Source organism: Kitasatospora sp. NPDC057904 (genome assembly GCF_042887925.1).
In the GTDB taxonomy this organism is placed as follows: domain Bacteria; phylum Actinomycetota; class Actinomycetes; order Streptomycetales; family Streptomycetaceae; genus Kitasatospora.
The window spans coordinates 1-55,785 of the sequence record NZ_JBHVOL010000031.1 but is presented as its reverse complement, the minus strand read 5'-3'; the positions used below and the strand labels follow the sequence as shown (position 1 = coordinate 55,785).

54 protein-coding genes, 1 tRNA gene and 2 pseudogenes are annotated in these 55,785 nt (G+C 70.2%); 26 read left to right on the top strand and 31 right to left on the bottom strand.

The features are described from left to right. Window positions 1-269 precede the first annotated feature (269 nt). Entirely contained in the window at window positions 270-1,175 is a 906-nt protein-coding gene (locus tag ACFVSN_RS40625) for an alpha/beta fold hydrolase (RefSeq protein ID WP_387958437.1), read from the top strand. A gap of 313 nt (window positions 1,176-1,488) precedes the next feature. Here ACFVSN_RS40625 and ACFVSN_RS40620 read toward each other — a convergent pair whose 3' ends face one another. From ACFVSN_RS40620 to ACFVSN_RS40610, 3 genes are all read right to left on the bottom strand, one after another. Continuing rightward, the gene (locus ACFVSN_RS40620) at window positions 1,489-2,271 is read right to left on the bottom strand and encodes an oxidoreductase (protein ID WP_387958435.1); all 783 of its coding nucleotides are present in this window, start codon (window positions 2,269-2,271) and stop codon (window positions 1,489-1,491) included. 152 nt (window positions 2,272-2,423) lie between these two features. Further along, the gene (locus tag ACFVSN_RS40615) at window positions 2,424-2,867 is read right to left on the bottom strand and encodes an SRPBCC family protein (RefSeq protein ID WP_387958434.1); all 444 of its coding nucleotides are present in this window, start codon (window positions 2,865-2,867) and stop codon (window positions 2,424-2,426) included. Between the two features lie 589 nt (window positions 2,868-3,456). Then, the gene (locus tag ACFVSN_RS40610) at window positions 3,457-4,320 is read right to left on the bottom strand and encodes a helix-turn-helix domain-containing protein (protein WP_387958432.1); all 864 of its coding nucleotides are present in this window, start codon (window positions 4,318-4,320) and stop codon (window positions 3,457-3,459) included. A 159-nt stretch (window positions 4,321-4,479) separates the two neighbouring features. Between ACFVSN_RS40610 and ACFVSN_RS40605 the strand changes: the two genes are divergently transcribed. Beyond that, the gene (locus tag ACFVSN_RS40605; protein ID WP_387958430.1) at window positions 4,480-5,385 is read left to right on the top strand and encodes an alpha/beta hydrolase family protein; all 906 of its coding nucleotides are present in this window, start codon (window positions 4,480-4,482) and stop codon (window positions 5,383-5,385) included. A gap of 201 nt (window positions 5,386-5,586) precedes the next feature. After that, on the top strand, window positions 5,587-6,570 hold the full coding sequence (locus ACFVSN_RS40600) for an IS481 family transposase (protein ID WP_387958428.1): 984 nt from the start codon (window positions 5,587-5,589) through the stop codon (window positions 6,568-6,570). On the opposite strand, the gene ACFVSN_RS40595 is transcribed toward ACFVSN_RS40600, so the two are convergent. Beyond that, a complete protein-coding gene (locus ACFVSN_RS40595) occupies window positions 6,567-7,571 on the bottom strand; it encodes an alpha/beta fold hydrolase (RefSeq protein ID WP_387958426.1) in 1,005 nt (334 codons plus the stop codon). The genes ACFVSN_RS40600 and ACFVSN_RS40595 overlap by 4 nt on opposite strands. A gap of 291 nt (window positions 7,572-7,862) precedes the next feature. Further along, on the bottom strand, window positions 7,863-8,663 hold the full coding sequence (locus ACFVSN_RS40590; RefSeq protein WP_387958424.1) for an SDR family NAD(P)-dependent oxidoreductase: 801 nt from the start codon (window positions 8,661-8,663) through the stop codon (window positions 7,863-7,865). 89 nt (window positions 8,664-8,752) lie between these two features. On the opposite strand from ACFVSN_RS40590, the gene ACFVSN_RS40585 reads away from it, so the two are divergent. After that, complete coding sequence (locus ACFVSN_RS40585) at window positions 8,753-9,337, top strand: TetR/AcrR family transcriptional regulator (RefSeq protein ID WP_387958422.1); 585 nt, start codon at window positions 8,753-8,755, stop codon at window positions 9,335-9,337. A gap of 229 nt (window positions 9,338-9,566) precedes the next feature. On the opposite strand, the gene ACFVSN_RS40580 is transcribed toward ACFVSN_RS40585, so the two are convergent. Beyond that, window positions 9,567-10,364, bottom strand: a complete 798-nt coding sequence (locus ACFVSN_RS40580; RefSeq protein ID WP_387958420.1) for a hypothetical protein — start codon at window positions 10,362-10,364, stop codon at window positions 9,567-9,569. Window positions 10,365-10,679: 315 nt separating this feature from the next. Here ACFVSN_RS40580 and ACFVSN_RS40575 point away from each other — a divergent pair, with 315 nt between their 5' ends. Next, a complete protein-coding gene (locus tag ACFVSN_RS40575) occupies window positions 10,680-11,027 on the top strand; it encodes a hypothetical protein (protein ID WP_387958418.1) in 348 nt (115 codons plus the stop codon). A 114-nt stretch (window positions 11,028-11,141) separates the two neighbouring features. Here ACFVSN_RS40575 and ACFVSN_RS40570 read toward each other — a convergent pair whose 3' ends face one another. Next, complete coding sequence (locus ACFVSN_RS40570; RefSeq protein WP_387958416.1) at window positions 11,142-12,086, bottom strand: cupin domain-containing protein; 945 nt, start codon at window positions 12,084-12,086, stop codon at window positions 11,142-11,144. A gap of 112 nt (window positions 12,087-12,198) precedes the next feature. Between ACFVSN_RS40570 and ACFVSN_RS40565 the strand changes: the two genes are divergently transcribed. Continuing rightward, complete coding sequence (locus ACFVSN_RS40565; protein ID WP_387958415.1) at window positions 12,199-13,053, top strand: NmrA family NAD(P)-binding protein; 855 nt, start codon at window positions 12,199-12,201, stop codon at window positions 13,051-13,053. 2 nt (window positions 13,054-13,055) lie between these two features. Next, window positions 13,056-13,496 (top strand): nuclear transport factor 2 family protein, encoded by a 441-nt coding sequence (locus ACFVSN_RS40560; protein ID WP_387958413.1) that lies wholly within the window; start codon window positions 13,056-13,058, stop codon window positions 13,494-13,496. An 80-nt stretch (window positions 13,497-13,576) separates the two neighbouring features. Here the strand turns inward: ACFVSN_RS40560 and ACFVSN_RS40555 are convergent, their stop codons facing one another. The 5 genes from ACFVSN_RS40555 to ACFVSN_RS40535 form a co-directional block, all read right to left on the bottom strand. Beyond that, window positions 13,577-15,178, bottom strand: a complete 1,602-nt coding sequence (locus ACFVSN_RS40555; protein WP_387958411.1) for a hypothetical protein — start codon at window positions 15,176-15,178, stop codon at window positions 13,577-13,579. Between the two features lie 33 nt (window positions 15,179-15,211). Then, window positions 15,212-15,355 carry a hypothetical protein gene (locus ACFVSN_RS40550; RefSeq protein ID WP_387958409.1) on the bottom strand — a complete coding sequence of 48 codons (144 nt, stop codon included), beginning with the start codon at window positions 15,353-15,355 and terminating at the stop codon, window positions 15,212-15,214. A 291-nt stretch (window positions 15,356-15,646) separates the two neighbouring features. Further along, the gene (locus ACFVSN_RS40545; RefSeq protein ID WP_387958407.1) at window positions 15,647-15,817 is read right to left on the bottom strand and encodes a hypothetical protein; all 171 of its coding nucleotides are present in this window, start codon (window positions 15,815-15,817) and stop codon (window positions 15,647-15,649) included. Between the two features lie 310 nt (window positions 15,818-16,127). Beyond that, window positions 16,128-16,697, bottom strand: coding sequence for an Imm1 family immunity protein (locus ACFVSN_RS40540; RefSeq protein ID WP_387958405.1), 570 nt, complete (start codon window positions 16,695-16,697; stop codon window positions 16,128-16,130). A gap of 11 nt (window positions 16,698-16,708) precedes the next feature. Beyond that, window positions 16,709-20,932: a polymorphic toxin-type HINT domain-containing protein gene (locus ACFVSN_RS40535; protein ID WP_387958403.1), complete on the bottom strand. Its 4,224-nt coding sequence runs from the start codon at window positions 20,930-20,932 to the stop codon at window positions 16,709-16,711. Window positions 20,933-21,227: 295 nt separating this feature from the next. Between ACFVSN_RS40535 and ACFVSN_RS40530 the strand changes: the two genes are divergently transcribed. Next, entirely contained in the window at window positions 21,228-23,534 is a 2,307-nt protein-coding gene (locus ACFVSN_RS40530; protein ID WP_387602168.1) for a trypsin-like serine protease, read from the top strand. A gap of 68 nt (window positions 23,535-23,602) precedes the next feature. Here ACFVSN_RS40530 and ACFVSN_RS40525 read toward each other — a convergent pair whose 3' ends face one another. Then, window positions 23,603-23,908, bottom strand: coding sequence for a hypothetical protein (locus tag ACFVSN_RS40525; protein ID WP_387958401.1), 306 nt, complete (start codon window positions 23,906-23,908; stop codon window positions 23,603-23,605). A 165-nt stretch (window positions 23,909-24,073) separates the two neighbouring features. Further along, window positions 24,074-24,367 carry a DUF1330 domain-containing protein gene (locus ACFVSN_RS40520; protein ID WP_387601828.1) on the bottom strand — a complete coding sequence of 98 codons (294 nt, stop codon included), beginning with the start codon at window positions 24,365-24,367 and terminating at the stop codon, window positions 24,074-24,076. Window positions 24,368-24,524: 157 nt separating this feature from the next. On the opposite strand from ACFVSN_RS40520, the gene ACFVSN_RS40515 reads away from it, so the two are divergent. After that, window positions 24,525-25,427: a LysR family transcriptional regulator gene (locus tag ACFVSN_RS40515; RefSeq protein ID WP_387601826.1), complete on the top strand. Its 903-nt coding sequence runs from the start codon at window positions 24,525-24,527 to the stop codon at window positions 25,425-25,427. Window positions 25,428-25,636: 209 nt separating this feature from the next. Beyond that, window positions 25,637-26,536, top strand: a complete 900-nt coding sequence (locus ACFVSN_RS40510) for a phosphotransferase (protein ID WP_387601823.1) — start codon at window positions 25,637-25,639, stop codon at window positions 26,534-26,536. Between the two features lie 221 nt (window positions 26,537-26,757). On the opposite strand, the gene ACFVSN_RS40505 is transcribed toward ACFVSN_RS40510, so the two are convergent. Further along, window positions 26,758-26,834 (bottom strand) — tRNA-Met (locus tag ACFVSN_RS40505). A gap of 200 nt (window positions 26,835-27,034) precedes the next feature. On the opposite strand from ACFVSN_RS40505, the gene ACFVSN_RS40500 reads away from it, so the two are divergent. After that, the gene (locus tag ACFVSN_RS40500; RefSeq protein WP_387601820.1) at window positions 27,035-27,655 is read left to right on the top strand and encodes a hypothetical protein; all 621 of its coding nucleotides are present in this window, start codon (window positions 27,035-27,037) and stop codon (window positions 27,653-27,655) included. A 35-nt stretch (window positions 27,656-27,690) separates the two neighbouring features. On the opposite strand, the gene ACFVSN_RS40495 is transcribed toward ACFVSN_RS40500, so the two are convergent. The 3 genes from ACFVSN_RS40495 to ACFVSN_RS40485 all read right to left on the bottom strand — a co-directional run bounded on the left by ACFVSN_RS40495 (window position 27,691) and on the right by ACFVSN_RS40485 (window position 30,915). After that, window positions 27,691-29,145 carry an FAD-dependent monooxygenase gene (locus ACFVSN_RS40495; protein ID WP_387601818.1) on the bottom strand — a complete coding sequence of 485 codons (1,455 nt, stop codon included), beginning with the start codon at window positions 29,143-29,145 and terminating at the stop codon, window positions 27,691-27,693. A 71-nt stretch (window positions 29,146-29,216) separates the two neighbouring features. After that, a complete protein-coding gene (locus ACFVSN_RS40490; protein ID WP_387601815.1) occupies window positions 29,217-29,822 on the bottom strand; it encodes a TetR family transcriptional regulator in 606 nt (201 codons plus the stop codon). A gap of 121 nt (window positions 29,823-29,943) precedes the next feature. Continuing rightward, complete coding sequence (locus ACFVSN_RS40485; RefSeq protein ID WP_387601812.1) at window positions 29,944-30,915, bottom strand: GlxA family transcriptional regulator; 972 nt, start codon at window positions 30,913-30,915, stop codon at window positions 29,944-29,946. Window positions 30,916-31,032: 117 nt separating this feature from the next. On the opposite strand from ACFVSN_RS40485, the gene ACFVSN_RS40480 reads away from it, so the two are divergent. After that, entirely contained in the window at window positions 31,033-31,470 is a 438-nt protein-coding gene (locus ACFVSN_RS40480; protein ID WP_387601809.1) for a hypothetical protein, read from the top strand. Window positions 31,471-31,552: 82 nt separating this feature from the next. Continuing rightward, window positions 31,553-32,599: a nuclear transport factor 2 family protein gene (locus ACFVSN_RS40475; protein ID WP_387601806.1), complete on the top strand. Its 1,047-nt coding sequence runs from the start codon at window positions 31,553-31,555 to the stop codon at window positions 32,597-32,599. 51 nt (window positions 32,600-32,650) lie between these two features. Here the strand turns inward: ACFVSN_RS40475 and ACFVSN_RS40470 are convergent, their stop codons facing one another. The 5 genes and pseudogenes from ACFVSN_RS40470 to ACFVSN_RS40450 form a co-directional block, all read right to left on the bottom strand. Further along, window positions 32,651-33,058, bottom strand: coding sequence for a sigma-70 family RNA polymerase sigma factor (locus tag ACFVSN_RS40470; protein ID WP_387601830.1), 408 nt, complete (start codon window positions 33,056-33,058; stop codon window positions 32,651-32,653). Window positions 33,059-33,064: 6 nt separating this feature from the next. Beyond that, a complete protein-coding gene (locus tag ACFVSN_RS40465) occupies window positions 33,065-33,238 on the bottom strand; it encodes a hypothetical protein (protein WP_387601803.1) in 174 nt (57 codons plus the stop codon). 187 nt (window positions 33,239-33,425) lie between these two features. Beyond that, window positions 33,426-33,836: a hypothetical protein gene (locus ACFVSN_RS40460; protein ID WP_387601801.1), complete on the bottom strand. Its 411-nt coding sequence runs from the start codon at window positions 33,834-33,836 to the stop codon at window positions 33,426-33,428. A 303-nt stretch (window positions 33,837-34,139) separates the two neighbouring features. Further along, window positions 34,140-34,304: pseudogene (locus ACFVSN_RS40455) on the bottom strand (TetR/AcrR family transcriptional regulator C-terminal domain-containing protein); the annotation flags it as partial. A gap of 151 nt (window positions 34,305-34,455) precedes the next feature. Next, window positions 34,456-35,031 carry a hypothetical protein gene (locus ACFVSN_RS40450; RefSeq protein ID WP_387601798.1) on the bottom strand — a complete coding sequence of 192 codons (576 nt, stop codon included), beginning with the start codon at window positions 35,029-35,031 and terminating at the stop codon, window positions 34,456-34,458. A 315-nt stretch (window positions 35,032-35,346) separates the two neighbouring features. Here ACFVSN_RS40450 and ACFVSN_RS40445 point away from each other — a divergent pair, with 315 nt between their 5' ends. Beyond that, the gene (locus ACFVSN_RS40445) at window positions 35,347-35,907 is read left to right on the top strand and encodes a LysM peptidoglycan-binding domain-containing protein (RefSeq protein ID WP_387601795.1); all 561 of its coding nucleotides are present in this window, start codon (window positions 35,347-35,349) and stop codon (window positions 35,905-35,907) included. Window positions 35,908-36,003: 96 nt separating this feature from the next. Here ACFVSN_RS40445 and ACFVSN_RS40440 read toward each other — a convergent pair whose 3' ends face one another. Continuing rightward, the gene (locus tag ACFVSN_RS40440; protein ID WP_387601792.1) at window positions 36,004-36,375 is read right to left on the bottom strand and encodes a S8 family serine peptidase; all 372 of its coding nucleotides are present in this window, start codon (window positions 36,373-36,375) and stop codon (window positions 36,004-36,006) included. 67 nt (window positions 36,376-36,442) lie between these two features. Here ACFVSN_RS40440 and ACFVSN_RS40435 point away from each other — a divergent pair, with 67 nt between their 5' ends. From ACFVSN_RS40435 to ACFVSN_RS40425, 3 genes and pseudogenes are all read left to right on the top strand, one after another. After that, the gene (locus ACFVSN_RS40435) at window positions 36,443-37,195 is read left to right on the top strand and encodes an FtsK/SpoIIIE domain-containing protein (protein ID WP_387601789.1); all 753 of its coding nucleotides are present in this window, start codon (window positions 36,443-36,445) and stop codon (window positions 37,193-37,195) included. A gap of 107 nt (window positions 37,196-37,302) precedes the next feature. Next, a complete protein-coding gene (locus tag ACFVSN_RS40430) occupies window positions 37,303-37,743 on the top strand; it encodes a hypothetical protein (RefSeq protein ID WP_387601786.1) in 441 nt (146 codons plus the stop codon). A 202-nt stretch (window positions 37,744-37,945) separates the two neighbouring features. Continuing rightward, window positions 37,946-38,392, top strand: a pseudogene (locus ACFVSN_RS40425) (chitosanase); the annotation flags it as partial. Here ACFVSN_RS40425 and ACFVSN_RS40420 read toward each other — a convergent pair. The 4 genes from ACFVSN_RS40420 to ACFVSN_RS40405 all read right to left on the bottom strand — a co-directional run bounded on the left by ACFVSN_RS40420 (window position 38,296) and on the right by ACFVSN_RS40405 (window position 42,723). After that, window positions 38,296-39,669, bottom strand: a complete 1,374-nt coding sequence (locus tag ACFVSN_RS40420; RefSeq protein ID WP_387958399.1) for a hypothetical protein — start codon at window positions 39,667-39,669, stop codon at window positions 38,296-38,298. The pseudogene ACFVSN_RS40425 and the gene ACFVSN_RS40420 sit on opposite strands and share 97 nt — an antisense overlap. Beyond that, the gene (locus tag ACFVSN_RS40415) at window positions 39,666-40,223 is read right to left on the bottom strand and encodes a hypothetical protein (RefSeq protein ID WP_387601780.1); all 558 of its coding nucleotides are present in this window, start codon (window positions 40,221-40,223) and stop codon (window positions 39,666-39,668) included. Before ACFVSN_RS40415 ends, ACFVSN_RS40420 begins: the two co-directional genes overlap by 4 nt. Before the next feature lie 239 nt (window positions 40,224-40,462). Continuing rightward, a complete protein-coding gene (locus ACFVSN_RS40410; protein WP_387601777.1) occupies window positions 40,463-41,362 on the bottom strand; it encodes a phosphotransferase family protein in 900 nt (299 codons plus the stop codon). A 32-nt stretch (window positions 41,363-41,394) separates the two neighbouring features. Beyond that, a complete protein-coding gene (locus ACFVSN_RS40405; RefSeq protein WP_387601774.1) occupies window positions 41,395-42,723 on the bottom strand; it encodes a hypothetical protein in 1,329 nt (442 codons plus the stop codon). A 342-nt stretch (window positions 42,724-43,065) separates the two neighbouring features. On the opposite strand from ACFVSN_RS40405, the gene ACFVSN_RS40400 reads away from it, so the two are divergent. Together ACFVSN_RS40400 and ACFVSN_RS40395 are read left to right on the top strand one after the other, a co-directional pair. After that, window positions 43,066-43,662, top strand: coding sequence for an ATP-binding protein (locus ACFVSN_RS40400; protein ID WP_387601771.1), 597 nt, complete (start codon window positions 43,066-43,068; stop codon window positions 43,660-43,662). Window positions 43,663-43,829: 167 nt separating this feature from the next. Next, the gene (locus ACFVSN_RS40395) at window positions 43,830-44,780 is read left to right on the top strand and encodes a hypothetical protein (RefSeq protein WP_387601768.1); all 951 of its coding nucleotides are present in this window, start codon (window positions 43,830-43,832) and stop codon (window positions 44,778-44,780) included. 351 nt (window positions 44,781-45,131) lie between these two features. On the opposite strand, the gene ACFVSN_RS40390 is transcribed toward ACFVSN_RS40395, so the two are convergent. Together ACFVSN_RS40390 and ACFVSN_RS40385 are read right to left on the bottom strand one after the other, a co-directional pair. Then, window positions 45,132-46,142, bottom strand: coding sequence for a PQQ-binding-like beta-propeller repeat protein (locus ACFVSN_RS40390; RefSeq protein WP_387601765.1), 1,011 nt, complete (start codon window positions 46,140-46,142; stop codon window positions 45,132-45,134). Window positions 46,143-46,223: 81 nt separating this feature from the next. Beyond that, window positions 46,224-46,628: an NUDIX domain-containing protein gene (locus ACFVSN_RS40385; protein ID WP_387958397.1), complete on the bottom strand. Its 405-nt coding sequence runs from the start codon at window positions 46,626-46,628 to the stop codon at window positions 46,224-46,226. Window positions 46,629-46,831: 203 nt separating this feature from the next. On the opposite strand from ACFVSN_RS40385, the gene ACFVSN_RS40380 reads away from it, so the two are divergent. The 7 genes from ACFVSN_RS40380 to ACFVSN_RS40350 all read left to right on the top strand — a co-directional run bounded on the left by ACFVSN_RS40380 (window position 46,832) and on the right by ACFVSN_RS40350 (window position 52,908). After that, on the top strand, window positions 46,832-47,515 hold the full coding sequence (locus ACFVSN_RS40380; RefSeq protein ID WP_387601760.1) for a RibD family protein: 684 nt from the start codon (window positions 46,832-46,834) through the stop codon (window positions 47,513-47,515). 386 nt (window positions 47,516-47,901) lie between these two features. Further along, window positions 47,902-48,726, top strand: coding sequence for a methyltransferase domain-containing protein (locus ACFVSN_RS40375; RefSeq protein ID WP_387958395.1), 825 nt, complete (start codon window positions 47,902-47,904; stop codon window positions 48,724-48,726). Further along, complete coding sequence (locus ACFVSN_RS40370; protein ID WP_387601754.1) at window positions 48,723-49,145, top strand: hypothetical protein; 423 nt, start codon at window positions 48,723-48,725, stop codon at window positions 49,143-49,145. The genes ACFVSN_RS40375 and ACFVSN_RS40370 overlap by 4 nt, the downstream gene beginning before the upstream one ends. A gap of 4 nt (window positions 49,146-49,149) precedes the next feature. Continuing rightward, on the top strand, window positions 49,150-50,316 hold the full coding sequence (locus ACFVSN_RS40365; RefSeq protein WP_387601752.1) for a hypothetical protein: 1,167 nt from the start codon (window positions 49,150-49,152) through the stop codon (window positions 50,314-50,316). Window positions 50,317-50,469: 153 nt separating this feature from the next. Next, the gene (locus tag ACFVSN_RS40360) at window positions 50,470-51,840 is read left to right on the top strand and encodes an NUDIX domain-containing protein (RefSeq protein ID WP_387601749.1); all 1,371 of its coding nucleotides are present in this window, start codon (window positions 50,470-50,472) and stop codon (window positions 51,838-51,840) included. Beyond that, window positions 51,837-52,019 (top strand): hypothetical protein, encoded by a 183-nt coding sequence (locus tag ACFVSN_RS40355; RefSeq protein WP_387601747.1) that lies wholly within the window; start codon window positions 51,837-51,839, stop codon window positions 52,017-52,019. The genes ACFVSN_RS40360 and ACFVSN_RS40355 overlap by 4 nt, the downstream gene beginning before the upstream one ends. A gap of 85 nt (window positions 52,020-52,104) precedes the next feature. Next, a complete protein-coding gene (locus ACFVSN_RS40350; protein WP_387601744.1) occupies window positions 52,105-52,908 on the top strand; it encodes a hypothetical protein in 804 nt (267 codons plus the stop codon). A 148-nt stretch (window positions 52,909-53,056) separates the two neighbouring features. Here ACFVSN_RS40350 and lanKC read toward each other — a convergent pair whose 3' ends face one another. Continuing rightward, window positions 53,057-55,618, bottom strand: coding sequence for a class III lanthionine synthetase LanKC (gene lanKC / locus ACFVSN_RS40345; RefSeq protein ID WP_387601741.1), 2,562 nt, complete (start codon window positions 55,616-55,618; stop codon window positions 53,057-53,059). Between the last annotated feature and the right edge of the window lie 167 nt (window positions 55,619-55,785).

Sequence of the window (55,785 nt, the reverse complement as noted above, 5' to 3'; positions counted from 1 at the left end):
ATTCACGGGCTCCACTCGGAGCAGCGCGGCACCACCCCGCGGTCCGTCCTGCCGGGGCGACGTGGTGGAGGCCGCCCTCTGCTTCAAACCCTCTCGGAGGCGATCGCCGAGGTCGCCGGCCTGCTCACCTCGGGCGATGGCAAGGGGCAGGAACCGGTCCGTTCTTCCGGAACTCCGCGAACTATTCATTATTTTACCAGAATAGCGATGGAAAGTCATATCCGCTCGGGATGTGGAAAATTGACACCCGGTTCGCTATGTTGGCGCCCATGAATACGAGTACTGAATTAATTGTCGGCTCTGGTGAATTGCGACTGTGGACCGAACGGGCCGGCGACTCGAACGACCCAGCAGTCCTGCTGGTGATGGGGACCGCCGCACCAGGCATCGGATGGCCGGACGAGCTGGTCGATGTGCTGGTCGCCGGCGGGCGCCAGGTCATCCGCTACGACCACCGCGACACCGGCCGTTCCACCTGCGTGGACTTCGCCACCCACCCCTACACGCTGGCGGACATGGCCGCCGATGCAACGGCCGTGCTCGACGGCCACGGAGTAGCCGCCGCGCACATCGTCGGGGCGTCCCTGGGCGGCGCGATCGGCCAATGGCTGGCCGTGCACCGCCCTGAACGCGTACTGACGCTGACCGCGATGATGACCGGCCCGATGGGCCACAGCGCGGGCCCGGCCTGGGCGCGCGCCATGGCCGGCCAGGCACCCGATCCCAGCGACCTACCGCCGCCCACAGCACGCTTCCTGGCGCACCTCGCCCAACGCGCCACTCTTCCGCAGGGGACTCGCGAGGAGTACGTCACAGCGAACCTGGCGACGTGGCGCGTGCTCAACGGCGGCGTCCTTCCCTTCGACGAGCCTGCCGCTCGCCGCTTCGTGGAAGCCTCCTTCGACCGGACCGGCAACCACAGCGCGGCCCTCAACCACGATCTGGCCGGACGTCACATGACCGAGGACCGCCTTGCTCCGCTGTCCTCGATCAAGGCCCCGGCCCTGGTCGTGCACGGCACGGAAGATCCCCTGCGCCCGCTACCGCACGGCCGTGCCCTCGCCGAGGAAATCCCTCACTCCCGATTCCAGCCGATTCCCGGCATGGGGCACACGCTGTTCTCTCCCGGACTTCCCCAGCAGATCGGCGAAATCATTCGCGAGCACACCGCGTAGAGAGCGGAACGTCGAGCGGATGCCCGCCAGGGGGCTCCGAATACCGCCTGACAGGGCTCCTCCCTCATCGAGGGTGTCCGGATCCGGCGAGGGACGCGACCCGCCGGACAGCTCGGGCAGCCGGAACACTGGAGAAGACCGACTACAACGGCCTCACGCCCACCCGCGACTGAGCCCGGTCGACCGCCGGAGCCGGGCGTCCGTGACTGAAGGACGGCCCTGATCAAATTGCTGCGGTCCGTCTCCGGTGCCGGGGCGTCCGTGCCGGGCCGGAACGTCCGCGGCTCCGCCGGATCTCGCGGGCCGGCCGGGTTCAGAGCGTCTGGACGAGGCCGCCGTCGATGACGAAGTCGCTCCCGGTGACGTTGCCCGCCCGGTCACCGGCCAGCAGCAGGACGAGGTCTGCGACCTCCCGCGGGAGGCTGAAGCGGCCGGTCGCGGATTGCGCGGCGGCACTCCGGGCGATGTCCTCCGGGCTTCCACCGGACGCTTTCGCGACCGTCGCCGCGACGCCGTCGTCGCCGAGCCACAGCGACGTGGACACCGGCCCGGGGCTGACCGTGTTGACGCGCACCCCGCGCGGACCGACCTCCTTGGAGAGGGCCTTGCAGAAGTTGGTGAGCGCCGCCTTGGCCGCGCAGTAGTCGATGACCATCGGATCGGGCAGGAACGCATTGATCGAACTCACCGTCACGATCGAGGCGTTGCCGCGGTCGATCAGGTGGGGCAGGGCGGCTCGGGTGGTGCGGACGGCGGCGAGGAAGTTGACCGTCAGCGCCTGGGTCCAGTCGTCGTCGGTGACGGACGCGAACCCGGCCAGGCGGGGGTGTACGGCACCGACGTTGTTGACGAGGATGTCCAGTCCGCCGAACCGGGAGACCGCTTCTTCGACCACGGACGCGGGGCCGTCCGCGGTGGTGAGATCGGCGGAGACCGGATGCACCCGCGGGGCGAGGTCCGTCAACGGACCGGTGATGCCGCGCGCCACCGCGACCACATTCACGCCCTCGGCGGCGAGTGCCTGCGTCACGGCGAGGCCGATTCCCTTGCTGGCACCGGTGACGACGGCGACCTTGCCCGAGAGACGCAGGTCCATCACGGACTCCTCAGCTGGTGGAACGGCAGTACGGCCTGTGGTGCGACCGCGCCGTTCACGGCGGCGAGGAGCCGGTGAGCCGGCGCCTCGCCGTCAGGCCGAACGGCTGGGACATGGGCAGGTCCGCGATCCGGTCCCGGATGGCAGCAGGGTCAGGACCGCTCGACGGCGGCCTTGATCCGGCGGCCGAAGTCGGGAGCGTCCTTGCGAGCCGCGCGAAGCGCCGGGCCGAGCAGGAGCTTGCCGAGTCCGTGGCCTTCGAGAACGTTGAAGATCCGGACGCGGGTACGGCCGTCCGGCAACGCTTCGAGGTCGTAGCCGCCCTCGGCCGTGATGAGGTTCTTGCTCTGCTCGACCCAGCGGATCGTGTGCGGCGCCACCAGGCTGGTGATGCGGAACTCGCGGGAGGTCCTCATCCCGGCGTCCTTCACGGTGCTGCGGAAGACCGTCCCGACGCCGGTCGGGCCGTCCGGCGTCCTGGTGATCTCCAGGACCCGAGGGCTGAACTCGGGATCGTTGCGACCGTCGGCGAGGTAGGCGAAGACCTCCTCCACCGAACGGTCGACCTCGACGCTCGCCTCGAACTCTCCGGACATTGCGGCTCCTCGCTGTGTGCCCGACCCGCGCTTCTCGGCCAGGATTCCAGAGAGTCCCGGCTGCCGCCTCCCGGCCGCGATCTTCGAGATTGAAGATCGACCAGGGCCGGGCCCTCTCGGCACTCGCTAGTTGTATTGACCACGAGCGTTGTTGACAGTGATCGGGATCCAATCAGGCGCGCCGGTCAGGTTCTCTTCGACGAGGAGCCAGTCGCAGTGTAGGACGGTGTCATTGAGCGAAGGCCGCGCGTAGAGGTCGCATGCAGGACTGTAGTCAGGGCCTGTCGCCTTCTTGGCCGGGTGCGGCGTCTATGTGCTTTTCTGGAAAGCCCTGATTTACAAGAGAAAGCTAACGTGCCGTCGCCTCAACCGAGTTGGTCCTGACGAAGGTACGTTGCGACAGCAGCTGCGGCGGGGTGGTGGTCGCCGGGGAAGGGCCGGCCAGGGGTGGCCGGCGGGGCTGTGAATACCATGGGGTGGATCGTTCCCGCCCTCTCATGGTGGTCGCTGCTCCACCGTCACGGATGACGGCTGGTGGGCGGTGCGAGGGGTGTTTCGCCGGGCACCGGACTGGACGTTGCTCGTCCCGTCAGGGGAGCGTTCGGCCGGGCTCGGGGATATGGTCGGTAGCCCAGCTGGCCAGGATGCGCAGCGCGTCTTCGGAGTCGCTTCCCGGCTCGGCGCCGTAGGCGAACAGGATGAGGCCGTCGGCGGGCAGGTCGAGGGATTCGTAGGCGAGCTGAAGAGTGCCGACCACGGGGTGGTGGATGACTTTGGCGCCCTGGTGGTACTGGCGAACGTCGTGGCCGGCCCAACGGGTGCGGAAATCCTCGCTGCGGGTGGACAGCTCACCAATGAGGTCGGTGAGGTCCTTGTCGTAGGGATCGCGGCCGGCCTGGGCGTGCAGGAGAGCGACCAGGTTGTCCGCGGCACTCTCCCAGTCGACCCAGAACTGGCGGGAGCGAGCGTCCAGGAATATGAACCGGCCGTGGTTGGGGGTGGCACCCCCGGCGGCTTCGATCATGGGGGCGTACAGCGCGCGGCCCAGGCTGTTGGCGGCCAGGACGTCACCACGGCCGTTCAGGATGAACGCCGGGCAGGCCATGGAGTCCAGGAAGTGCTGCAGGTTCGGTCGCACCGCGGCGGCGGGCCGGCGTCGGCGCCGACGTCCTGGACCGGCGGCGCGGGCAAGATCCTCCAGATGGGTGCGGTCGTCCTCACTCAGCCGCAGCGCCCGAGCGAGGGCGTCAAGGACCTGGTCCGATACTCCGGACAGGTCACCGCGCTCCAATCGCGCGTAGTACTCGACGCTCACCCCGGCGAGCTGCGCGACCTCGGCGCGCCGCAGTCCCGGCACGCGACGCGGGCCATGAGCGGGCAGCCCCACCTGCTGCGGGCTGATCCTGGCGCGGCGTGAGGTCAGAAACTCCCGGGTCTCGGCTGCATTGTCCACGGTTTCCAGATTAGGGCGACATCCCGGAGCCATGCCGGATGGAGGGGTGCCCTGCCAGTACACCTTTCACCAGTGGCTTCTCACCAGCTCGAAAGTTACGTTCTTATAGCCGAAGGAAATACCAGACGATCTCACCACGAAAGAGAAAGAGATACTGTCATGGCGGATATTTCGGAGATGGTCAAGGGTCTGGCGAAGGGCCTCAGCAGCCCGGTGCGTGCGCCGATCCTGCACACGCCGGACGAGTACGGAATGGCGTACGAGGACGTCACGTTCCCGTCCCTGGACGGCACCCCGCTGGAGGCGTGGTGGATCCCCTGCCCGGGCTCGGACAAGCTGATCATCGCCAACCACCCGATGCCCATGAACCGCTACGGCTTCCCCTCGCACCTGCCTCCGTGGCAGTTCGTCCCCGGCAACACCATCGAGGTCAATTACATGCGGGAGTACCAGCACCTGCATGAGGCCGGCTACAACGTGCTGACCTACGATGCCCGCAACCACGGTCAGAGCGGCGACGCCAACGGCTTCATCTTCACCTGGGGCCAGTTCGAGTCCCGCGACGTGGCCGGCTCGCTGCAGTACGCCAGATCCCGCCCCGACGCGGCCACCATGAAGGTTGCCCTGCTCAGCCGCTGCATGGGCGCCAACGCCACGTTCATGGCGATGACCCGGCATCCGGAGCTCTTCGCGGACGTGCACGCCCTGGTCGCCATCCAGCCGATCTCGCTGCGCGCGATGGTCGAGCGCAACCTGGAAGCGATGGGGATCGCGGACCAGTTCGAGGCCGTCGACCGGGAGGTGGAACTGAACCTCAGCTTCACCATCGACGAGGTGTCGCCGATCGAGTACGCCAAGAACTGCCAGGTACCCACCTTCATCACCCAGGTGCACGACGACGCACTGACCAAGCCCTCCGACGTGCAGGCGATCTTCGACGCCGTCCCCGTCGGCGACAAGAAGCTGTTCTGGATCGAGGGCAGCACCCGGCGCTGGGACGGCTACAACTACTTCTCCGAGCACCCCGAGCAGCTGGTCGAGTGGTTCGGCAAGCACGTGAACTGAACCCATGTCACCCTCGGGCCGCCCGAACGGCCCGAGGGTGACGCGCAACGGCGCACGCCTCCACCACCGCTACAGCAGCCACGCCAGCTCCCGGTCTCGCACGTCGCTTCCGCAGCCCTCACGAGACCCCCAAGGCGCGGCCAGGGGGCGGCCGAGGGCGGCGCGGCATTGCCCAGCCCACACATCACCGCAGAGGTCTTCTTGCCCCACCCCAACGCCCGGCTGACCGTCCACGGCAGGCGGCTCCTCGTCGACCGAGTCCGAGCCGGCAGGCCCGTCGCCCACGTGGCCGACGAGATGGGCATCTCACGAGCAACAGCCCACAAGTGGGTCCGCCGCTGGAAATCCGAAGGCGACGCCGGCCTGCTCGACCGCTCCAGTCGGCCGTGGACCACTCCCCACCGCACCCCCGCCGATACCGAGACCCGCATCTGCGAGCTGCGGCGTGAGCGAAAGCTCGGCCCAGCGAGGATCGGCCCGATTCTGGGACTACCCACCTCGACCGTCCACCGAGTCCTGACCCGGCACAACCTCAACCGTCTGAGCTGGCTGGACCGACCGACCGGCCAGGTCATCCGCCGCTATGAGCGGTCACGCCCGGGGGAATTGGTCCACGTCGACATCAAGAAACTCGGCAACATCCCCGACGGCGGCGGGCATCGGATCATGCCCCGCCAGCAGGCTGCCGGCAACCGGCAGGCCACAACCGACGCCCGCAGGGGCGGCAGCCCCGTGATCGGTTACAGCTTCGTCCACACGGCCGTCGACGACCACTCCCGGCTCGCCTACAGCGAGGTCCTGACCGACGAGCGCCAGGAGACCGCTGCAGCTTTCTGGGGACGTGCCAATGCCTTCTTCGCCGCGTACGGCATCAACGTCGAGCGGGTCCTCACCGACAACGGCTCCTGCTACAAGTCCAAGTTGTTCGCGCAGACCTTGAGCGACGCCGGCATCATCCACAAACGCACCCGCCCCTACCGCCCGCAAACGAACGGCAAGGTCGAACGCCTGAACCGCACCCTGCTCGACGAATGGGCCTACGTACGCCCGTACTCCAGCAATGCTGAACGCACCGACGCCTTGGCGGACTTCATCCACACCTACAACCATCACCGCGGCCATACTGCTCTCGGTGGTCAGCCGCCCATCAGTCGAGTCAACAACCCTGCGGGTCAATACAGCTAGTGGATCATCCCCTGGGCGACGCTGTCAGGCAGGGCGGCGAGCCAGGCGGTCAGGATTCGGTTGATCTCGGCGGGTCGTTCCTGCTGGATCCAATGACCGCAGCCGTCGAGCACGTGTGAGGTGACCAGGCCGGGCAGGGTGGCGGGGAACGCCTCGATCGCATCGGCCAGCCACGTGGTGGAGGCGTCCAGGCCGCCGCCGACGAACAGGGACGGCTGGGTGATCGGGGCGCCGTCGAAGGCGGCCAGGTCCTCCCAGTCCCGGTCCACGTTCCGGTAGCGGTTCAGTGCGCCGGTCAGGCCGGTCCGCTCGAACTCCCCTGCGTAGACGTCGAGATCGGCCTCGTCGAGCCACGCAGGCAGTCGGCCCATCGGGAACCGGTCGCGCAGCGTCCCGTCCTTCGCGACGAAGTGCGGGTCCGGCGCGTGGGGCGCGGGCATGGTGTCGGCGGACAGTGCCGCGTAGAACCCGGCGAGCCAGCCGCGCACGTCGGGCTCGATCTCGGCCTCGGCCCGGCCCGGCTCCTGGAAGTAGGAGACGTAGAACTCCTCGTCCCCGCCCAGCTGCCCGAAGACCTCACTCGGCCGAGGGCCGCCGCGTGGGACGTAGGGCACGCTGAGCAGCCCCACCGCCCGGAAGAGGTCCGGCCGCACCAGGGCCGAGTTCGCCGCGATGGTCGCGCCCCAGTCGTGCCCGACGATCACCGCGGACCGCTCGCCCAGGGCCTCCACCACCGCCGCGTTGTCCTCGACCAGGTCGAGCATCCGGTACGCGGTCGAAGCCTCGGGCCTGGACGAGCGACCGTACCCTCGGACGTCGATCGCGACCGCCCGGTATCCGGCGGCGGCCAAGGCCGGCAGTTGGTGACGCCAGGAGTACCAGGATTCCGGGAACCCGTGCACGAGCAGCACCAACGGCCCGTCACCCTGTTCCACCAGGTGGATCCGGCCCGCCGGAGCGGGGACCAGACGGTGTGTGAGTTCCGGTGCCTGTCGCGACATGAATCCTCCGAGGTCGTCGATCCGCGTGCACCGAACCGGCGCCGCAGCTCGAACCGATCCTGTCGTGCGTGCCGCGACCGCAGCCAGCGTTGTTGCCGGTTCAGCAAATCCCGCCGACCCCGCCCGCGGACGAGGCCGGGGCCCATGGCCGGTCCGGCGGTCGCGCGGCTTCAGGCGGATGTCCTCCGGGGTCCCACCCATGGGGACGGGCCCGACGATGGGCCCGCCACCCGGTCCGCTGTCAGGTCGCCCCTCGACGACGGACTCCCCGAGCCTCGTCGCGCCTCCGCGCTACGCCCCTGCGGCCGTCATGCGGCCGACGGCCCTGATGACCTGCCGCCGGGGAGCCAGCCGGGCGAGGGAGGCCATGACGCGGTTCATGCGCCCGGCGATGACGCTCGGCGGCGGGTTCCGCCGGTCCAGGGCGGCCAGGGCGGCGCGGACCACGTCGGCGGGTGCGGCGAGCCTCGTGCCGCCGGCGGCCCGGTCGGTGCCGACGACCTCGAAGAACTCGGTGCGGGTCGCGCCCGGGGACAGCGCCAGCACCCGCAGCCCGGTGCCGCGCGACTCCTCCCAGAGCGCCTCCGTGAGGCTCAGCACGAACGCCTTGGTCGCGCCGTAGAGCGCCATCCGCGGGTTGGGCTGGTAGGCGGCCATGCTCGCCACGTTGACCAGGATCCCTCGGCCCGCCGTCCGCAACCGTTCGATGAAGGCGCGGCTGATGTCGGCCACCGCGGTCACGTCGACGGCGATTTCCTGCCGCATTCGGGCCGGGTCGGCCTCGTGGAAGAGGCCGAAGGTGCCGAATCCGGCGTTGTTGATCACGCTGGTGACGTGCACGCCAAGCTGCTCCACGTGCCGTACCAGCCTCTGCCCGGGGTCGGCCTCGGCCAGGTCCACCGCCAGGACGTGGACCCGGACGCGGTGGCGGTCGCGCAGTTCGCCGGCCAGGGCCTCCAGGCGGTCCCTGCGGCGGGCGACCAGCACCAGGTCGGAGCCGCGGGCGGCGAGCTGGCGGGCGAATTCGGCACCGAGACCGGCGCTGGCGCCGGTGATCAGCGTGGTCTGGCCGTGGTAGTCGACGGCTGTCATGACAACTCCCTTGCGTGCAGCGACTGCCTTCCTGGCAGTTAATGCCAGGAAGGCAGCTACTGTCCAGCGGCGGGGTAGTCTGAGTTCCCATGACGACCTTGTGGGACCGATCGCGGCAGGCCGCCGTCCAGGAGATCCTCGACACGGCGGTCCGGCTGTTCGCCGAACAGGGCTACGAGCAGACGACGATCGCGCAGATCGCCCGCGAGGCGGGCGTCTCGCAGCGCTCCCTGTTCCGCTACTTCGGCACCAAGGAGGACCTGGTCTGCGGCGACCAGGACGCGCTCGGCGAGCTCCTGAAGCGGACCGTCGAGCAACAGCCCGCCACCGTGTCCGCCTGGGACGCCCTGCGAGCCGGGTTCGAGACCGTCCTCACCGCCAACCACACCCCCGAGCGAGTGCTCGAACTGTCCCGCCTGATCTTCAACACCCCGTCCCTGCGCGCCCGTTACATCGAGAAGCGGCTGAACTGGCAGGCCCAGCTCGTCCCGGTCGTCCAGGCGCGCCTGGGCACCGCCCCCGGCCAGGGACCCGACCCGCGCGCCAAGGCGATCGTCGCCACGGTCTTCGCGTGCGTCGACACGGCGAGCGAGCTCTGGGCCGAACACGAAGGCCGGCTCGACCTGACCGACCTCTACGACCAGTGCCTCACCGCGGTCAGGGGCGACGGCTGAGACACCTTGACCGGCGGGCTCGGCAAGCGGCGACGCCATCTCCTCTATCTCATGTACGGGCCACTCGCTCGCGGCGGCCGCGCTCCGGGTGAGCTGCCAGGACTGATGATCTCGTAGTCGGGCGCCGTCCTGCCGGCCGGGACCGCCCGCAAGCCGGGGCTGGACGCGGCGATGTCGACACCCTCGCCGCAGCAGGCCCCGTGCACTCGCGGCGATCCGACACGATGACTCACACGTGGCAGTGCAGGCCGACCAGGAGGGTGTCGCCCGGGAGGTCGACGAGGTAGCGGTCGATGTGCTGCTGACCGTCCGGCAGCTCGGGCCGGTGCGGACAGTCATCCCGGTGGCGGCAGGCACCGTGCGCGACCGGTCCGCCGTCCTCGTACCACCAGCCGCCCAGCGAGAGCACGTTGCGTCGGGGTAGGGCCCCGGCCGCCCGCCCTTCGACGAACCGTTCCCGGGGTTCCCGTCCGACCTGGACGACCGGGTCGGGGAGGAAGAGGAAGTTCGAGGAGTACCGCGCGGTGGAGAGCGCGGCCCGGTGTTCTTCGTAGGCTCGGAGCAGGGGCTGGGACCAGTAGTCCGCCGCGGCCCGTTCGCGGGAGTAGGCGCAGCTCTCGGTCACATGGCGGCCGTAGTAGACGTCATAGGGCTGGGCGGCGGGCAACTCGGCCGCCGACCGGTGCCAGTGCAGCCAGACCGCGTCCGCCAGTTGCCGGGCCTCCTCGGTGGAGGCCCCGAAGTCCAGCAGCTCGCGCGGCCCGCCGGCGCACCAGCCCGCGTCGTTGACCGGCGACTCGACGTAGCCTCCCCAGCGGCTGGGGTGAGGAGCGACCAGCCGAGGATCCGTCTCATGGCCGGGCAGCACGTTGAACGCGCGGCCGACGATCCGCCAGGAGTCCCAGATGCGGTTCTCCTCCTGGCCCGGGGCGTCCAGGTAGAAGGGCTCCATCGCCTCGGCGACTGCCTCCTCGACCCGCTCGGCCGCTTCCGCCGGGAGACACAGGGTGATGCTCGTACCTGCCACCGCGGCATCAGACCATTGCGTGACCGGCACCGGCAACCGGGATTCTCCGCCCGGGGGTGTGTGGCGGACCGGCAGTTGGTGACGCGGCGGAGGCTCGGTTGTGGGTGACAGGTGAAAGCTGGAGCTGCTGGACGCCGGTGATCTGCTTTCGGAGAAGAGAGAGCACCTCAGGCCCTGCCCTGGGCGTCGCGGGTCGCGCATGCAAGGATGTCGCCGTGCTGATCCCAAGGAGCAATGCCGCGTAGGCGGCCGAAGGGGCTGCGCTCTTCGCGGTGGCAGCCAGGACGAGGTGCGCCGGTTCGTCGCATCCGCGACGTGTCAGGGCTGACCCGTGCCGCCATCCGACGGTTGGAGCACGAGCGGCTGTGGACCGGCGCTGTGGCCGGTGCTCTCAGTGAATGCCGGCGATATCTGAGCCAGTCCGGACGTGTCCTGCCAGAGCCCGAGACGGGCTGCGACGAGTGCAATCCGATACTCGCGCGCGACCTCCTGCAAGCGGTGCTGTTGTGGCTTCCCGTGGGCGCCAGAGTCGATCTCGGTCGACTGGTCGCACGTCTTGACGCCGAATTCGATCGCCGAACCGTGCTGCGCCCCGAGCTCTTGATGGCCGACAGCCCCTGGGGCGTGGAGGGCTCGTGGCGGAGCCGACTCCTCGATGGTTGAGCCCGAGTCGCGGGGCCCAGCGGGTGGCCTGCATGCAGCTCGACCTTCGCAGGCTTCGACTTGGGTAATCGAGCCCCCGGAGCAGGGGGGCGCCGAGCACGTCGAACGACCGGCTCAGTGGATGTGGGCGCCGCTCGGCTGGAGTTCCCTGTCGCGCGTCGCCTCTCGTTGTCGCCAGGCGCCGGGTGGTTCGCCGTGGTGGCGGCGGAAGGCGGCCGCGAAGGCGTAGGGCGAGCCGTAGCCGATGTTGCGGGCGATGCTCGCCAGGCCGAGTTCGCCCGTGCGCAGGTGGTCGCGCGCCAGGGCCATGCGCCAGTCGGTCAGGTACTGCATGGGGGTCTGGCCCAGCGCGTCGTGGAAGGTGCGGGCGAAGGCGGCCCGGGACAGGCCGCTGATCGCGGCGAGTTCGGGGACGGACCAGGGGTGGGCGGCGTCCTCGTGCATGGCCTGGAGGGCGGCGCTCAGGCGGGGGTCGGCGGAGGCCCGGTACCAGCGGGGCGCGGTCGGGCTGCGGCGGAAGTCGCTGCGGATGGCGAGGACCAGGAGGACGTCGAGGAGCCGGTCGAGCACGGTGGCCTGCCCCGGTTCGGAGCCGGCCAGTTCGTGGGAGAGCAGGGCGATCACGTCCCGCAGCGGATCGCCGACGGCCGCTTGCAGCGTCAGGACCTGGGGAAGTGCCTCCAGCAGCCCGTTGCCGATGTCTCCGGAGAACCGGTAGGCGCCGCAGAGGAACACGGTCGACCCGGGCGTGTCCGCCTCCCCGTCGTGGGCGTGCCGGGCCCGGAACTCGTCCGGTTCGAGGCAGTCGGTGCCGGGCTCGTGGCCGATGTAGTGGTCCGTGCCGCCGCGTACGAGAGTCACCTCGCCGGGCACGAGTTCCACCGCGCGCCCCGGGTCGTGGGCGTCGAACCACAGCCATCCCCTACCGCGGACGACGGTGTGCACGGACAGCTGGATCGTGCCGGCCAGCCGCAGCCCCCACGGGGGCTCGGCGACCGTCCGGGCGAAGACCGCCCCGTCGGCGCGTGCCCGCGCCAGGTGATCACGCAGTAGGTCCACCCGATCAGTATCGGCAGAGCGATCGCCGAGGGCAATGATCGGAGCGTTTGACGTAAAAGAACGAGTGATTCACACATTGATCCGCTCACCGCCCCACGCCCACGATGGATCCATGACTGGATCACCACAGACCACGCTCGTTCTCGGCGGAACCGGCCGCACCGGCTCGCTCCTCGCGAAGCGGCTCGCCGAGCGGGGGCGGGACGCCCGCACCGCCGCCCGCCACGGCGCCGACGTCCTGTTCGACTGGGACCGCCCGGCCACCCACGCCGACGCCCTGCGCGGCGTCGACAGCCTCTACCTCGTCACGCCCGTCATGCGGGCGACGTACGCCGACCAGGTCGCGGCCTTCCTCGACCTCGCCGAAGCCACCGGCGTGCACCACGTCACCTACCTGAGCACCTACGGCGCCGACGACGCCCCACCGCAGATCGACATCAAGGCCGTCGAAACCGACCTCGCCGCCCGCACGGGCATCACCCACGCCATCCTGCGCCCCGCCTGGGTGATGCAGAACTTCACCGACACCCATCTGCCCGTCGTCAACGGGGCGATCACGGTCCCCACCGGCAGCGGAACCGAGGCCTTCGTCGACGCGGCCGACATCGCCGCCGTCGCGGCCGAGACGCTGCTCGCCCCCGAGGCCCACGCCGACGCCCGGTACGCGCCCACCGGACCGCAGGCCCTCACGGTCGGCGAAGTCGCCGACATCATCACCGCCGTGACCGGACAGCCCGTCACACACCACGACCTCGACCCCGAGGCCTGGATCGGCGGCGCGGTCGCCGCCGGCGTCGTCCCCGCCGACTACGCCGTGATGCTCCGTTGGCTGACCGGCAGCATCATCGCCGGCAACGGGTCCACGCCCAACGAGGACGTCGAGCAGGTCACCGGCCGTAAGCCGACCTCCTTCCGGGAGTTCGCGCGGCGCAACGCCCACGCCTGGGCCGCACGGGCGGGTGCGTGACCATGTCCATCGACGACCTTGAGGACTTCGCGGCGCTGGACCCGTTCTTCCGGATCGTCCGGGAAGGCCTCGCGGGCCTGGTCGACGGCGATCACTTCTTCGACCTCCTGGCCGAGGACGTCGTCGTCGAGTACGTGGTCTCCGTCCCCGGCTACCCGCGCCGCGTCCAGGGCCGCCGGGCGGTCGCCGACCTGTACCGCGGCTACGGCGACGCGATGGTCCTGACCGGCGCGGACGAACTGGCCGTCCACCGGGACCCCGACACCTCCGTGGTCGTCCTGGAGTACGCTGTGCACGGGCGCGCCGTGCGCACCGGACGCCCTTACGACAACCACTTCGTCTCGGTGATCACCGTCAAGGACCGCCAGGTGACGCACTGGCGCGACTACCTCGACCCCGTCGCCGTCTTCCGTGCCCTCGGATGGCCGGCCGATCCCCACTGACGGGGTGAGCCGCGGGCGCGCACGGATGCTGCCGGCCGCCCGGGGGTGCCGGACGGCCGACCGCTCGGGGCCGCGGACTTCTACCGGGCCTGCTCGGCCTCCCTGCGGCGGCGCGTACCGACCATGCCGAAGCCTCCGCCGAGCACCAGCAGGGCTCCCGCGCCCTCGACGAGCATGCTCGTCGCGTCACCTCCGCCGGTGGACGCCAGGGGCTGGCCGTTGCGGGTGTCTCCCTCGGCTGTGGCCGCCGGGGCGGCGGCGACGGTCGTGGTGGTGGCGGCAGTGGTGGTACCGGTGGCCGCCGGGGCCGGGGCGGTGGGCGTCGACTGACCGTACGTCGGATCTGCGGACGGCAGGGTGGCGCCCGTGGCGGGGGCGGTTGACGGGGCGCTCGGCGTGGCCGTCGTCGTCGGCTGAGCAGTCGGGCCGGCCGTCGGACCGGTCACCGGGCCCGCCTCCGGGGTGCAGTCCGCGGTGGGCGCTGCCGTCGGCGAAACGTGCTGCTTCGAGGGGGACACGGCCGGGATGGTGGGCCTGGACGTCCCGTGCTTCGGCCGGTCCGCCGTCGGGCCGTCGGACGGATCGCCGGACGGGTCGCCGTCGTCCGCCGGCTCGGCGGAGGCGGTCGCCGCAGCGCGCCGGGCCTCCTTCGTACCCGCCGTCTCCCCGCCGCCCTCCGTCGGCTTGGCCGTCTCCGCGCGGCGAGCCGTCAGGCGGGTCCCCAGCGTCGGGCTCACCCCGGGCACCGGCGGCTCGCCGTCGTCCGCGGGCTTGGCGGTAGCGGTGAGCCCGGTCGAGGGCGTCGGGCCGCGGCAGTGCGAGCCCCCTCCGGTCGGCCCGGACGGCACCGAATCGGCGTGGTAGCCGGCCACGATCTTCGTGAACTCGTACGGCTCCTGCTGGATCCCGCCGCAGACCGAGGCAGCGTCCTTGGTGAACGCGCCGGCGCAGGGCCGGTCCCGGTTGACGGCCCAGTAGGTGAAGCGGGCGAGGTGGTGGGAGGCGACGAAGTCCCGCATGGCGCGGAAGTCCGCCGGGCTGACGACCTCGTCCGGGCTGTCGGAGCGCCCGTTGATGGACGACAGGCCGGAGTGCCGCCACGCGGTGTCCTGGTCGTAGCCGTACGCGCGAACGAGGGTCTGCTGGAGGCCGGTGACGGCAGAGACGGTCGCGTCGACCATCGTGCCCGGGTGGTTGTCGAAGTCGAACGGCATCACCACCCAACCGTCCACCTGCACACCGGCCTTGGCGGCCCGCGTGATCAGGTCGGCGCCGGAGGCGTCGGGGCCGTTCAGCTCGGCGCTGAAGGTGACGAAGACCCGCAGGCCGGGGTTCTTCGCCTTGACCGCGCCGAGCGCGTCCACCACCCGCTGGCGGGCGTCGGCGTGGCTCAGCTCGGTGTCCTCGATGTCGATGTCGATCGCCTTGAGCTGGTAGGCGTCGATCACCTTCTGGTAAGCGGCGGCGAGTTGGGCGGAGTCCGCACACTTCTCGCCGAGCTTGGCGCCGTCCCAGCCGCCGAAGGAGGCCACGACGTCGCCGCCCGCCGCGCGGATCGCCCTGATCTTCGCCTCGTCCTGGCCGCCGCTCAGCGGGCGCTGCCCGTCCCACTTCGGATCGCAGCCCTCGCCGGCGAGCAGGAAGGCGAGGGTGAACTGCCTGAGCCCGGTCGCCTTCATCACGTCGACCGGGTCCTGGGCGTCACCCCAACCCAGTTACTCGTAGGCGGCGTTGAGGCCGATCGGATCGACGGTGGCGGCCGGGGCTCCGTTCTGCGCGACGATCAGGACGCCACCGGCCGCGATCGCGGTGGCGGCTGCGGCGATCCGACGACGACGGCTGAGCCGGTGCTTGGGCATGACGGGGCTCTCCTGAACTGGGACGGAACCGGGGGACGGCCGCGAGGAATCCGACGCGAGGCGGACACCGCGGACGGCAACGCAGCTCCCGCCACTGCCGGCCGGGCGTCGCCCTTCGGGCCCGGGCTTGGGCTCCGATACGGGGGCGGGCCGCTGGAGTAGGGCGGTCGCCGTCGGGACGAGGCCGGCGTCGATCGACTCCGGCGCGCAAGCGGCCCGGTGGTCCAGGGCGGCGAGCCGGATGTCGGCATCGAGCGCTTGGTCCGTGGCCAGGGAGGTGAGCCATGCCGATCACGGCGAGCAGCCGCTCGCGACCGACAGCAGCACGGGCGACAGCGCGATCACCCGGTAGCCGTCATCGAGGAACATCCCCAGAGCCGGGATGACGGCCTGCCGTAACCGTGGGTCCGGGTCCGCCGTGTATCGAACGAAGTCCTCGACGTGCTCGCGCGTCCGGGACACGACCTCCGCTTGGGGCGTCGACGCGTAGCCGGACGGACTGTCCAGTAGACGCCGTCGGGGTCGCAGCCCAACGCCGCGCCGCCGCGGGTGAGCGCACGTGCCACAACATCTGGCCTGTCGCTACTTAGGTTGGTTGGCTCGCCCGTTCGATAACCGGCCCGATCTGTTGTCCGAGCGGATCGTTGGCCAACGGCAGCGGGAGGTGCGGCCGCGAGCCATGGTGAAACCGGGCCAAGGAATTCCAAGGCCATGAAGTACACGTGGCGAGGCATCAGCAGACTGAAGCCTCGCCGCGGCAGTACGGGCGGTTCTAGCTGGCGGAGTGGTCTCCGGACTCGACGTACGCCGACAGGGCGTCCAGCACGGCTTGCGCGCTGGCAGCGGCCTGGCCGTCGAGGCCTGCGCCATGCTCCTTGTCCGTGCGCTCGCCGCCGATATTCCCTACGACCCAGCTGATACAGCCCGGCCTTTCCCCCGTTTTATCCCGACAGAATTCCTCAATGACTTTTCGCAGTTCAGCAACGGGAAAGGTGCTGGCTGGATCCATGACAATAGGAGTATGCGGCTCTGAGAGTACATTCGGATCGACTGCCGGTGGCACGGGATTATCGGATACCCAGATAGAGTCATAGACTCCACCTTTCCTGGGATAATTCCGACTCGCGAGCCAGATGACCCCACCGAATCCAGTCGATGTGTTCACCGACGCGACGAGTGCACTATCAGGGAATGATTCCTCGTCGGTGCGATTGAAATCCAGTGCGAACCAGGCATTGTCCCCATACTTCAGATCCGCCAGCACCCTGCCGATAAGGCGATCCTCTTCCTGTCGAGTCTTCGGGTGGTGGCTCTCGCCGTCAACGTGGATGGTCAGGATCACTCCGCCGCCTTCTACAGTATCGCCAAGCCCTCGATGGGAATGCCAAGCATTTTACCACCTTCATTGACCCACACAGTGAGAGTCTGACCAACCGGGAGAATCTCCTGAACGGCCCTGAAGCAGTTTACGGTCCACGCCGGCGCGCCGTTGCCGCACATCCCCTTGAGATTGTTGATCACGACATGGATCCCAAGGTTTCCGGGATTCCCCCCCGTCTCTTGAATGGATTTCCGGATCATCCATGCGAGTATCGTCTCAACGTGCGTATGCACCATGCTGGGTATGCCGAATTTCCCAAGGAGAAATTTTTCGATTTCTTTCGTCATTTCCGGAAGGTTGCCGCTGACCATCTTGGGCCCGAAGAGCTCTCGGATGAAAATCCCGTCGCCGCCCATCCTGAAGGCCTGCCCCCACGTCTTCTGGTCGATTTTCGCATCCTTGACCCACGTGGGGAGTCGATCGAAGATGTCCTGAGGGGTGAAGCAGGGGGTCCAGTTGTGGACGAGGAGTGGGGTGTCGCCTGCAAGTACGTAGTACGTGTGCAGGTCGTGGACGGTGAGATTGTAGGCGGGTTCGAGGCCGGTCCAGTGCCGGGTGGAGGCGACCTGGGCTGTGGCGCCGGTGTCGGTGCGCAGGGTGTCGCCCGAGCGGACCTCGGCGGCGTCGGTCCACTGGCCGGTGTTCTGGACCCAGTAGGGGTGGTGGTCGGTGGAGGTGACGGTGGACTTCGTGCCGTCGGTGGTGGCGACGGTGAGTTCGGTGAAGTTGGTGTCGTCGGGGGTGTAGATCGTGTCGTCGACGGTCCGCGGCCCGGTGGTTCCGGTTACGGGGTCGGTGGCGGTGACGGTGTCCCCGCTGTGTATCTGTTCGATGGGCTGGGTGGTCTTGTCGCCCATGAGGACGCGGGTGCCGGCAGGAAAGCTGTTGGGGAGGCCGGTGGGACGGGTGGGGCAGGACGGAGCGTCGTCCAGAAGCCGTCGGACTGCGGGCAGCTTGTCGACCTGGTTGCTGACCCACTTGCTGATGGCGCCGCTGGACTCCTGGAGCTTGGTGCCCCACTTGATGAGGTCATCCCCGCCCCTGACGTACTTCGCCCCGGCGCGGAACAGGCGGGCGAAGGGGATGATGCTCAGGCAGGAGAGCCCGACGTCCTCGCCACTGGCGTAGTCGGCGAAGTACTCGCCGCCGTACCAGGCGCAGTTGATCGCGGCGGCGGGCGAGCCGACGACCGGGAAGAAGCTCGCCAGGTCGAGGACGCCGTGGCCGATCGAGGAGAACGTGTCGTACCAACTCGACTCGCTCGGCTTGGTGGCGGCCCGAATGGTCGACTTCAGCCATTCCTCTTCCGCCTGCGCCAGTATCAGGTCGATGGCCTGCTGCGTCAGCTGCTGCGCGATCGCCTCGTCCTGAGCCCTGCCGGCGATGACGCGGGACTTGTCGGCGCTCCAGCCCGCGTTCTCGGCGGACTGGCGGGCGGCGGTGACCGCGGCGTAGGCGGTGTCGGCGGAGGCGCGTGCGGCCGCGGCGCTGCCCTGGGCGTAGGCGGCCGAGCTCTGGGCGGATGCCGCTGCCTGGCCGGCCCGGGCCTGGGCCGCGCGGGCGGTGCTCGCGTACTCGGCGGCCTTGCCCGCGAACCCGTTCGCGCGGTCGGCCGCGGCCTTGCCCTGCTGGGCGTAGCCGGCGGCCTGGGAGGCGGCGGCGTTGGCCTGAGCGGCGGCGTTGTTGGCGTCGTTGGCGGCGCCTGCGGCGATGGCAGCGGCCTGGGCGGCCTGGGCGGCGTTCTGCTGGGCGAGGGAGGCGACCTGCTGGGCGCCGTTGATGGCGTTGTCGATGGAGGCGGTGTGGGCCGCGGTGAGCTGGTCCTGCTGCTGGGCCTGGTACTGGCCGGTGGTCAGGAAGTCGGCGAGGACGGGGTAGGGGCCTTCGAGGGCGACCTGGGCGCCGATCTTGACCTCGTCGCCGCCGGTCTCGATGAGCTGTGAGGCGGTGACGCGGTCGTCGCTGGCCTTGGTCGTGTACTGGTCGCGGTTGAGGAAGGTGAGGAGGGAGTCGGGAGTGTTGGTCTCCAGGGCGGTCTTGGCGGCGGCCTGGACGCGGGGGCTGCCGGTCTCGATGAGCTGGGAGACCTTGATGCGGTAGTCGCTGAGGGCGGCGGTGTAGCGGCCGGTCTGCAGGAAAGCGTGGATCTGGGTGCCGTCGCCGGCGAGGGCGGCGGTGGCGGCAGTGCGGACCGCGTCGTACTGGCTGCTGTTGGCGACGCTGAGGACGGTGGCGCGTTCGTCCTGCTCGCTGGAGGCATTCCAGCCGGTGCGGACGTAGTCGCCGACGGCCTCGTCGCTGCCGGTGAGCGCGTACTCGGCTGCGGCCTTGGCCCAGGGGCCGCGGACCTTGAGGGCGGTGAGCGCCATCTTGCGGCCGGCGGCCGCGAGGGTGGCGGGGTCGGTGCCGGGCTGCGCCGCCTGGGCGGCGAGCTGGACGGACTCCTGGTCCAGGCGCAGGGCCTGGGTCTTGGCGTCGTCGGCCTCGCGCTGGCTGGCGTCGTAGGCGGCCTTCATGTTCTGGGCCTGGACGATGCCGTTGGCCTTGCGGGAGTTGCGCTCCTCGGCCTCGGCGGCCTGGGCCTGCTGGTGGACCTGGCGGGCCTTGTCCACGGCGGCGCCGGCGTCGGCGGCGGCCTGGCGGGCGCTTTCGGCGTGGGCGGCGGACTGCTGGGCGGCGTTGGTGGCGTTGCCCGCGTTGGCGGAGGCGTTGCGGGCGGAGGCGGCGGCCTTGGTGGCGCGGTCGGCAGCCGAGGCGGCGGCGTCTCGGGCCTCCGCGGCGTACTGCCCGGCGGCCCTGGCGAGCGCGGCGGCGGCCCTGGCCGAGCGGGAGGCCTCGCCGGAGTTGCGGCGTGCCTGGGCAGCGGCCTGACGGGCCTTCGCGGAGGACGCTCCGGCCTGGTCGGCGTAGCCGCCGGCCAGGTCGGCATTGTCGGCGGTCGCGTCGACGTCGAGGGTGGCGGCGTTGGCCCGGTCCACGGCGATCGCGGTGTCGAATGCCGCGCTGGAGGCCTTGTCCGCGGCCTTGACCATGTAGCCGGTCAGCACGGCGGCCTGCGCGGCGGAGGCGGCGGCGTCCTCGTCGACCTTGCCCTGCGCCGCGGCGGCGAGCGCGCGGGTGGTGGCCTGGGCCGCTCCGGCTGCCGCGGCGGCGGCACGGGCGGCGGCGGTGGAGGCGACGGCGGCGGCCCGCACCGCGGCCTGAGCGGCCGCGATCGAGGCACGGGCGGCGTCCGAGGCGCGCAGGGTGGCCTCGGCGGCACGGTTGGCCGCCGCGGTGGCGCGCTGGGCGTCGTTCTTCGCGGCGAGGGTTTCGGCGGTGGCGTCGGCGGTGGCCTGCCTGGCGAGCCGGGCCGCCTCGACGGCCCGGTCGGAGGCCTCCTTGGCGGCGTCCTTCCTGCGCGCGGCCTCGTCGCCGGCCGTCTGGGCCTGCTGGACGAGCTGGTCGATGCTCGCGTGTTCCTGGTCGCGGGCGGCGGCGATGTTCTGGCCGGTCTCCAGGAAGGCGCGAATCTCCTCCGCGCTGCCTTCCAGGGCGATCCGGGCGGCCTGCTTGGTCGCGTCCCCGCCGCTCTCGGCGAGCTGGGAGACCTTGATCCGGTCGTCGCTGTCGCCCAGCGAGTAGCGGGTCTGGTCGAGGAAGGTCTGGACGTCGGCGATGGGCTTGTCCAGGACTGCCAGGGCCTCGGCCCGCGTGTGGGGGCCACCGCTCTCGGCGATCTGGGACACCATGACGCGCTGGTCCTGCTCCAGCGGCGTCTTCCAGCCGGTGGTGACGAACGCGGCGACCTGCTGGTCGGTACCGGCGAGCGCGGCCTCGGCGGCCGCCCGCAGCCGGGGGCCGCCGACGGTGACCATCTGCAGGGCGGCGGCGCGGTTGTCCTTGGCCTCGGCCTTGGCGAGTTCGCCGTCCTGGGGGTTCTGCGGGGTGCCGAGGAAGAGGCGGACCTGGTCGCCGGTGCCGGTCAGGGCGATCTCGGCGGCGGCCTTGACGCTCGCTCCGCCGTCCTTCCAGGCCTGCAGGACCCGGCCGCGGTCGGTGAGCTGAGGTGTCGGCGGCGCGGGTGGTGTCTCGTCCGCCGACACCGGGGAGGCGGAGAGCAGGGATGCCAGCAGCGTTATCGGCAGCACGGTGCGGCACAGCAGCCTGAGTCCGGTCCTCCTTCCCCGGAAGCCGGAGTTCCTCAACGAGCCCATGGAATACCTCACTTCATATTGATTGACATTGATTTCGGGCAGCACGAATCAGGCCTTGCGAAAGGAATCACAACAAGGCCCGCGGGGCTGGCGCGAGTGCGGCTGACCAGCCGGCTCTTCTCTCGAAGCCCCCCTGAAGTGCACTCAAACACTCATGTCGACTTAGTTGGTGAGCCTACATTAGAATCCGCAACCGACAGTGAATCAAGCCGCCGTAAAAGAATGGCAAATGTCCAAGTTTGGGCGGCCTTCCGGGGGGCGCTTGCCCTTCGCACCGCTTACCTGAAAAGGCGTCATGAAAAACCACGCACGCATACGCGGCCTCGCGGCCGCGTCGACCGCTCTCGTCCTGGCCACCGTCGCCGGCTGGACCACCGCAGGCGCCGCCACCGGCGACACCGCGCCCCCGGCCCCCGCCGACCTCCCCAAGACCTCGGCCGAGACGTTCGCCTACCCGAACGCCGACCAGATCCTCGCGCTGCGCGGCATCACCGTGACCCGCGGCGACGGCGGCATCACCGTCACCGACTGTGGCAAGGCCGGCAGCTTCCAGATCAAGGTCAACGCCGTCACCAAGCCGGCGAACAACGACGACATGATCTGCTTCGCCGCCCCCGGCGCCTCCGGCTACCTGGCCCTGACCATCCCCGAGGCCTACCGCATCACCACATACGGCCGCTCCGTCCAGGCGAGCCTGTCCACCGACCAGAAGCCCGCCGAGACGGTCAGCGTCGCCGCCGACACCACCAAGGGCATCGGCGAGTCCATCGACCCCAAGACCCGGGCCGTCCTGCTCGAACTGCGTGTCACCGGCTCCAGCGCCACCCCGCCCGCGCCGCAGCCCACCGACCCGCCACTCGCCTACACCGCCAAGATCAACATCGGTAACGGCAAGCGCGCCTGCAGCGCCACCCTCGTCGACCGCAGCTGGCTGCTCACCGCCGCCAGCTGCTTCACCGACACCCCCGACGACCTGACCACCGTCACCGCCGGCGCCCCCAAGGACAAGACCACCGCCACCATCGGGCGCACCGACCTGACCAACACCGGCACCGGCGCGGTCGTCGACGTGGTCGAGCTGGCGCCGCGCGCCGACCGCGACCTGGTCATGGCCCGTCTGGCCTTCCCGGTCACCGGCATCACCCCCGCCACCCTCGGCGCGACCGCGCCGGTGGCCGCCGAGAACCTGCGCGCGGCCGGCTACGGCCGCACCGCCACCGACTGGGTCCCCACCAAGGTCCACACCACCACCCACACCGTCGGCGCCGTCGCCGCCACCACCGTCGACACCGCCCCCGCCGACGGCCAGACCCCAATCTGCCAGGGCGACGCCGGAGCCCCCCTCCTGCGCGACAAGAACGGCACCACCGAGCTCGCCGCGATCGCCTCCCGCTCCTGGCAGGGCGGCTGCCTCGGCGCTCCGGGCACCGAGCTGCGCACCGGCGCCACCAGCGTGCGCACCGACGACCTCGGCGCGTGGGTGAAGCACGTCCGCGAGGCCGCGCTGTCCACCAGTGCACCGACCACCAGCGGGGTGTACGACCCGGTCAAGCAGACGTCCACGGAGTTCACCGTCGACGACAAGGGCCGCGTCATGGGCGCGTACAACATCAACGGCCAGGGCTGGAGCTCCTGGACGTCGATCAGCGACCGTCCGGCCGGCGTGAAGCCGTTCGTCGGCTCGCCCACCGCTCTCTACAACCCGGCCACCAACGCCATCGAGCTGTTCGCGATGGACACCGACGGCCTCATCTGGCAGACCTACTACATGGCCGACGCGCAGGGCTGGCGCCCGTGGGCCGGTACGGGATCGACCTCGTTCACCGGCAGCGCCACCGCGGTCTACAACCCGTCGACGAAGACCGCCGAGGTCTTCGCCACCACCGCTGACGGTCCTGTGGCCCACATGTACTACACCCCGGGCATGACCGGCTGGAGCACCTGGTCGAACATCAACGCCGACTACCGGTTCACCGGCTCCCCCAGGGCGCTCTACAACCCGGCCACCGACGCGCTCGAGCTCTTCGCGATCGGCCGTGACAACACGATGTACCACACGTACTGGTTCAACGACGGCAAGCCGTGGAGCCCGTGGCTGCAGCTGAACCAGAACACCTTCACCGGCAGCCCGAGCCTGGTCTACAACCCGTCGACGAAGACCGCCGAGGTCTTCGCGACCAACACCGACGGCGTCGTGGCCCACGCCTACTACACCGCGGGCACGGCCGGCTGGAGCAGCTGGACGACCATCAACGGTGACCAGCCCTTCACCAGTTCCCCCAGCGTGCTCTACAACCCCGCCACCGACGCGCTCGAGCTGTTCGCGGTCCGCAGCGACAAGTCCCTGGCGCACACCTACTGGTTCAACAACGGCAAGCCGTGGAACACCTGGGAGCCCCTGAGCGGAACCACGAAGCTCGCCGCCGGCCGGATCCCCGTTCCGCTGTTCAGCGCCTCCTCCAGCACCGTGGACCTCTTCGGCGCCACCGCCCCCGACGGTACCGTGAACCACACCTCCTACAAGCCCGGCATGCCCAGCTGGGCCCCCCTGGACACCCTGTCCGGCATCACGCTGCCCGGCATCGCCCTGCCCACCAGCTGACACCACCCCGGCGGGAGCGGTAGCCACCTATCACACCGTCCGTCGCCGAAAGGGGCGGTTCGCACCGGCTACTCCGGTGCGAACCGCCCCTTCCCACAGCACCCTTGGCGCCGAATATCGTCCCGCCACCGCGGCGCGCGGAGCTGGCACCTTCCAGTACCACCGATGGCCGCGCCCTCAGCGACGGACAGATCAGCGGTCAGACTGGTGTCGTCCCGCCATAGCACCTTCAGCCGCCGGCCGGCGGACTGGTCACCGGAGGTCGTGCTGTCCTTCGAGACGGCCTCATCGCTCGGCAGGTAGAGGTTGGCTTCGGGCACCCGGTCCGTGGCGTGCAGACGCAGCGGGGTGTCCTTCCAGTCATGGTCCGTCATCAGGCGGATTCCACCTGCGCCCGGAACAGCACGGCGAGCACGAAGATGGGGCCGGGCATTCGAAGGAGACCCCGCAGAAGTCATGGGTCTGTGCTCAACGAATCGGCCCCCCGCCGTGTGCGTTTCAGATGACGGATGCTCAGTGATGGCTGGGTGGCCTGCCGGTCAGTCGATGCCTTCGACTATGCGGAAGTCGCGCTCGAAGCCGTCGGGGAGGGCCACCAGCGCCTTCTGGTAGGCCTCGCTCTCGTATGCCGCGACGGCCTGTTCGAAACTGTCGAACTCGATCAGAACGACGCGTTGTGTGATTCCGGCCTCGTGGGCGACGACTCGACCGCTGCGGGACAGGACGCGCCCGCCCCCGGCCCGGACAGCGGGACCGGCCAGCCCGTTGTAGGCAGTCAGCATCTCAGGGTCGGAAATGGCGGGGTAGACACTGACCCAGTAGCCCTTGGCCATGGAACCTCCTGTGTTCGGACGGGAGCGTCCAACTTCGAATTGACACTCGGATCGATCGATCCCGGCATGCGCAGGTTAGGACTTGATGAGCAGCCGAGGGAAAGACCAGTACGGGATAGAGTCAGAACGGATCGTTATCAATCGGCAGGGAGGGCACGTGGCGCCGGATACCGTGAGCCTGCGCTACTTCCTGGTACTGGCACAGGAGTTGAACTTCACCCGCGCCGCCGCACGGATCGGCATCGCACAGCCCGCACTCAGCGCCCGAATGCGCCGGTTGGAGGCGGAACTCGGTACGGCCCTGCTGGTCCGCAACACGCGCAGCGTCGTATTGACCACCGCCGGTGCGGCCTTGGCGGAGTCCGCGCCGCCCGCGCTGGCGGCGCTGGACCGGGCCTGGGACACCGCCCGGAGCGCGGCGGCCGGTGAACTGGGCACGCTGCGCATCGGATACAGCCTCAGCGCCGGGGCCGAGACGGCGCCGGCCCTGGTGGACAGGCTGATTCGCGGCAACAGCGGGCTCGAGGTCGGCGCGGTCCCGATGGCGACACCGGAGATCTCCCCCGCGGTCGCCGACGGCCGCATCGATGCCGGGATCACCCGCGGTGAACAGCCGGGCCGTGGCGTGCGCCGGTTCCTGCTGCGGCGTGCGCGCATCGGGGTCCAGCTGGCGCAGCACCATCCGCTGGCCGAACGCCCGGAGATCGAGATCGCCGACGCGGCCGCGTTTCCGCTGCGACTCCCGGACCGTGCGGCCAACCCCGTGATCCACGATCAGCTGTCCGCAGTGTTCCGGGACACCCGACCACACCCCCGATTCCACACGCCCGCAGTCTCTTTCGACATGTCTCAGCGCGACCTGCGCGACGGGGTCACCCTCGCCCCGGCCGGAGAAGCCGCGGCCACGGCACAACTGGCCGGTCTCACCTGGCGACCGCTGCGGGGCGCGCCCAGCCTGACGTTCCACCTGGTCCTCCCACGCGAGCAGTCGCCACTGCACCGCCGCATCCGTGCCGTCGCCAAAACCCTGGCGCACGAGTTGCACTGGCTTCCGGACTGACACGCAAGACGTCAAGCGGGTCCAGCGAAGGTGAGGCCCAAAAGCCGCCGCTGGATGATCTTGATGGGTCGGCAGTTGCAGTCCCGCGAGAGCGCGGAGCGTCCTCGGCCGGGTCGATTCGATCGGTCCGGCGAGAACGTCGGAGATCGGCCCCTGGATCTTCCCGAGGGCAAGGTCGGCTCCGCCTACCTCAAGTACCGTAACTTCGCGTGATCGAATCCGAGATTGAGATCAGCGAGGATCTGGTCCGCGACCTGTTGCGGGAACAGCATGCGGACCTGGCCGACCTGCCCATCCGCGAGGTGGCGGGCGGCTGGGGCAACCAGATGTGGCGCCTCGGGGACAAATTGGCCGTCCGGATGCAGCGCATGGACAAGCTCCCCGATCTGCAGCTCAAGGAACGCCGCTGGCTGCCGGTGCTGGCCCCGCGCCTGCCGCTTCCGATCCCGATCCCGGTACGAAACGGGGCACCGTCCGAGCGCTTCCCCAAGGTCTGGACCGTCATGACCTGGGTGGAAGGCACGCCGCTGGACCACGGCTCGATCACCTGCGGCGACCACGCCGCCGACACGCTGGCGGCCTTCCTCAAGGCGCTGCATGCGGAGGCTCCCGCCGACGCGCCGGCCGCCTCGGACTTCGGCGCTCACCCCAGGGAGTGCACGGACGGCTTCGAGAGCCTTCTGCAGGCCGTGGAGCTCGGCGGCTTCGCCGAGGACGACATCCGGGCCGTGTGGGACGACGCGGTGGCGGCTCCCGAGTGGCAGGGCCCGCGCGTGTGGGTGCACGGCGACCTGCATCCCGCGAACGTCGTCGTTGCGGACGGGACGCTGGCGGGTGTCGTCGACTTCGGCGCGGTCTTCGCCGGCGACCCGGCATGGGACCTTGTGGCCGCCTGGCTGCTGCTCCCCGAGGGCGGTGCCTCACGGTTCTTCGACGGCTACGCGCAGGCAGACGACGCGGCGGTACGACGGGCGCGCGGGCTGGCCGCGATGAAGAGCCTGTTCCTGATGCTGATGGGCCAGAACGGGGACCGCGGCCTGCCCGGCGGCAAGCCGCAGTGGGGGCCGGCAGGCCGGTCGGCACTTGATCGTGTCCTGAAGGGCCTTTGACGTCGGCATGGATCAACCGGCTCTGGCCCGAGCCGGCACTCGTCCAGTCGCGTTGAGCTTGTCTGAGGGAGCTGAGCGCCGCGGTTCGCGCAGTCGCGGATGCAGGCGACGCGTCCAGGGGCGCGGGGCTCAGCACCAGGGCCGGGGGGGCGGAGTGCCGACGGGGCTGTGAAATCGACCCAGGCCCGGTGCGCAGTGGCGCACCGGGCCTGGGCCTTGAGTGGTAGCGGGGACAGGATTTGAACCTGCGACCTCTGGGTTATGAGCCCAGCGAGCTACCGAGCTGCTCCACCCCGCGTCGGTGAACCCGACTGTACGGCACATCGGGTGTGCGGTCGAATCGCTTTCCTCGCCGTGGGCTCCGAGACCTCGATCGACCGCGGGCGCGCCGTGTGCCGGCGGGAGCGCGGATCAGCCGGCCCCGGGCGGCCCAGCCGGCCTCGCCCCCGGTGTCCGGGCGTCCGCCGCTGCCGCCACGCGGACCTCGGCGGGCTTCGTGTGCGGTACCTCGGGGCGCCGCACAGCAGGTCGGCCAGCAGGCGGTCCAGCGGATCGGGCTCCGCGTGGTCGGGCCAGGGCTCGCGGGGCGGCACCGGACTGCTCACCGACCGGCTCGACCGCCTGCGGCACGGCCTCACCGCCGCCGCCCTCGCCGAGGCCCGCGAACTCTCCGACGCCGCCGTCCGTCGGCTGGACAACCTGGGCCTCCACGAGGCCGGCGGCGCCGTCCTCGCCGACGAGGCCACGCTCGCCGCACTCGTCGGCGACGGACCGGCGGCGCTGCGCCACGCCCACGAGGCCCAGCGGCTGCTGGCCGCACACCCGCACGCCACCTTCCACCTCTTCGCGCTCGCCGACGAGGCCGACGCCCTGCGGCTCCTCGGCCGCCACGACGAGTCGGAACGGGCCTGGCAGGATGCCGCCGAACGCTGCCGGGCCAGCGGGGCGCTGCACCTGGAGGCCGCGGTCGAGCAGCGGTACGCGGACTTCCTCCTGAGCGTCGGACGCGCCCGGGAGGCGGCCGAACACCTCGGCCGGGCACGGGAGTTCTGCGCGGAGTCCGGCGACACCCGGGGCGCCGCGGAACTCGCGGCGCGGATCTCCGCGATCGGAGCCTGAGAGCACGGTACAACCGGCCCCGCCGGGCGTGCTGTTCAGGCCACCCTGAACCAGGCACCCAGCGCTTCGTGCAGGCCATCGTTCGTGGTGCCCTGCCAGGCGACGTAGCAGTCGGGCCGGAGAAGCAGTGCGGTATCGAGGTCCGGGACCGTCACGGTGTCGACGTGCGACGCCCAAACGCCCGCGTCGAGGGTGCCGGTGGGGTCCAGGAGGAGCGGGCGGCCGGTGCGGGTGAGTTCGCGCAGGCCCGGCAGGTCCGGCGCCCACCGGCCGACGAGCGGTCCGGTTGCCGGCCCCATGTCGTAGGTGATGTCCGCGCCGGACAGCAGGTTCGCGACGTGCTGCCGGGTCGCGGGCTGGGCGAGCAGCTCGCCGAACAGTTCACGCAACGCCGTCACATCGGCGCCCGGGCGGATCAGTTGCGACTGCGCCTGCGTGTGCATGGCGACCCGCCGCGCCACCGGGGACCGCTCCAGCTCGTAGGTGTCCAGCAGCCCCTCCGGCGCGTGGCCGCGCAATTCCGCGGCCAGCTTCCAACCGAGGTTGACCCCATCCTGCAGGCCCAGATTCAGCCCCGGGCCACCGATCGCCGAGTGCACGTGTGCGGCGTCACCGAGCAGGAACACCCGGCCCGCACGGTACTGCGACGCGATCCGGGTGTTGCCGCCGAACAGCCGCCGCATCATGTGCGGTCCCGGTCCGGTCGGCGGGTGGAGCGGCAGGTCCGCGCCGAGCACCCGGCAGGCGCTGGCCCGGAGTTCGTCGAGTGAAGCCTCGCCCTCGGGCGGCTGGTCCCACTCCGTCGTGCTGATCAGCGGAGCGCCGCCTGGGAACGGTGCCCAGGTGATCAGGCCGCGCTCGGTGCGCAGGTGGCGAAACGGCGGTATGACACCGAATTCGGGTACGACCAGGCCGCCATCGGCACCGACCATCTCGGAGGGCACGCTCACGTGTCCGGTACGAGACACCGAGTCATCCGCAGTCACGCCGGGGAACCCGATGCCGGTGAGCCTGCGGACCGTACTGTGTCCGCCATCGGCTCCGACCAGGAACGCCGCCTCCATCGACTCCCGCCCGCGCAGCTCGACCGTCACCGAACCCTCGCCCTGCGCCAGGCCGGTGACCTCGTGGCCGCGGCGGACCTCGACGCCCAGTTCGGCCGCGCGCTCGGCGAGCATCTGCTCCACCCTGCGCTGCGGCACCATCAACGTGTAGAGCGGGTTGTCCGGCAGGTCCTTCAGGTCGAGCGGGAACGCCCCGAACACGAACCCGGGCACCGGCTCGGGGGTGGCACCGGGTGCGGTCAGCCGCTCGTACAGTCCGCGCCGGTCGAGCATGCGGACGACCTGGCCGACCAGGCCGTTCGCGCGCTGCTCGCCGGACGGTTCGGTGAGGCGTTCCAGGACGAGCGGACGCGCGCCGGCCAGGGCGAGTTCGCAGGCCAGCATCAGGCCGTTGGGTCCGGCGCCCGCGATGATGACGTCGATCATGGGCAGAGTCCTTTTCCGGGCAGGGGACGTCGGCCCGACCGGCCGCCGGGCTTTCCGTCCGCATTGGATTGCTAGGGAGTCGGCAGACCCGCCGCGATTCGGGCGAGGGCATCCGTGAGCAGGTGCTCCACCGGCACCGGCGGATCCGTGCGGAGGTGGTGAGCCATGGCGGTGTTGGTCGCGGCCATGACTGCGGACGCGACAAGGTGCGGGTACAGGTCCTGTTCCAGGTCGGTACCGGTGCGGTGGGCGATGGCTGCGGCGATCTCGGCCTCGGCCATGGCCCCGGCCCGCAGCATCTCGCCTTGCAGGGCCGGTTCGGCGACCATAATGCGCACGCCTGCCGTCCACTTCCGCGCGTCCGGAACCGGGTGAGCGGCCGCTGCGGTGTCCGGTTCGAACTGCGGCAGCACAGCGCGAGTGATCGCGTCCCACAGCGGCTCCGCCGGGCGCTCGCGCAGCGCTTCCGCGATGCGCAGGCAACGGTCGAGGTGGCGCGCGACGATCGCCTCGCCCTTGCTGGAGAAGTAGTTGTTGAACGTGCGCGGCGAGACACCGGCGGCCTCGGCGATGTCCTCCACCTTGACGTTCTCGAGCCCTCGCTCGACGACCAGCCGTAGTGCCGCCCAGCTGAGCGCGGCGCGCGTCTCGGCCTTCTTCCGTTCTCGCAGCCCCATGGAACGACGGTAACAAAGATTGCGCGTCACGCAAATATGTGTGGCGCGCAATATTTGGCCGCCGGCGCCGACCTGCTGTCCGCTTCGTGGCCGCGACCGGCGGCCTGCCTGGAAGAACGGGTCAACGACCTGCTACAGCAGCGGAGTTGAACGTCTCGCGGTAGGTGCTTGGCGGTACCCCGACGTGCGCCTTGAACAGGGTCCGGAAGTTGGCCGGCGTGCCCAGGCCGCAGCGCCGTGCGACGGCTTCGACCGTCAGGTCGCTCGATTCCAGGAGTTCCCGTGCGAGGCCGAGCCTTGCGTCGAGCAGCCAACTCATCGGCGGCCGGCCGGTGTCGGAGTGGAAGCGACGGATGAGCGTGCGGCGGGACATGCCGGCCTGGCGCGCCAACTGGTCGACGGTGAGCGGCTGGTGCAGGTGGCGCAGGGCCCACTCGTACAGCGGCATCGTCGCGCCGGAGGCGTCCGGGGCCACCGGCAGGTCGGCGAACTGGGCCTGACCGCCGGCGCGGTGGGGGGCGGCGACCAGCAGGCGGGCCCGCTGGTTCGCCAGGCGGGCGCCGTAATCGCGGCGGATGAGGTGCAAGGACAGGTCGAGGCCCGCGGCGACTCCGCCCGAGGTCAGCACCTGGCCTTCATCGATGTACAGCTCGTGCGGTTGCACCGTCACCTGCCGGTGCCGCCTGGCCAGCTCTGCGGCGTAGCGCCAGTGCGTGGTGGCCCGGCGGCCGTCGAGCAGGCCGGCCGCGGCGAGGGCGAACGCCCCCGAGCAGATGGACACCATCCGGCTGCCGCGGGCGGCCGCCCGTACGAGCGCGGCGGTGACCGCGGCCGAGGGCGGGTCGGGCTCCAGGTACCCCGGGACGATCACGGTGTCCGCGGTCCGGACGGCGTCCAGCCCGTCGGCGACGGACAGCGCCGGGCCGCCGTGCATCGGCACCAGGCCGGGCCGTTCCGTGCACACTGTCATCGAGTACGGCCCGTCCGGCCAGCTTCCGAAGACCTGCAACGGAATCCCGATGTCGAGGGCGAGGACGTTGTCGAGCGCGACCACGACCACGTGGTGCTTGCCGCCGGAGGTACGGGCTCCCATGGCACGATTCTATCGCTGCATGGCACTCGTGCCACTGACGGCCTCACCCTGCGCGCGCCTACGGTCATTTCATGACCACGAGACGCGCTCTCCTGCCGTCACTGCCGAGCGTGCTGGTTGTGCACGGGTCCGGCGAGGACGCCTCGGTGCGGTCTGCCGCCTCAGGGCCGTCCCGGCGGCCAGGCTCCCGCGACCGAGTACACCAACGGCGGCCTGATCCCGTACGCGGGCGGCCTGCCCCTACGCGACGAACTCGCGCAGACGGGGATCACCGTGCAGACCGTCAACCCGGGGGCGTACCTGACCGGGTTCAACGACCGCATCGCGGACACGGCCTTCCGCTGGCTGGACGACACCGTCAACTTCAACCGCACCGAGGACGTGAAGGCCCGCTTCGCGGAGATCCTCGCCGACCAGTACGACCCGCAGGACATGATCGACAAGATGGTCGAGATCATCGGCGCCGAGCACGGCAAGTACCGCAACGTCTGGCCACCGGCGACGGAGGAACTCATCAAGCGGGTCCAGGCGACCGCCTGGACCCGCACGGTGTGATCCGACGCCGGCCAGGCGTCGCGCCGGCACCCACGCCGCTCCGCCCGGAGCCGCGCACCATCACACACGAAAGAGAGACGCCGTGACCACCGACGCACCCCTGCCCGTCTTCGAACGGCTCGGCCTCCCGGACACGGACCTGTCCCGGGACGCCTACGCCTACGTGGAGAGGGCCACGCCCGACTTCGTCTTCTTCCACAGCGTCCGCAGCTACGTCTTCGCCCGCGCCCATGCCCGGCACCAGAATCTGCGCGCGGGTGCCGACTACGACGACGAACTGCTGTTCCTCAGCTGCGTCCTGCATGACATCGGGCTGAGCGAGGAGGGAAACGGCGACCAGCGTTTCGAGGTCGACGGTGCCGACACCGCGGCGGCGTTCCTCCGCGAACGCGGCGTCGAGGAACGGCGCATCGCCATCGCCTGGGACGCCATCGCGCTGCACACCTCGGAGGGCATCGCCGCGCGCAAGGGCGCAGAGGTGCGGCTGGCCCAGGAGGGCATCGGCACCGACATCCTCGGAGTCCGGCGCGAGAGCCTTCCGGCCGGCCTCGCCGACGACGTGCACGCCCTCCTCCCCCGCATGGACCTGGGCTGCGCGCTGAGCGACGCGATCGTCGACCAGGCCAAGTCCAGGCCGCAGAAGGCATCTCCGTTGACGTTCCCGGGAGCACTGCTGTGCCACCACCTGCCCCATGGCGCCCAGCCCACGTGGTACGACCTGCTCGCCGGCGTGGGCTGGGGGGACAAGCCCGTCGGTGCCGTCGCCCGGCGCCGTGCGGAGACGCCCGAGCAAGTGGGGGCCCTGTTCACGGAGTACCTGGAGGCGGGTGACATCGAGGGCCTGGTGTCGCTGTACGAGCCGCGCGCACACTTCGTCCCCGCCCCCGGAACCCACCTGGTGGGCACCGAGGCCATCCGGACGGCCATGCAACAGCTGGTCGACAGCGGCGCCCGCCTCAAGCTCGAACTGCGCGAGATCCGGCAGGTGGACGACATCGCCCTGGTGTCGAACACCGCCACCCTGACGGGCGCCGGCCCCGAGCCGGTGATCTCCACGACGACGGAGATCCTCCGGCGCCGGCCGGACGGCGGCTGGGCCCACGTCGTGGACGACCCCTTCTTCAACTGACCGTCCACGCCCGCGCCATCAGGTGACAGCAGAACCAATCGCGCCAGAGGCTCACACCGCGATGCCCATGCCCCTCGCCTCCAGTATCGGCCGCAGCGCACGCACCGCGTAGAAGCTGCGGGACTTCACCGTCCCCACCGCCACGCCGAGCACCTGCGCGGCCTCCACCATCGAGCAGCCCTTCAGGTGCAGTTCCACCAGCACGTCCCGGTGGTGCGGCTGGAGCTCCGCCAGGGCCGAGGCCATGTCCCGGGCGGCGAGCAGCCCGTCGTACGGGTCGTGGGTGCCGGCGTGCTCCTCTGGTGACTCGTCGGCCACCTCCTGGACGCGCGCGGTGGCCATCCGGAAGTGGTCGATCGCGATCCGGCGGGCCACCGTGAACAGCCACGGCCGGCTCTGCTCCAGGCCCCGCTGGATCGCGGCCGGGTTCTGCCAGGCGCGCAGCAGGGTCTCCTGCAGGATGTCCTAGGCCTTGCCGCGGTCACCGCTGGTGACTCTCAGCAGGGCCCGCATCAGGTACGGACCGTGCAGGCGGTACAGCTCCGCCAGGGTGTCCTGGTCCAGGGTCGCACGCCCCCGGGAGGGCTGGTCGGTGCCCTGCGGGGCGCCTTCGGGGGAAGCGGCGGCTTCCACGGCCACGGCGTCTGTCCTTCGCTCCGGTGCTACGGCATCGGCGAGGAGCGGCGGGGTCCTCGCTCTGGTGCGGTCCCCGGGGCCTCGCCCTGACGGGAAAACCGTCCCAGCCGCCGCCAACGTCCGGCCAACGATCCGCCAACGGGTCGCGGCGGACGGGCGTTGGCGGGCGTTGGCCGTGGGTCTTCCTCCGTCAGCGGCGGGCGGCGAGGGCCGCCGTGAGGCGCTGGACGCCGTCCTCCCCGAAGCGCTGCACGAGGACCGCGACCCAGCCCGCGAGTTCGGTCCGCTCACGCTCCGTCCAGCCGGCCGCCGACGGGTGTTCGTCCGTCACCAGGGCCCGGGCCAGCAGCAGGTGCGCGGCCGTCGGCACCGGCCAGGGCCGCCCGGCCAACCCCTGGACGGCCAGCCGCCGGGCCACCGCCACGACGTCCCGGGCCGCCGCCGCGGGCACCTGCCACCCGTACGGAGCCGCCGCCGGCCCGGGGACGTCCTCGACGGCCAGCCAGGAAGCGATCAGCCGCCGCGCCGTCTCCTCGTCCTCCCGCCGTCCGCTCCCCGTGACGGCCGGCCTGCCGTCGCCGCGGTCCACCGTCGTCGCCATCGGAGTCCACCTCACCCGTGCTCGCGCCTCGTTGCTCTACGTCCGTGTAGTTGAACGGATAACATGCTCGCGATTGTTCAGCTCCGCGTCGCCCCGCAGGTGGGAACCGCTGGACGGTACCGACCTTGGGGAACATCGCCCATTGGATCGGGGCCGCGCGGTTGCCCCTGTTTGTCCGGTTCCAATGGACCCGATCCAATGGCGTCATCGGGGGATCGATTGACGACAGCTACGGCCCGCACGGTCGCTGCTCCGCGAGCCCCTCCAGTGCTGGGGCGGCGGCGTACGAATTCCAGCCTTGGATCAGGCTGGCCGGTCGGAGGCGTAGCGGGCGAGCGTGGTCCACACCGCTTGCTCGACGGCGTAGCGGATGTCAGAGGCTGAGGGGTCCCAGTCGGTCAGCAGCATGCGGGGCCACAGGACGTAGTTGGCGATCATCCCGAGGAACTGGTTGGCGGCGCTCTCGGCGTCCGCGAGCCTATCCCGGGCCTCGCCGGATTCATTCCGCGCCGGTCTCGTCCTCGTCCCGCAGCTCGTGGCCCTCGGCGCGGAGCTGGACGACGGCGGCGTCGATGTAGCGGGTCGTCCATCCTCCACCCACCTCATGGGTGACACCACGTCAGGCCGTGGACCGGCGGTCGGCGCGGTCCTCCTCGGAGGGCATCGAGTCCCACTCGGTATTCGCGCCGTCGCGCGGCACCATGAACAACGGACGCGATCGGAGGACCTGCCCGACCAGTTGCCCGCGTACCACGACCCCAGAGTCATCCGGTCCTGCATAGCCCTCGGGCGTGTAGCGAAAGTGCACGTTCATTGCCTCGGCGTACGCGATTGCGTCGCTCTCCAGCTCCGACAGGTCTCTCCCGACCAGCGGGATTCCGTCGTACGCGATCTGGGGACCGTGCACGGCGTCGGCAGCGATGCAGAACAGCCCCACGGCTTGGCTCACATAGGCCGTAACGGCAGGACGAGAAGGAGCCGCCCCGCGACGGTGGACTTCGACCTTCCAAGTCGGCGAGAAGATCGCGTAGCGCCGCGCACACTCGCTGACCTTCGTCTCGCCAAGCACCGCAGCCGCTTCGACCGCAGCCTCGACGGTCATACCGAACCGGAGCGGTCCGACGCCGACAGCCGGCGAATAGGACCACTCGTCCCGCTCTGTGACACCGAAATCGGCTTCGGACTTGAACGTCATAGTCGCCCCCTGGATACGCCTGAGAACTTGCCGACGCCCATCATGTCAATCGCCGATCAGCAGACTGCCGGGTGCCACCGACTTCGCGTAGATCACTCAGCGCGAGCCCCATCCGGGCCCGGCCGCGAATACGCGACACCTGAACATGCGAGCTCACCAGTCCCGAGGCCGGGTACGCAAACGTCTCCGGGCGGCGGTCGGGTCCGGGGATCTCGTTCGGGTGAAATCCCGCGTGAAGGACCGTTTCTGCTGACCCCGGCCGTCACACCGCCGTGCCACTCTGACGGCGCAATCCCCTCCCCGAAAGGAACATCCATGGGTGACACGCTGCGCGTGGGCGACGAACTCGGTCTCGGCCACTCCCTCCAGGGCGGTGCCTACACCCTGACGCTGCAGCACGACGGCAATCTGGTCCTCTCCGAGCCGGGTGGCGTCGTCTGGGCCTCCGACACCGACGACAAGGGCGTCCAGCGGGCCGTGCTCCAGGACGACGGCAACTTCGTGCTCTACGACGGCGACGGCGCGGTGTGGGCCACCGACACCAACGGCCGGGACGCCGACCGGCTGGTGGTACAGGCCGACCGCAACGTGGTGCTGTACGGCAAGGACGGCGGCGCGCTGTGGGCGTCGGACACCGGGACCGACAACCCCGTCGCCGCTCCGGAGCCGGCGGCCGCGGCACCGGTCGCCGAAGCCGTGACCCCGCCCCCAGCCATCCCCGCGGCGCGCACCTACACGGTCGAGCTCGGCGACACCCTGTGGGCCGTCGCCGAGCGCTTCTACGGCGACGGTGACCGCTACCGCGACATCGCCACCGCCAGCGGCATCGACGACCCGGACCTGATCAACGTCGGCCAGGTGCTGACGATCCCGTAAGCGGGCCGGAACGCCGGCCGGTCTGCGGCGGGTCTCACACCCCGCCGCGGCGGCGGCCCAGGCGGACGGTCAGGCCACCGAAGCCCACCAGCACCATCACGCCCGCGCTGCCGGCCGCGACCGCCACGCCCGCCAGGTGCCCGAGCGGTCCGGGCCCGGGGTGACCACCACCGGGTCGGGGGCCGCGGCGGTCTGGTGGGCTGCCGCGGGCCAGGAGGCGGTCACGGCCGCCACCGGGTCGACGGTGCCGTAGCCCACCGCGGCGTCCGGGAGGCGGGTGCCCGGGCGGTAGGCGGTCGTCTCCAGACGGCGCACGAGTTGCTCCGGCGTCAGGTCCGGCCGCAGCGCCGGCACCAGCGCCGCCGTACCGGCCACGTAGGCGGTGGCGCAGCCCGGTCCTGAGGCCGTGAACAGGCCGCCGCCGGGCCCGGTGCCGGTGACGCCCTCGCCGGGTGCGGCCAGGTCCACGCGTCCGTCCAGGGTGCCGCTGGGCGGCCCGCCCGGCCCGCGCCCCCAGGTCCGCACACTGCCCCTGATGCTGGAGGCCGCCGCACTCCCGGCCCCCGAAGGCCGGCTGCGGATCGCCCTCGGCCTGGAGGACCGCGAAGTCTCCCCGCTCTGGCGCGACTTCGAGGAGTCACCGCACCTCGTCGTCGTCGGCGACAGCGAGACCGGCAAGACCAATCTGCTGCGCCACCTCGTCAACGGCATCACCACGGCCTACAGCCCGGCCGAGGCCCGCATCATGCTGATCGACTTCCGGCGCGGCCTGTTCGACCTCGTCCCCGAGGGGTGCCGCCTCGGCTACGCCGTCGCCGTCGACGTCCTCAAGCAGATCGTCCAGGACGCCGCCCGCGCCATGGAGGGCCGCGTCCCCAGCGAGGGCATCACCCCCGCCCGCCTCAAACTCCGCGACTGGTGGACCGGCCCCGAACTCTTCATCCTCGTCGACGACTACGACCTCATCTCGGCGCCGCTCACCGGCCACCCCTTCACCCCGCTCCTCGACCACCTCGCCCAGGGCACCGAACTCGGCCTCCACCTGATCGTCGCCCGCAGCGCCAACGGCATCGCCCGCGCCATGAGCGACCCCCTCCTGCGCCGCCTCCTCGACGTCAACACACCCGCCGTCCTCCTGTCCTGCCCGCCCAGCGAGGGCGTGCTCTTCGGCAACGTCAAACCCCGCCAACTCCCGCCCGGCCGGGCCCTGCACATCACCCGGCGCCGGACGGTGCAGCTCCAGACGGCCCTGGCGCGGGAGGGGGCCGGCGGCGAGGGGGCGGCCTGAAGGATGGCACGAGCCGGCGGCCAGAAACTGCCAACGTCTCGCCACGCGACGCACTGTGAAGCGGTCCCGGTGCGCTTCGGCAAGGTGCCGTCGGGCAGCATGGGGCGATGCACCCGGATCAGCCGCTGCCTCGTGAAGTGAAGGTCATCGACACTGCGTCGCTGCTCGGGCTGGAGGCGCGGGCGTGTGAACTCGGCCTCAGCCAGAGGCTGGACCCGCTCTGGGTGACGGCGAATGCGGCGTCCGACGGAAGCCACTACCTCTGGCCGGCCCTGTGGAACAGCTTGTCCCACCGCCCGGAGGTGCCGCGTCAGCTGCGGTGCGAGCTGTTGATCGCCCTGCGCACGGGAGACCGGGTGATGAGCCTCCTGGACGTGCTCCCCGACGACTTCGCGCCGCTGCCTAAGGTGACCTCCCGCGACGAGGGCATGCGGGTCACTGAACTGCTGGACCGTTCTCCTACGGTCAGGGAATGGCTGCTGCGAGAGGGCGAGGGCCAATCAAACCGGCTGCCGCGACAGACGGCTCGGGTGGACCGGAGTCCCTGATCGCTCGTCGGTTGGTTCACCGCCCGGGGCGGTGAACCAACCGGGTGAACCAACCGACGGATGCACGCCGTACAGCTGGGCGGGGCACCGACCGGGGTGGATCCCGACAGCCGATCAGGGAGGCCTGCGTCGCTGGTCGCCCCGAACCGGCCACCGAGGCCTGACCGAACACATCCCTTCTCCACTGGACCCCGGAGCACGCATGCCGTCCACCCCCGCCCGCCCGTCCCGGCCGAAGGGCCTGCACGTCGCCATGGCCGCCGTACTGATCACCGCCGTCACCGCGACCGCGGCCAGCGCCCGCCCGCACCGCACCACCCAGCCCCAGCCCTTGGGGATCGGGGCGAGCGCCACCCCGGGCGCGGCGGCCGGCCTGAACGACCCCCGCCTGAAGGACATCGCCCAGCAGCTGGTCTCCAGCGCCGAAAACTCCTCGCTGAACTGGAAGGCCCAGTTCGCGTACATCGAGGACATCAAGGACGGCCGCGGCTACACGGGCGGCATCATCGGCTTCTGCTCGGGCACGGGAGACATGCTCGACCTCGTGAAGCACTACGAGCAGCTCAAGCCGGGCAACGTCCTGACCAAGTACCTCCCGGCGCTGCAGAAGGTGAACGGGTCGGCCTCGCACTCGGCTGGCGTACCACCACGCGGGTTGTGAGCGAGGTCGGAGCTCAGGAGGACGCCGCGCTCGACCATGGTCGTGGCGATCCAAGGGGTGTGTTCGGCAAGGATCTGACCGGTGGCCGGAATCGCATGTGCAGCCGTGAGGAGCAGTGCAGCGTCGCCGGGCGACGTGATGATCTCCCGGGCGTCCCTCGTCTTGCGCTGACCGCCGTCGCGGGGTGTCCAGCCGGAGGAGAAAAGGGTCCGGCCGAGCCGAACGAAGGCGAACTCTGCCTCACGCGCGTACCGGGGTGTGGAGATCTCGGGCGCGCAGCGGAGCCTTGACTGCCAGCTGTCGGCCGCGTGCTGCCAGGCCGAAGTGGCCGTTCGAAGGCTTTGAGCGGCCGACAAGAGGCTGTCGCGGCCGACGGGATCCACGGTCAGGAGGTCACGGGTGACCTCGATCAAGCGGGCGCTGAGGAGATGGGCAAAGGCCGTGCTGTCGGCCGCGGCCGACAATTCGACAGCCGTGACACCGGGCAGGCGCTCTGCTGCCTGCTGTGCTGTGTGGGCTGCAAGCCAGTCCATGCCGGCCCTGACCGCCAAGAGCGCTTCTCGCCGCGTCTCGCCCGGTCGAACTGCAGATGGGGGCGGAGTAGCCGCGGCCGGGAGGTGAGTGAGCCCCGGGGCGGGCGACGCCGGCCGGGGCGTGTTGAGTTGACGGTGAATGCCGATCGCGGCCTGTTCGATCCGGAAGGCCGGCTCCGCCAGTTGGCGGGCCACAAGATGGCTGCGAATCACGCGAGAGTCGGGCGGACACAGCTGGCCGATGCGGACGGCCACACGTCCAGCGGTACTGGCGAGTTCGGCAGTCTCGGCGACGATGCGGCGGGCGGCCCCAGTGCTGTCCAGGTAAGCCGCATACGGGCTCCGGGGTTGGCCATCAGGGCCGTGGTGACTGGCCAGCACGTCGGTGCCGACGGCAAGAAGCCGGTAGGCCTCGGTGAGGTGGAGGGACACCGCGTCGGGTTCGTGGCGGGCGTATCGTGACTCGCCCCAAAGTACCCATCCCAGGGTATCGAGATTGCCGTGCAGTCGGGCCACGTCGTCCTCGGTGATACCCAGCGGGTCATGGGCGAGCGGGCCGTAGCGGCCGGTGTAGCGGTGGAGGAGACGGCACGTGCCGGCCAGGGCTTCGCTGCGTGCCGCATGTCTGCCGGGAGTGGTCCGGGTTTCGGCTTCGGCAAGGGCTGCGAGGGCGTACTCCAGCCTTGACGCGGCCAGCACCGTGAAGTCGCCCCACGTCGCGTCCTCCGTCACCCGACGGCCCCGTCCTCGATCGGCAGGGCGTTACGAAGTGCAATGGCCGCATCACGGCTGTGCAACGCGGCTGTGTGGCGATCTCGAATCTCGCGAGGATCGGTCGAACGACGGCCGAGGTCGTCGAGATCGTTGGCGATGGCCTCCAGCCGGTCCGCCAAGTCGCGGTAGGCGATCTCGCCGTCACTGTCTTCAAGGAAGTAGTCAGGCAAGGGAAGGTAGGCGGTAGCCCGCGTTGCGTATGCGGCTGCAGCAAGGGCTGCCATCTGGTCGTAGCGGTCATCCCGAACGGCCAGGTCGGCGATCCTGTGCGCCGCCGTCGTCACGCTCGGCAGGGTCGCAGCGGCGATCTGCTCGATGTCCTGTGTGCCGCTGGGGTGTTGATTCACGACTGCGAGCCCTTCAAGTGAGTGGTGTTGGGTGGCAGGAGAACACACCTCGCAGAGGCATGCGCCGAAAGTCGAATGTCCTGTGGATAAACCGCCATGCTCAACGAACCTGTTCATCAGATCGACGTAGCCGACATCAAGGTCTTGACGGCGCGACGCCGCCACGGGCCGTCAGCGCAACCGACAATGCCGAATCAGCCGAAGAGGCTCCGAAGTTCGTACCGAGATCCTGCCGGAGGATACCTACCCGCGGCCTGGCCTCGACACAGGAGCGGCTATCTGCACTCAATTGGGTGACGGGTCCGTGCAAGGCATCGACACGGACCCGCAGTGGGGCCAGCTCGCCGGCCTCGCGAGTGAGAGCGACAGCTGTCCAGCCTCAGCGCAGGTGACCAACCCTGGGCTCAGAGGATTTCCCACTGAAGCTGGTCATGGCCGCTTCGGAGTCCTTCAATCCGGCGTCGCACCTCCTGGAGTGTTGTGCTCCCGGGTGAGGCGCGCTTGGCGTTAGTGGTGATCATCCGGAGCTCGCGGAGGTCACGGAGCCCCTGGTAGCCGCTCCACGACGTGACGTCGAATCCGTACCGATCGGCGAACTCCTGGTAGTGCGCGCGCCCGTGGCCGAAGCGCCGACAATGGATCTCCACGGTGACGAGATCGAGCTCAGGCGCTCCGAAGCAAGCGGTATCCCAGTCGCACAGAACTGCCGCACCACGGTGGTGGAGAGCGTTCCGATGCTGCGGATCCCCCTGAAGCAGACCGGGCTGCAGGACGTAACTCACCCTGGCAAGAGCCGCTTCAAGGTTGGACAGACGGCGCTGGAGGTAGGCAGTGTCCTCCGGCGACAGGGTGGTGATTGCCGCGATCGATCGCCTGATCGCTCCCGCCGTATCGAGGGGTGGGACTTCAAAGGGTGGAGGTGGGAGCTCATGCAGGAGGCGAAGTGGGGCCGCAAGCTGAGCTGCCGGAACCGGCTGGCTGGGCTGGGGAAGGTACTGCCAGAACGTCACCGCGTGACCGCCGACCAGCACAGGTTGCTCCGTGGGCAGCAGTTCGACGGTAGGAAAGTCCTGGCTGACGAGCCACTGCACCAGCCGCACGGTGCGCCTGACTCCGTCCAGAGCCGTGCCCGCCCGCGCGATCTTGGCGACGACTCCGGCAGACTTCAGGAGATAGACGGCGTTGGTGTGGCCGCGCAACATGACGGCGCCGGCAGAGGAGAGCCCGACCTGACGGCAGGCTTCGTCGAGGACCCTGGACACCTCGGACTCGGCGAACCCGCCGATCCGGACTGGAACACCCATACCGTAAGGCTGGCGGGTGACGGCCCTCCGTGTCACGTCGCGCCGGCGGGCAGGGCCAGGACCTCGCCGAGTTCCCGCACCGCGCGCGCGGTCCGCACCTGTTCCGGCAGTATCTTGATGATTTCCAGAGCTCGAACGCCGAGGATCTCGGTACGGTGCGCCTCGGGCACCGTGCAGTAGGTGCGGGACGCGAGCTCGCAGGCTTCGATCACGCTGTGCTCGTGGATCAGGCACATGGCCTGCTCCAGGTGCAGGAGAGCCGGGTCGATGCCAGTGTGGTCGGGATACAGCAGGAGAGCCTCGTTCTGGGCACGTTGGGCGTCTGAGGTGCTTCCAAGGAAGGTATACGCCCCCGACAGGTACAGCAGGAAGCGGCGCAGCGGGAACGCCCATGCGTCGTTTTCGGCGGTCGTCTGCCCGCAGCGGTCGAACAAGTCGTGGGCCAGCTTGATGGCAGCGCGGGCGCCGTCGTGGTCGCCTTGGCGAGCCCGGACACGAGCCTCGGCAGCGGCGGCGAAGGCCCCGGTGACGGTGGGGCGTCCGCGGTTGAGGAGGCGGGCCTCGCGGGTGAGACCGGCGGCTCGGTCCAACGGCCCGTAGTAATACGGAAGCATCGCAGCCTGAACCCGAACCCGCGCCCGCAGCTCGCCGTTTCCGGTGTCGTCGGCGGCCGATCGTGCGGTCCCGTACCACATCTGCGCCTGGTCCAGGCGCCCCAGCTTCATCAGGGCGTCTGCGATCAGGGTGGAGAGCACGGCGATCATCTCCGATAGACGGACCTGCACGGCGGCGGGCTGTCGTTCATCGGCGAAGAGACGAACCGCCTCGAGATTCCGCAGCAGTTGCACCAGCATCTCGGCCGGAGGCGCGACCACGTAGGCCCGGCGGAGATCTCTGATCCGTTCGTCGAACACCTCCAGTTGCCCTGCAGTGGCTGTTGTTCGTGCAAGGGTGCTTTCGACTGCGCGGCGATACGAGTCGACGAGGTCATCCGACGGAGCACCCAGACCAGGCCCGGCGCCCGGATCCGGTTGACGAGACGCCTGGAGGGCGCCAGAGACCGCCGGAATCGAAGGGAGAGCTACAGCCACGCGAAGGACTTCAGGCTGGTAGCTGCCGGACATTCCCAGTCCCTGCGCGTCCGTCTCGTAGAGGCGACACAGCAGGTCGATGGTCTGTGCCCGCGGGGTTCGGGATTTCTCCCACGCCCCGAGCTGGTCCGGATCCACATTCGATCGGGGGAGCTTCAACTCGTCGCACATCTTGATCAGTTCGTCGACTGTCCGCTGAAGCGTCCACCCCCTGGCCAGGCGGTGTCCACGAAGCCGACTCACGCCACAGCACTCGACGATCGCGGTCACGGTCGATGTGATCGTCCAGCCGTTCGCCGCGGCGGTTGCTCTGACGCGCGCTGCGCAGGACGGCTTGTGCACCGGCGCCTCATCTCCCCTGTAATCACACTTGACTGTCAGTCAGCTTAGTTGCTGTCCCAATTGATGCTCACTCAAAAACAGTAATGGATTCGGGTTTCTGCCTGTTCCCGAGACCCGAAGCAGTAAGTGCGACGCAGAACCGCAACTCCTTCCGATTGCATGGGCGCCGCTGTCGGACGAATCCTCTGTGGACAGGCGATGACCGTGGCTTGCCTCCACTGCCACCGGCCCGGGACCAACTGCCCTCGTGATGAGCCCGGAGGATCTTTCATGCACCGCGTCTTGCACTTCACGACCCCGCTCCAGGCGGCCTGCGTCGCTCACGCCCGCAACAGGCTGCTGTGCCACGTCTCCACCCTGGCTCACGTCGGTCTCGACGAAGGCCGACGATACGCGCTTCGCCTGTGTTCGTCGGAGGCCATCGACAACGGCATCAAGCACGGCGGTGGCCAAGGAGACTGCCGTGCAAGCGAGTTGCTGATCGAGGTTGGCATCGACTCGGCACGACAGCGACTCCGCATCACGGTTACGGACGGCGGCCTCGCTGTTCCGCTGATGGAGGGACGCGTGGGCGACCTGGAAGCAACCGGCGGAAGGGGGCTCGCCGTCATCTGCGGCTACGCCGACGACGCCGGCTGGGGCCAGCGCACGAACGACCTCGGTGAGGTCGTCGGCTGGTCCGTGTGGTTCGAACTCGACGTTACGATCCCGTCAGCCACCGGCCAGGCCACCGCGCAAGCGGAAGTGCAGCCGGATCCCAGTCGATGCCAAGCGGTGCCCGCAGCGCGCGCCGAAGCGACGGCTGCTCGCCCGCAGGCGCCCGGTCGGGCCGATGCGGCCTGGCCGACGAAGCACTCCGCCGCATAGACGGCACCGTAACGGGCCCGCCCGCACCTGGAGTCCCGTCCGGGGCGCCAGGCCGGCAGTCGCACCGCTTCCGTGCCGCCGCCGGGCCGGGCCACAACCACCGCGTCGGACGGGTGGCCTCGATCGGACACCCTTATCCACCAACTTCGTACCCGAGGTACCTGCCCATGAGCGCTGGCCCGCGCACCAGAATGCTTCTCAAAACCACCAGCACGGCCCGCAGACAGGCGATCACGGCCTCGTACTCGGCCCTCACCCAGGTCTGCGTCACCACCGCCGACAACCCGGAGCAGGCCGAACTGGTCAGCGAGCACCCGGCCCACGCCTGGGAACTCCCCCACTCGAACGCGCTCGCCATCCTCCACCGAGACACCGACGAGGCCTGGGCCCTGGTCAAGAGTGCGAAGCTGCTGGAGCACCACCAAGTGCCCGTCGTCGCCCCGCACTACACCGACGTCCTGACCGCTGGCGGCCACGCCGTCACCTTCTGGCGCCCTCCCGGCCCACAACGGCACGACCCCGCCGCCAGCGCACGGGTAACCGCCGGCATCCACCGAATCGACACGACGACGGCACCATGGCTCGCGGAAGACCAGCACGACCCGTTCAACGGCCTCCTCGACGGCCTCGACGACACGCCCCTCGCCGACCCCGCCAAGCGCTTCCTCCACGACCACACCGACCAACTACGCGAGGAGTGGGTGGACATCGACTGGCCGACCCCACTCACCCCCATCCTCGGCACCCGCCACGCACCACGCTGCCACGGCACCCGAGCCGCCCCGAGGCTCCTTCTCCAGCACCCTCTCCTCCACGGGCACCTGGAGTGGGACCTCATCGCCGCCCGCTGGCGCTCCGACCTCCTCCTCGGCCACCTCAACGACAACGTCGGCTACACCGCGGCCTACACCGCCCACGCCAACGCCGAAACCCGCGCACTGCACGGCCACATCGGCGCCTGGCCGGACTACCAGGTCGTGCGCGACGTCATCGTGCTCGCCGAGGTCATGAGCACTGTCCGCCGCGCCCACCTCGACTCCCGCACCCGCCAGCAGGCCGACCACCAGATCGCCTGCCTGCGCGGCGCACACCGTCCTCCGTGGAACTGGGGGCGGTGATGCCGACGCTTCGCATCGTCATCGCCGCAGCAGCGATCACCATTTTCTGCGCGGTGATCATCTCCTCCGCCGCCCCGAAGGCCCCGGTCCCCAGAACGCCTTCGGCACCAAGCCACCCCGCGATGGACAATCCATCGAAGATCAGCGCCCAGCTGGCTCCGCCAGGCGGCGCAGGCTGCCCTGGCCCCTGAAAGGGCGTCATGTAGGTCTTCGCCCTATCTATATCTGGAGGGAATCAGGTGGGCTTGGGTGACCGAAGGGGGGCGGCAAGTGCACCGGCGTCGCCCGGGGCCATCGGATCGCCGATCACGTCGGACGGCCGGAGCTGCCCGAACGGCCCGGCGCCGTCGGTCATGGACCGGCTGTCGTATCGACGTCGACGACGCGCAACGTGCCCTTGGTCAAGACCAGTACCGTGGTGGAACCGTGGGCACGAAGGGCCCTGATCCTCTGGGTGATGCGCCTGGAGTGCGTCGAGTACGTCGGTGCCTCCGGGTCCGGATCGACCAGGGCCAGCCTTCCGGTGAAATCCGCGACCACAAACCCCGAGTCGGTCTGGACGGCCTGATCGACGTCCGCTCCGGCGAATCGCCGCAGCGGCCTTCCGTCGTGTGCGTCGAGGGTCATGACCGTGCGGCGCGCCTCGGGCACCCAGAGGATCGAGCCGGTCCGGTGCACCGCCCGCGCTGCCAGATCGCACAAGTCGGATCGCAAGAAGACTGCGGCAGCTCCGGTGGAGAGCGAGATGTCGAGCAGGGTCTGCGACCCGCAACGCGCAAGGACCCGATCGCAATCCAGCGGCGTAAGGACCGGCTGCGCGTCACCCGAGGCCAGCGGCTCGGGAAGCGACCACTGCGACTTGATCCGTCCATCACGCGGATCGATCAAGCGGATCTCGTCGCCGTGCGGCTCACCGACCAATACGCCGGCTTCCATCACCACCGGGACCGCGATCTCGACACACTCGGGACTGCGCCACAGCAGCGTTCCGGTCTCCAGGTCGAACGCGGTGAGCGGGGTGTAGCCGCGCCAGCCGCCGACCAGGACGGTGTCGCGCGTCGCCACCAGATGTCCGGTGAACTCGGCCAGCTGCGCGCTCCACAGCACTTCCCCGGTGCGCACGTCCAGGCAGGACAGTCGCGGGAGGTTCTGCGGGATCACCAGGCAGCGTTCGCCGACGATGACGATCGCGCGCGGCCAGGTGCCCACCGGAATATCCCAGCGTTGTGCGCCGTCAAGGGGATCGAGACCAACCAGACGAGTCCACCGCTCGTGGACGACGATGTGCTCGGCGGTCACCGCCAGCCCGGCCGCGTGACCCGCCTGATGAAGATTCCGCTCCCACACCGTCCGCCCGAACATGGGCTCATTCCAGCAGTGGTGTACCGGTGGTGCAACGAGATTCTGGGAGGGTGCTATGTGTGGGCCGGTCCCGGCCACCGGTCAGACCCGGTCCCACAGTTCGTACCAGCGGGCGACGGAGTCCTTGTAGCCCTGTGGCATGACCAGGCCGGGCACCTCGTCGCGGTGGAAGAGGCCGGCCTCCTTGTGCTCGTGGCTGACGACCGGAGCCTTGTGCGCGTCGATGACCGTGCAGCCGTAGGTGACGATGAAGACCCGACGGCCGGGAATCGGCTCGTACATCCACACGTCCAGCAGCGGGCCGGCAGCCGCCGTCCAGCCGCTCTCCTCCTGGATCTCCGCGACCACCCGCTCCTCCGGGGTCTCGGTGCCCTCCAGCTTTCCTCCGGGCAGTTCCCACTCCTGGCGCTCGTTCTTCAGCAGCAGCGCTCGTCCCTGCGGGTCGAGCACCACGCCCTTGATGGAGATCGGGAAAGCCGTTGGCACGTAGGGCTGTTCTGCCGGTCCGTTCATCGCTTCTTCCGGAGTGCATGGGTGGGCACGGGTCTGTCGAAGTCAGCAGTTGCGCGACTACTGCAACGATGCCAGGCGTTCCCGAGGTGGACCAGTTCCGGCAGGCCCTCAACAGCCCGCTCCTGTATGAAGTGTGCTCACCGAAGAGCCCGTACCACCGAGAGAACGGACCGCCGATGGCCACCCGCCCCTTCGTCCTGCTCAGCGTCGCGACCTCCGTCGACGGTCACATCGACGACACCTCGCCCGAACGTCTCCTGCTGTCGAACGCCGAGGACTTCGACCGCGTCGACCAGGTTCGCGCCGAATCCGACGCCATCCTCATCGGCGGCAACACCCTGCGCAGCGACAATCCCCGTCTCCTGGTCAACAGCGACAAGCGCCGCGCCGACCGGATCGCAGCCGGCAAGCCGGAGTACCCCCTCAAGGTCACCATCTCCGCCGGCGGCGACCTCAGCCGGGACCTCAAGTTCTGGCACTTCGGCGACAAGAAGGTCGTCTACACCACCGACGCCGCCGCACCGAAGCTCCGGGAAACGCTCGACGGCCTCGCCGACGTCGTGAGCACCGGCCCCACCGTCGACTTCGGTGCACTGCTCGACGACCTCGCCACCCGTGGGGTTCAGCGCCTCATGGTCGAGGGTGGCGGGCAGATCCACACCCAGTTCCTCTCGCAGGGGCTGGCCGACGAGATCCACCTCGCCATCGCCCCGCTGCTCGTCGGCGACACCGACGCTCCCCGCTTCCTCAACCCCGCGAATTACCCTGGTGGCAGCAGCCGACGGATGGCACTCCTCGAAGCCCGGACGATCGGCGACGTCGTCCTCCTGCGGTACGCCCCCAAGGTCCCCTCAAGCTGACCACCGACGGTCCTCCGCTTACCGCCCGCCTCGCCCCACTGCGGGGTCCCGAGATCGTTGATCCGGGTACCGATGATCGTGCGCGGGCGGGTCCGGCGACCGAACAGCAGGCAGGTAGCCTGCGAGAAGCCGTGAGGTAGGCCGAAAGGACCACGACCCCATGAGAGGGCCGGGCAGGACCTCGTCGGCCTGGTGCCCGACGGCCGGCTCACCCGCGGACTGCGCGCCGTCCTCGCCCACCACGTGTTCTTCCACGCCAACCGCACCGGCGTGCCCGTCGATCACCAATCCGTCACCGCCGCAAGGGCGGTGGCCGCAGTCTTCCACTCCGGCGAGGACCCCGCGCCCTCGCGCCAACCATCCGCACAACCACTAGGGTCGCCACCGTGACTCTCAGCGACAGTGCCGACACTCCGGCTGCTGACCAGCTGCGCGACGCCCTCACCGAGCGCCTGCTGACCGGAAAGCACATCACCAGCGCCCCGGTCGAGGCCGCCTTCCGCGCCGTCCCGCGCAAGCACTTCCTGCCCAGCTTCCCGCTCGATGTCGCCTACGCCGACAACCCGACCTACACCAAAACCGACGGATCCGGCACGCAGATCAGCGCGGCCTCCCAGCCCACGATCGTCGCCATAATGCTGGAGCAGCTCGCCGCCCAGCCCGGTGAGCGGATCTTCGAGGCCGGTGCCGGGACCGGCGTCAACGCGGCCTACATGGCCACCATCGTTGGCCCGGACGGGCACGTGGTCGCGGTGGACGTGGACGACGACCTCGTCGACGGTGCCCGCAAGCACCTCTCGGACGCCGGGATCACCAACGTGGACGTCATCCTCGGCGACGGCGCCCTCGGCCACCCCGACGGCGTGCCATACGACCGGGTGATCGCCACCGTGAGCACCAGCGAGATGCCAACCGCCTGGCTCCAGCAGGTCAAGCCGGGCGGCCGGATCCTCCTGCCGCTGCGGCTGCGCGGCGCCGCCTCCCGCGTCATCGCCTTCGAGCGCGACGGCGACGCCTGGGCATCGGTCGACGACCGGCTCGCCGTCTTCATGCCGCTGCGCGGCAGCATGGACGACGAGCGGCGCACCGTGGCCCTCACGAGCCGGGCGACGTCACCCTCCAAGTCCACAAGGACCAGACCGACGCGGTCGTCGCCTCCGCGCTGCTCGGGGTCCTCACCACCGAGCGCCACGAGCGCTGGACCGGCGTGACCATCCCGGCTGGCACCACCTACGAGTACCACGACCTGTGGCTGGCCCTCACCCTGCCCAACTCGATCATGCGGATGAGCGTGGCCAAGACCGCCCAGGATCGCGGCGTCACCCCCATGCTCCCCTGGGGCGCCATGGCCACCATCCAGGACGACTCCCTCGCCTACCTCACCCTGCGCGTCGGCGAGCCCGGCAGCGACGGCCGCAAGGTGTATGAGACCGGCGTCGTCGGCCACGGCCCCGCCGGCGCCGCCCTCGCCGACCTCGTCTCCGAGCAACTCCGCACCTGGAACACCGCCTTCCGCGACCGCCCTCTCCGCTTCGAGCTCCCGGACACCCCCGGCGCCCCCGCCGACCCGTCCGCCGGCCGCTTCGTCCTGGACCGCCCCCACCACCCAATCACCGTCATCTGGGAGTAGCCACGTGCACCCGACCGGACCCATAGCCCAGCGCTTCCCGCTGGTCGCCCGGATCCGGCCCGCGTGCCTGCCCCTCGACGCCCGTGTCGGCCAGCTTCAGGAGCTGGCCGACACGGCCGCGCGGCAGACCAACCCTGGCCTGGCATCTACCGTCTTCAACCAGGCTGCTCTCCTCGCCTCCGACGTCGGCCTGCCCGACTACGCCCGCGACCTGTGCCACCGCCACGCCACGCTCTACCTCACCCGCGGCCCGCTCCCCGCGATGAGCGCCATCCGCGGCCTGGAGCCACTCGTCAACCTCGCCCGTCTCCACATCCGCGCGGGCCGCCACCAACAGGGCCACCAGCTCCTGCTCGACCTCTACGAGGCCATCACCGGCGCCATCGAGACGGCACTCGATGGCATCACCGTGCCCGCCCAGCTCACCGAGACCGCCGAGCAGCGCGCCGAGGTCCGGGCGTGGCTGTGGCGCGTCGTGCTCGCCGACGGCACCCGCGCCCTCACTTCCGCCGGCCGCTGGAGCGATGCCGTCCGCCACCTTGAGGAGCATCGGGGCGTCGGGCTGCACATGCTCGACGGCCGCCATACCGCCGTCCTCGCCCGCGCCACCACCGGTGACCTCCCTGGTGCTCTCGCCCTGCTGGCCGTCACCGAGCCGGGCAACCCCTGGGAGGACGCCGTCACCGCGGTGCTCACCGCGCTGTGCCGCCCCGGCGACGCGCGCATCGCTGAGGCCGCCATCGGCCACTGCCTCGCCTTCGAACCGGACGAGGGCCTGGCCGTGTTCACCACCCGTCTCGCCCTGAGCGCGCTCGACGCCGCCGACCCAGAAGCGCCCGCCGCCCGAAACCTGATCGAGCAGCTGTCCAGCCGAACGGGTGAATCGGGCGACGGCTACGCACTGCGCGACCTCCTCGCCCATCAGGACGTCCGCGACGGCCTCGGACCCGGCCGCGCAGCCGTGCTCGAACGCTCGCTCGCCGCTTGCACGCTGGGCTCCGCCTGCCTCCCAGAAGCCATCCGCGAACGACTGGAGGACGCCCTCTCCCAGGCTCGGGGGGTGCTCGAAAAGTCCCCGTTCGACCCGGGCTCGCCCGGAGCCAATCCACTTGAACGCCGCATTCGAACAGCACCATCATCAGACACCACCCACTCTGCGACATATCCCTGAACTCGGCCTTTTACCAGCCCACTTGGGCTTCGAACAACACCCTGGTTCAGCACTCCCGCGCGCCCGCCGGCCGACTGCTCGTGGCAGGTGCGCGGCGAAGGCCCGAACCGACCCGCGGGTCATTCCCGCCCGAGAGATCGAGGGGTCCTCCCAGTGATCGACTTCAACGTGCTCACCGACCTGGCCTTCCAGGAAGGCATCGAACGGATCGGCGTCGGTGTTGTGGTCCGCGACGCCTCCGGCCGGGTCCTGATGATCCGGCGGGCCGCGCACGATGTCCTGCCCGGCCTGTGGGAGTACCCGGGCGGCGCCCAGGAAGGTGACGAGCACGTGCCGGCGGGCGCGGCGCGTGAGCTGGTCGAGGAGACCGGGCTCACCGGCCATCGGCTGGAGTACGCGCGGCACCTGGACTTCACCAACCAGAACGGCCGCCGGGTCCGGCAGTTCGTGTTCACCGCCGTCGTCCCGGAGGGCACCGCCGTGACCCTTTCAGCAGAGCACGACGCCTACCAGTGGGCGAGCCCCGACGAGCTGCCACACACCGGCGACGGACAGCGCGAGGTCATCACGTGGCTCACCGGCCGCCTCGCGAACCCCGGCTGGCGGCCCGTCGGCGGCTACATCACCACCATCGCCCGCCCCACCACCTACGGCTGTCTCCTCGTCACCGACCCTGCCGGCCGCGTCCTCGGGATGCGCTCGACCATCGACCCGAGCGTGTGGAACATGCCCGGCGGCAACGTCGAGCACGGCGAGAGCCCCTTTGACGCCGCACTGCGCGAGGCCCGGGAGGAGCTGGGCCTGGACCTAGCCGCGGAGAACCCGCAGGTGCTCCGGCGGCGCCTGGTCGCCGTGATCCACACGCAGGCCGACGCCGACTACCCGATCCCGGTCGCCGGCTACGTATTCGACGGCGGCACACTGACCGCAGAGCAGCAGGCCCGGATCCGGCTCGATCCTGAGCACACCGAGTTCCGGTTCGAGACGCCCCACAACTGGCGCTCCCGGATGACCCCCGCCCGCTACCAGCGGCTCCGGCAGGTGCTGCGCGCCCACCGCTGCGGTGTCCCGCTCTACCTGGAGCGCCCTACACCGGCCGACGACGACTTCGAGGGCGTCCTGGTCTTCGTAACCGACCCCGCGGGTCGACTGCTGATGCACCTGCGCGAAGGCAGGCCGGGCATGCCCTGGCCCGGCTGCTGGACTCCGATCGGCGGCTGGCGCGAGGCCGACGAGAGCCCCCGGGAGAGCGCGGTGCGCGAGGTCCGCGAGGAGGCCGGCATCGAGATCACCGGGCTCCGGAGCCTCCCCGACCCACATCACGACCTCGGCCTCCCGCTCACCCGCGTCCTGCACGCCGTCTGGGACGGCCCCGACAGCGAGCTGCGGCTCGGCGACGAGGGCCAGGGCGTGCGCATGGTCCCTCTGGACGAGGTCCTCGCACTCAACGTCCCGCCCTACATGCAGCATTACCTGCCGCTGCTCGCCGCGGCGGCCGACCAGCCCACCGGGAGGACCTCATGACCCGGCTCGACGACAACGGCCACCCGGCCGGCTCGAAGCCTCACCAGCCGAAGACGGATCCGCTCACGCTGGTCGTCGGCGTCCACCTCGTCCTGGCCGACGCCGGCACGGTACTGCTCGGGCGGCGCCGCAACACCAGCTACGCCGACGGGCTGTGGCACCTCCCGAGCGTTCACTAGGCAAGCCATGTGTCGAGATTGAAGCTGTCGGTTTTCTGCTCCCCAGCCTATCCGGCTCTACCGTCGAGAAGGAGTGAGGTCAGTCTTGGACGTGAACGCTTCGAGCGGCGACGCTCCCGTACTGGGCGACGTCCTGCTTGGCTTCTGGTCGGCACGGGACCGCTTCCTGGAGGCGGGCTTGGCGACCAACCGCAGCGACCCGATCGGTGGCCTCGCAGAGTCTCTCGCTGCTGCGGCGCTTTGGCCGAGTTCATCGGTGCGGTCGGCCTACGAGAGGGCACGAGGCGTCCGCACTGGTCTTGATGGCTCTGGCGAGTTTGGTCCGGCGCTCGGCTCCATGCCGGTGACGGGGAACGGTCGCAGGAACTCGTTGGCTGTCGACCTTGCGGTGCCCTGGCAGTCTTTGGTGGAGCGGGTGCCGGCGCTGGAGGCGTTTGGGCGGCAGCGCCAGGGTGAGCGGTGGGCATGGGATGTGGCGTCAGGCGGGGCGTTCGGTGTCGGATCGGAGGGCCCGCCTCAGAACCGATACGCGGGACTGGCCCGGATACAGGTCAAGGCCCGCTTCGCACCCGATGCGCCAAGCCACGGCCCGTTGGATGCGGTGCCCTTCGAGCTGGTGCGCGACGGCGTGGTGCCCGCGAACGACCTGTACGTGCTGGTGATGTTCGCTCGGATCGACGAAGCTTACCGGCCCCTGCGCGCGGATAACTTCGTCTGGACGGCGGTGATTCTCACGAACGAGTGCCTCCGAGCTCTGGACCGCGGCGTTTCCTCGGCAAAGCTCAACTGGCAGGAGATCCACTCTTGGTGGGGCGAAGGGCAGTCGTTGCCAGCTGGCGTTCACGACGTGACCGGTCTCCTGAGGTCCGTTCCGATCCCGGACTGGTAGATGTCAACTGGCTCGTGCGGCGCCCGTGGGTCTGGTCGGCGCGGCAGCGCTTCCCGGAGGAAGGCATGGCGCCCAGCCGGACCTACTCGACGGCCTCGCGGTTCTCTTGCCGCTGCGGCGTTTCGACTAAGTTCATCGGTGCGATTGGCTACGAAAGGGCGCGGGACCGTAGTGGGGCCGGTCCTGGGAGTAGCGGGTACGGCAGCGTGGAATCGCGGTCACCTTGCGGGACGCCGTTCAGTGCGGTGTGGGCTGCCAAGAGGACGCCGGCGGTGCCGGTGGCGAGGTCCATGGAGAGGCGGAGTTGCCCGTCTCCGGCGAAGGCCCGGTCTCCTTGGTGGCGGACGGCGTGTAGCACGAGGCCGCGTAGCTGGGTTGCCATGGCTTCGGGTGAGCCGCTGAGGTGGGTGAGGCTGTAGAGCAGGCCGGCGTGGCCGTCGAGCAGGCCGGCGGACAGGAGGAGTTCGGAGTCGAGGCTGTCGCGAATATGGTCCCGCAGCTGCGCGTAGGGGTGGTCGTCGCGGTGCCGGAGGTATTCGTGGATGGTGATGCCGATGCCGGCACTGCCGCGGCCGAGAGTGGCGAGGCGGCGCTGTCCGTCCCTGACGCGGACGCGCCCGCCGGGCAGCTCTTCGCAGTGCGCGAGATCTCGGGCGAGGGCTGCGTGTGCGCGGTCGAGGTGCGCCAGGTCGCCTGTCACGCTATACAGCCGGGTGAAGAGCAGAGCCGGGCCGGACCACCCGTGCATGAGCCCGACGCGGTCGGCGCCCGGGCCGGTGTCAGCCGTGAGGGCCCGCGTGAGGCGTTCGCCGATCTCGGCCGCGCGCTCGGTCTGGTGGAAGTGCAGGTGTGCCAGGGCGATCCCGGCGAGGCCGCCGAACAGGCCGATGCCGCAGCCTCGGAGGTCGAAGCCGGTTAGCCGATCGAGGGTCGCCTCTGCGGCGTCGGGGCGCTGGAGTTCATCGAGGACGCAGGCGATGCCGGCGAGTCCGTCGAAGAGGCCGGGCCGTAGCGAGCGTGCGGCTTGGTCGGCGGCCACCAGCCAGTCGACGTGCTGTCCGAAGGCGGGGTAGTCGGAGCGGCCGGTGACGTGCAGGGCGTGCAGCACGCCGGCCGCGCCGAAGGCGAGGGATGCGCCTTGGCGGTCGAACTGTCGCACGTCCCCGGGGAAGAGCCGGTCGTCCCGGTCCGGGGTGGCGCTGCGCAGGATCGCGTCACGCAGGGAGTCGAGCGCCGCCGTGCTGTCGGTGGAGGGGTCGAGTGGCCAGTTGTCGGTGTCCTGGGTCTTGCTGGAGATGGTGGGAGGAGTGAGGGCGGCGCGCAGGCGGTCCCCGGTGCCGGCCGGCAGAGGGAAGCACTGCTCGGCCCAGCGGATGAGTTGTTCGGGTTTGCGGTCGTCGAGGGGCAGCAGGGGTGTCAGCGGGCAGAAGAGGGCCAAGCCGAGGCTGGCGAGGGCATAGGTGTCGACGGCTGCGCCGGTGCGGGCCCAGGGCGCGATGAATCCGGGCGTGCCGAGGACGGGGGCGGTCGGGTTGTCGGCGTCGACAGAGGTCTCGAAGTCGATCAGGCAGACGGTGTCGTCGGGCCGCACGATCACGTTGGACGGTTGGAGGTCGCCGAAGACGATGCCGCTGCGGTGAAGGTCCGCCAGCGCGGCCTCGATCCTGGCGAGGATGCCGGTCGCCCACCGGGTGTAGGTGGCGAGGTCGGCGCGATCGCCCGCAGCGGCGGTGTCGCCGAGGAGCGGGTGCCGTCGGCCGACCGCCTCCAGGAGGCTCTTGCCGTCGATGAACTCCTGGACGAGGTAGTGGTGTTCCCAATGGCGGACGCGAGAGTGGACCCGGGGTACGCAGGCCAGGTGCGCGAGGCGGTCGAGGATGCGGTGTTCGTGAGCCAGCCGGGTGACAGCATCCCGGTCGTGGTTGTCGATTCCGGCGTGGGGCCTGGCCTCCTTGAGGATCACGCGCCGGCCGGTGTCGCGTTCGACGGCCCGGTAGACCCCGCCACCGTTGGAGAAGTGCAGGGCTTTCTCGATCCGGAACGGGAACGTGACGGTCCTGCGGCCGCCGCGGTCATGGACGAGATTTGCCAGGACCGGGGGCGCCGGTGCCCAGGCCGGCGGCCGGAAGCCGGGGCCTCGGTGGTCCGGGACGAGGAGGCCGTCGTCGCGGCGCACGGCCAGGACGTGCTCGCCGTCGGCGTCGAAGCAGTACGCGGGCCGGAAGCCGCCGTAGCGGACATACAGCGGGCCGTCGCCCCACCGCAGGTCGCTGAGGATGTAGGGCCCTTCGATGTCGTGCAGGAGTGCGGACAGGTCGGTCAGGGCCCGTTCGAGTGCCGGGTCGTCGGCGGGGTAGACGGTGATGAGCTTGCCGCTCGCCGTCCGTGGTGCCTGTTTGCTGTTGATGTGGCGCAGGATCGCGAGGCTGCGCAGGAACTTGAAGCTGAGGCCCTGGCCGGTGCAGTAGTCCCAGGTGGTGCTGATCGCCCGGTCGGCCGAGTTGGCGGTCGCCGAGATGTGAATCTTCCAGCCCTGGTCCGGGAGTCGGACACCGGTCCTGGCGATCCGGATCCAGCCCTCGCTCTCCGACCGGTGCCAGCCGGGGGGCGGGAGCGTGCTCGCCCGGGTGAAGTGGCTGTCGGAATCGGCGAGACGGTCGAGCGTGTCGACGAAGACCAGGTCTGCGGCAAGGTGGCCCTGGGCGATCATGGTGCCTTCTTCGTGCAGTCCGACGAGGTCGGATCCGGGGCGGCCAGCGGGACGCGCATGGTCGTGCCGGCCGCCGGGGGGGGGCCCGCCGGCCGGCCCGCCCCCCGCGGGGGGCGGCGGCAACGGCACCCCCCCCGCGGGGTTAAAAAAAAGGACGGGGCCCCACA

What these genes read in the sequence shown, in the direction of transcription:
- ACFVSN_RS40400 (WP_387601771.1), top strand. Translation starts at nt 43,066, where the DNA reads ATGCACCGCGTCTTGCACTTCACGACCCCGCTCCAGGCGGCCTGCGTC.
- ACFVSN_RS40390 (WP_387601765.1), bottom strand. Translation starts at nt 46,142, where the DNA reads ATGTTCGGGCGGACGGTGTGGGAGCGGAATCTTCATCAGGCGGGTCAC.
- ACFVSN_RS40595 (WP_387958426.1), bottom strand. Translation starts at nt 7,571, where the DNA reads ATGTCGCGACAGGCACCGGAACTCACACACCGTCTGGTCCCCGCTCCG.
- ACFVSN_RS40520 (WP_387601828.1), bottom strand. Translation starts at nt 24,367, where the DNA reads ATGGCCAAGGGCTACTGGGTCAGTGTCTACCCCGCCATTTCCGACCCT.
- ACFVSN_RS40485 (WP_387601812.1), bottom strand. Translation starts at nt 30,915, where the DNA reads ATGGGAGCCCGTACCTCCGGCGGCAAGCACCACGTGGTCGTGGTCGCG.
- ACFVSN_RS40380 (WP_387601760.1), top strand. Translation starts at nt 46,832, where the DNA reads ATGGCCACCCGCCCCTTCGTCCTGCTCAGCGTCGCGACCTCCGTCGAC.
- ACFVSN_RS40395 (WP_387601768.1), top strand. Translation starts at nt 43,830, where the DNA reads ATGAGCGCTGGCCCGCGCACCAGAATGCTTCTCAAAACCACCAGCACG.
- ACFVSN_RS40605 (WP_387958430.1), top strand. Translation starts at nt 4,480, where the DNA reads ATGGCGGATATTTCGGAGATGGTCAAGGGTCTGGCGAAGGGCCTCAGC.
- ACFVSN_RS40565 (WP_387958415.1), top strand. Translation starts at nt 12,199, where the DNA reads ATGACTGGATCACCACAGACCACGCTCGTTCTCGGCGGAACCGGCCGC.
- ACFVSN_RS40620 (WP_387958435.1), bottom strand. Translation starts at nt 2,271, where the DNA reads ATGGACCTGCGTCTCTCGGGCAAGGTCGCCGTCGTCACCGGTGCCAGC.
- ACFVSN_RS40430 (WP_387601786.1), top strand. Translation starts at nt 37,303, where the DNA reads ATGCACCCGGATCAGCCGCTGCCTCGTGAAGTGAAGGTCATCGACACT.
- ACFVSN_RS40490 (WP_387601815.1), bottom strand. Translation starts at nt 29,822, where the DNA reads ATGGGGCTGCGAGAACGGAAGAAGGCCGAGACGCGCGCCGCGCTCAGC.
- ACFVSN_RS40450 (WP_387601798.1), bottom strand. Translation starts at nt 35,031, where the DNA reads ATGACGTTCAAGTCCGAAGCCGATTTCGGTGTCACAGAGCGGGACGAG.
- ACFVSN_RS40525 (WP_387958401.1), bottom strand. Translation starts at nt 23,908, where the DNA reads ATGACGGACCATGACTGGAAGGACACCCCGCTGCGTCTGCACGCCACG.
- ACFVSN_RS40625 (WP_387958437.1), top strand. Translation starts at nt 270, where the DNA reads ATGAATACGAGTACTGAATTAATTGTCGGCTCTGGTGAATTGCGACTG.
- ACFVSN_RS40530 (WP_387602168.1), top strand. Translation starts at nt 21,228, where the DNA reads ATGAAAAACCACGCACGCATACGCGGCCTCGCGGCCGCGTCGACCGCT.
- ACFVSN_RS40445 (WP_387601795.1), top strand. Translation starts at nt 35,347, where the DNA reads ATGGGTGACACGCTGCGCGTGGGCGACGAACTCGGTCTCGGCCACTCC.
- ACFVSN_RS40585 (WP_387958422.1), top strand. Translation starts at nt 8,753, where the DNA reads ATGACGACCTTGTGGGACCGATCGCGGCAGGCCGCCGTCCAGGAGATC.
- lanKC (WP_387601741.1), bottom strand. Translation starts at nt 55,618, where the DNA reads ATGATCGCCCAGGGCCACCTTGCCGCAGACCTGGTCTTCGTCGACACG.
- ACFVSN_RS40550 (WP_387958409.1), bottom strand. Translation starts at nt 15,355, where the DNA reads ATGCCCAAGCACCGGCTCAGCCGTCGTCGTCGGATCGCCGCAGCCGCC.
- ACFVSN_RS40560 (WP_387958413.1), top strand. Translation starts at nt 13,056, where the DNA reads ATGTCCATCGACGACCTTGAGGACTTCGCGGCGCTGGACCCGTTCTTC.
- ACFVSN_RS40495 (WP_387601818.1), bottom strand. Translation starts at nt 29,145, where the DNA reads ATGATCGACGTCATCATCGCGGGCGCCGGACCCAACGGCCTGATGCTG.
- ACFVSN_RS40615 (WP_387958434.1), bottom strand. Translation starts at nt 2,867, where the DNA reads ATGTCCGGAGAGTTCGAGGCGAGCGTCGAGGTCGACCGTTCGGTGGAG.
- ACFVSN_RS40410 (WP_387601777.1), bottom strand. Translation starts at nt 41,362, where the DNA reads ATGGGTGTTCCAGTCCGGATCGGCGGGTTCGCCGAGTCCGAGGTGTCC.
- ACFVSN_RS40535 (WP_387958403.1), bottom strand. Translation starts at nt 20,932, where the DNA reads ATGGGCTCGTTGAGGAACTCCGGCTTCCGGGGAAGGAGGACCGGACTC.
- ACFVSN_RS40355 (WP_387601747.1), top strand. Translation starts at nt 51,837, where the DNA reads ATGACCCGGCTCGACGACAACGGCCACCCGGCCGGCTCGAAGCCTCAC.
- ACFVSN_RS40435 (WP_387601789.1), top strand. Translation starts at nt 36,443, where the DNA reads ATGCTGGAGGCCGCCGCACTCCCGGCCCCCGAAGGCCGGCTGCGGATC.
- ACFVSN_RS40590 (WP_387958424.1), bottom strand. Translation starts at nt 8,663, where the DNA reads ATGACAGCCGTCGACTACCACGGCCAGACCACGCTGATCACCGGCGCC.
- ACFVSN_RS40460 (WP_387601801.1), bottom strand. Translation starts at nt 33,836, where the DNA reads ATGGCGACGACGGTGGACCGCGGCGACGGCAGGCCGGCCGTCACGGGG.